Below are 57,671 nucleotides of genomic sequence, written 5' to 3'. Positions count from 1 at the left end.
TAGAAAACACAAACCTGAACAGGGGTATATATTTCTTCGAAAGTACAGATAACGAAGGCAATATAGTTCGAGAAAAAGTTATGAAGAATAAATAGTATAAGCTAAATACGTGAATAATAAGAAATGCGAGTTTTTTTAAAACTCGCATTTCTTATTTAACCTTAAGAGATATAATAATCACCTGTGCCCTTTCGGTGTCGTCTCCAAAAAAGTTTATCTTTCGACAACTCTCCCTCTATAAAACACATTCCAGTTATCCTTTCCATACCCGTCTTCCGAGTATTCAAACGATGAAGCCGAAGCCTCTTTGACTACCATCCCTTGATAGAATACCTTCCAGTTATCTTTGCCATAGCCGCCACCCAGATATTTAAATGAACTAGCAGAGGCATCTTCGATCTTTTGGTCTCGAAAGTAAACACTGAAATTATCTTTTGAATAACCGCCGCCTATAGACTGCAAGTTTTGATTTGCAACAGCTTTACCTCTAAAAAAACTCTTCCAGTTATCCTTACCGTAGCCACTTTCCGAATATTCGAACGATGAGGCCGAGGCCTCTTCAACTACCATCCCCTTATAGAATACCTTCCAGTTATCTTTGCCATAGCCACCACCCAGATATTTAAAAGAGCTGGCAGAGGCATCCCTTAACTTTTCTCCTCGAAAATAAACAGCGAAATCATCTTTCGAATAACCACCACCTATAGACTGCAAATTTTGATTTGCAACAGCTTTACCTCCAACGAAAGTCTTCCAACTATCCTTACCGTAGCCACTTTCCGAGTATTCGAACGATGAGGCCGAAGCCTCTTCAACTACTATCCCCCGATAGAATACTTTCCAGTTATCTTTGCCATAGCCGCCACCCAGATATTTAAATGAGCTGGCAGAGGCACCCCTTAACTTTTCGCCTCGAAAATAAACAGAGAAATCATCTTTTGAATAACCGCCGCCCAATGACGTTATCTTTCTTTGGCAAGAAATCTTCACTTTGGCAGATTCTTGTGAATGATGCTCTATAGCCGACAAGTCAGCAGAATGAGTATATAAAAGTGTCAATATAAGTAATGCAATCAACTTTTTCATAGTATTTACATTTATAGTTTTATTCTTGTTAGAATATAAATCTTGGAGAAGGTTTAATTGTCTCAAACGAAAACTGCTTCTACCTCCGTTATAGGGGATTTGCAATCCCCTATTCCCTTTTCCTCTGTCATCCTTTCGAACACACCATCAAATATACAAAGAATCGCCCTATTCATGATCTTCCCACAAAATTATCTATTACTATACAAACAACTAAAAAACGTATGGTAACAGTAGAATTAAACAACGTAAAACTAGAAATCCCCGAAAGCTGGAGCGACATCAAACTATCACGCTACGAAAAACTTTACATGCAAAAGCCCGAGACTAAGCTCGATCTGGTGCATTTTGTTGCCGATGTGTGCAATATAGATGCGAATGTACTGCTGGAATCGCCCGCACAGGTGTTTAATGCCCTTGCCGAGATTGTAGACTTTGTGTTCGACAGCGAACTGCCCCCTGCTAACGCCATAAAAGTAGGAGACACGGAATATTTCGTATCCTTTGCCGACAAACTTACCCTCGGCGAATGGGTCGATGCCGAAAATGTGATCGGTAGCGACAGCGAGTGCAAACTCTCCGAACTGCTGGCTATCCTTTGCCGCCCTATCGGTGAAAAGTACAACCCCGACTTGTTGGGCGAACGTACCGAAATGTTCAAAAACCTGACATGCGACAAGGCACTGCCGCTGATCAGTTTTTTTTTATCCAAAAAGAGAGAATACGAAGCGATTTTGAACCACTATTCGACGGTAATGGCTCAAGCCGCCCGGTTTCTAAAGGATACAAAGACTTTTGCAATAAATGGGGGTGGTATAAAACGATTGCCGATCTGGCAGAGGATAAGATACACCTATTTGATACGATCACTCGAAAAACAGTTGGCGAAGTGTTCGGATTTCTCCTCTATAAAATAGACAAGTCACACGCCGAAGAAGACCAGTATAAGTTTGAGAGACAGATGAAGAGGTGATCCACACCTCTTTTCATCATTTTCTAAGAAAATTATCTATTAATAAACACATCCTAAATTTTTAGAAATGATAGAAAGTATAATCGACATTTTCAGGCAGCAAGCTCGTGAACATAAGCTTATCAAAGCCTTCTACTATGGGCGTAATTACGAGCTGGGCAGCGGCAAAGAGGCCTATCCTCTCTTCTGGCTCGAAGACCCTTTGCGGGGCAATAACCGAAACAATACATTCTCCAACTCGGTGAACTTCTCAATTCTTTTTCTCTCGCAAAGTGAAGAATCGGTAAGCCACTTGCAAAACCTTGCCTTCTCTACCGGGCTGAATATCATAGAGCGTATTAAGCAGGGCCGCGACACACTGGGCATCTTCATCACTCCCGATTGGGACTATATGACTCTCAGCGATTACTACGATGACAATGCGGCGGGTTGTCGTTTTTCGGTCAACTTTACACAGGCAAACATGCAAAACCTGTGCCTTATCGATCAGCAGTTTGACACAAGCAAGGAGTTCGAAAAAGGTCAAACCTTAAAGAGCTTCGACTTATCGCCTGCGAGCAATTGCGAAGTGTTTGTGAACAAGTTTCCCGATTTTGATCTGAAAATAAAGAAGTAATAAATCTAAAGCAATGACACCCGCACTAAAAAAAGCAATAGATCAGATAACGAACGAAATAGCCATTCTTGCTGGCGATATTTTCAAGGACGATAAAATAAGCAGAAACCCCAAGGTGAACAAAAACACACTGCGAAAGAAGGCGAAAGACGTGAACGTATCGTGGCGAGCGGCAAACGGAAATATCGTGATCGAAGCCTATTTCGACAATTATATCACCTTTCTCGAAAAAGGCAGAGCACCCCGCAAAGGCAAATTTCCGCCATTGGACGAGCTACGAGACTGGGCACTATCGCGAAACATCCCGAGTGACAACAGCACCCTTTTTCTCATCGCACGTGCCATCTGGCGAGACGGACACGAAGGGCGTCCCATACTCGCAACATTGGAAGAAAAGATAGACCGCAAGTTTGAAACTGAATGGTACGACCAACTTTTTGAAGCAACGATCGACGAATTGAATAAATATTTCAACTGACGGATAAGTAAGTAATTAGCAATAGTTATTCAGGTATTTTGTAGGGATAACCCTTGTGGTTACCCTCAATTGGACGGGCAGGGACAAGCCCCGCCTCTACCTACCGTCCTTTCGGATTTGCAATCCGAAAGTAATTCTTGTTAGGATTTAAAATCCTGATAGTAAAGCTTAGGGGTTGCAAACCCCTAAGGACGGAGACTTAGGACGGACAAATACACATCAAAATTTTCATACAACTAAAACAACAACACAATATGGGATACTTTATTAACGGCTCAGACATAGCCAAAGCAACAATAAAACCCGCAAAGGTTTCCCTGGCGGGTAACCCCAATTATATACAGTTCGAAGCCAATGTTGCGGCAAAAGGCAAGCCGGTAGAGATACAACTCAAGCTCACAGGGTGTGGCTATGTCTTTATCAGACCCGATGTGCAGGGCATAAAGATATACGAGAATATATCATCATTTAGCATCATTGAAGCCGAATCGGGCATAGAGCATAAGTTTGAGGGCACATCCGACCCGGATAAACTAAACGAGCCCGGAGCCTTCTATCTAGGCAAGTACAATGAATACTCAGGGCCTGCCTGGCAATACGAATACTACAACACGGCACTGGCTCTGAAAGAGGGTTTGGAGAAAAATGAGTTTTTCAAGAATTTCAAAATCTCCATATCGCCCGATGACAATAAAACAATAAATATCGTATCGAACGGTAGTGGAAAAGAGTATGTATTCTCATTTGTTTTTCGGAAAAACAGCAATGGCAGAGACAGAACTTTTTTCGGTGTCGCAGGCAATCCCGCAGAGACTTATCCCGCAGGCACAGATACAATCGCTATCGGTTATGACAACGTGGGAATACACCTCGACATGTACAAAGACACAGGCATATTCCTTGGCGAAGACGACACCCCCTCGGACGACAATATGGGTACAAAGGCAATAACGCTTACCAAAGCATATTCATATACCCCGCTGTGGTTCAACACGAATATACTGGAAAACAATACGATACCCACAACATTTCTGAAGGAAAAGGACTGGATTGACACGGGAACGATCAAAGATTTTCGGTTTACAGCAAAACATGTGATCACCGACAAAACCGTTTCTCACACCACGCAGTTTTACCATTCGTCTGTACTCTACTCCATCGCCGGATACAACCGCACGTTGGAGAAAAACGACCTTTCGGATTATGTTTTCGACACAAAAGAAAGGTCTAAAAACCCCGAAGACATAAAGAAGGTAAAGCCGTTGACTAATCAGCCTCAACTCTTTCATGTAAAAGGGCAAACACAGTATTTCAATTTCATACTGTCCGATGCAGAGCATAGCAAAAGCATTGGTGATGAGTATCGGTTTGGCATCTGTTATGAGCTGTTGTCGCAATCGGGCCAAATAATAGCAAAAGAGACTAAGCACCTGAAAGCCCGCAAGGATTTTTTTATGGTAAACACTATCAAGCTTGATATCGACAGTCTGCTCCACGAATACCCCAACACAGGTCTTGTTCGTGTATATCTGATATATTCGGCCTACGAGTCGCAAGCCATACAGATAAGCCACGAACTCACGTTCGGCATACTTCCCGAATGCCTGTATAAGATAAAGGATTTTGCATTCCTCAACCGACTGGGCGGATGGAGCAGTTTCAACTTTTCGGGAACGGAGCACACCGATTTCAAGGCTGAGGCTAATACAATATTCAAAACGCAGACTCCTCATTTTACAACGAGTAGCGACATCGAATCGGTGTATAGCAAAACCGTTACCGAGCAGTTCACCGTGCAAACAATGCCTGTGCGCAGGGAAGTATGCAACTGGCTCAAGGAAATGAGTGCGTCACGCATGGTTTACGAGCTGGCTACACAGCGATACATCATTGTAGACGAGATGAATATAAAGCCAAATTCTAAGGACGAGCTTTACAGGGTGGAGATGAAGTATCATTATTCTGATTCGTATAACTAGCCAATAAGCACCGTTCTTTTGGATTTAACACCGTCCTTTCGGATTTGCAATCCGAAAGTGGTTCTTATCAGGATTTCAAATCCTTATAGTAAGGTTTAGGGGTTGCAAACCCCTAAGGACGAAGGTTACAAACTCCTAAGAACGGCCCCCTAAGGACGGAGGGGGGATAGACACAAAAGGCGAAAAGAAAAAAGAGAGAAAACAACAGAAAATATACAATGAACACAACAACCGTATTTGACAAAAATCTGAAAGCTTACAACTACCCTTACAGGTACATTGTAAACAAAGGTTCTACACGTTCGTCGAAGACATACAGCTTGTTGCAATTACTATTCTTTATTGCCGAATATTCGGATAAGCCGAGGGTAATATCCATTGTATCGGAGTCGATGCCGCACCTCAAAAAAGGCTGTATCAGAGACTTTAAAGAAATCCTGCAAAAGGAGAATAAATGGAATGCCCGGCAGTGGAACGCAACGGATAAGATTTACAGGATAAACAACTGCATTATCGAATTTTTCTCGGCAGACAATCCATCGAAAGTACATGGCCCGAGCCGAAATATTTTGTATATCAACGAGTGCATAAATATAGAATATGAAGTGTTCAGGCAATTGGCTATCCGTACCACCGATACGATATTTTTGGACTGCAATCCTTGCTTTGAGTTCTGGCTCGACCAGAAAGTACTGCTAAACGACGATGCAATTCTGATTCATTCCACATACAAAGACAACGAGTATCTGACAGAGGCACAGGTGAAAGAAATAGAATCGAACCGAAGCGACAAAAACTGGTGGCAGGTGTATGGCGAAGGACTTACTGGTTCGCTCAAAGGGTCTATTATGACCAATTGGGAGGTAGTGAAAGAGATGCCCCATACCTACAAAAACCGCTGGATAGGCATAGACTTCGGGTTCACCAACGACCCTACGGCAATAGTAGACATACGCCTGTCGGAAGGCGAGCTGTGGATAGACGAATTGCTATACGATAAAGGGTACGACAATATGATGATATCCAACACTCTGCGGTCTTACGGCATAGCGCAAGACATCCCTATCGTAGCCGATAGCGCAGAGCCGAAGAGTATCAGCGAGATAAGGTCGCAAGGATGGAGAGTAGAACCTGCACAGAAAGGCAAGGACAGCATCGTTACAGGTATCTCGATACTCAACCGTTACCGCAAGCGCATCACGCAGCGAAGCACGAATATCATCAACGAGTACCGCAACTATCGCTGGCAGACCGACATCAACGGCGAGGCTACAAACCGCCCCATCGACCGCTACAACCACTCGATAGATGCGCAACGGTATGTCTGCCTCAACAAGCTGATGGAACGTGGTTCGGAGTTGAGCTATTCGATCATAAAGGGAAGGAGATAGATATGAATAAACGAATTGTTGCTTTCGTCATCCCGACCGCTAGGAAGCATGACAAATACTAGACAGTCACTTAATTTACAAATCAATACAAATCATGAGCATAGAACTATACATCAAAAACCGCCTTTGCGACATCAACAGTCCTGAGAGTCTCGGCATACGGCTAAAACGCCAGTTTATCAATCCTGCCGAGTTGAGCGTGAAAGACGCACAGATGTCTTACGAGATAACGCTGCCTGCCACACCCAACAACAACGAGATTTTCAGCCATGTGAATGTGGAGGAGGTACAGGGCAAGTTTCGCATCTATGAAGACGCTCGCCTGTATGTGGATGGTATCCTTATCCTCGACGGTAAATTCCGCTTGAGCGAGATCACGCAAGACAGTTACAAGGGCAATCTGGGAGTGCCCGCTCCCCTCACCGCAAAGGATATCTTTGGCGAAACGATGATGAATCAGGCAGGGAAGTGGCTTATCCCATTTACCGGTGTAGATGATATCACTCGATACAATACCGGGGGGCACGACAAATCGGTATATGGAGAAATATCGCCTTGTATATTTCCGTTGGTGCTGTATGGGTTGTTGCCCAAAGACACTAATAATAAAAACATTACAGATGAGTTTAAAGTTACTTTAGATGATTCGGTATTATTGGATGTAAAAGATATTCCTCCTTCTGTTAATTGTATCCACATGTTAAAGCAAATATTTAAGAATGCCGACTATACTCTTACCGGAGATGCCCTGAATGATGAAAGGATAAATAACTTGTATGTCAGTTACAAGAATCCGGAAGAATTCAGAATGGTATGGAGTGCCTCCAGAATGAGAATCAAGGGCACTTGGGGAAACTATATGGAAGATAATATTAACAAAAAGGAAACACAATACGACACTTTAGAGAAAGCGGGTACAAATCTTATGTCGATCAACACTGATTTGTTTTATTCACAAAACATAAAAGTCAGTGAAAGGGAAGATCCGGGCGATAATATAAGTGTGGAAGACAGCAGAGTAGCAAAAGTTGTAAAAATGGTTGTTCCAGAGGATGGGCTTTACAAACTTGATTTTGACGTTAATCTAGCTATAAAATCTGCCTCGCTCTCTACTGATAGAGGTCCACAGATTATTCCGGGAACTTTTGGTAGCCCCATGTATGAGGTAAAAGTTTTAAGATATACTGAGGGAACATTTCTGCCGAAACAACATTTCGATAATTCCTTTTACCAGAATAATCTTAATCAAAAGGAGGGACAAAGCGGAAGTAAATATCCAAAGCCTCACGAGGTGACATTTATAGATCCGAAACAAAATCTGAATATGATATGCGGTTTTTCATGGGGTGGAGAGTCTTCCTCATACTCAACTTACAAAAACCCTACAGTGACAGATGGTGTACAGCACAACCCAATAGCAATAAGTGGTGGCGAGTCATGGAGCCATCATTTGGCTGAAAATGCAGTTAAAGAAAGATTCTATTCCGCTGTAAAAAGTACAGGTTATATCTATGAAGATGGAACAGAAGCATCCCTATTTAAAGTAGAACTGGAGAATGCACCTGCAACAAAAACAGCACGAAGTACCGGCACTGCAACCGGACATATATCTCAGATAGTCTGGCTGAATGCAGGAGAACGCATCGCCCTAGTATCCACATCCACTTACGAAAAGTCTAACAGAGGTTGGAACAATCATAGTATTGAATTTGATCTCTCACTTACCCCATTCAGTCCATACAGAAGTTGGCTTACTGTAGATAAGAATGGCTCTAGTAAACCCGGTATCCCAATGAATTGGAATGACCCGGCCTCTTTTGACGAAGGAAATTTAAATTTGACCAATTTCTTACCTAACGGAATAAAAATCAATGATTGGATAGACAACTTCTGCAAGGCTCATAACCTCAAGCTGATTCATAAAGGGGATATTAATTTTGAACTAAGAATAAAAGGCAACGAAATTGTCCAGTCTCTGGATAACATAATAGATATCGATAGATATGCAAATATTCGACAACATCGGAACGAATCGCTGAAACTGCCTTATATGTATGAATTGGGATTTACAATTGATACAAACGAAGAAGGTTATTACCGGACAATGAAAAATAAAATAGATGAAAATACCGGCAGGGAAACGGATGAAAAACTCACCAATTCGGGGAATAGTGGTGGTGGACAATATTATACAGGTAGTAATGAAACAAATAAAATAACACAAACATCGACATTCTCTTACAACTGGTACAGGAGGTTACTTGACAGGAAGGGCGAATTCATCATAGAAGTACCTATCATTTCCGAATATGAAGCTTGGGATGGAGATTATGCAGAAATGTTAAAGAAAAGATATTATGATAAAGCCCAACGTTTTTGGTATAAGTCAGGAATATTTAATATTGAAACCATAAAGCACAGGAATGTACAGGTTGCCCTTGTTTCTAACGAATATAATGATACCTATAAAATGATATTGGATTATGAAAATAAACTGGATTCGATTATGAAAAATTTCTTCTTCCTGCTTGACAACAGCAACGATTACACAATAATTGATTGCATACTTAGTGCGGAAGAATATAGAAATTTAAATAAATCGCTTATCCGATTCAACGGAGACCTTTATAATGTAGCTGAAATAGATGGTTATGACCCTTTGGGTAAGAATCAGGCAACACTAAAACTCATTCGTAAAATAACATAAAGCAAAAGGGAGCGAAATAAATAGCTCCCTCTTTTATTTCTCTATTTTGGTTAAACTACCCCAACCCTTATCTTCTGTAAGTTCAATAGTATATTTCAGTCTACCATTTTCTATTTTATATCTGTATATATCTGATGAAAGCGGATTAAACATAAAAGCTTTGTCGTTTATACTGTATTTATCATACCACAATTCCATAGTATACTTTCCATTGGGATGAAAATATACATCATAAACTTTGAAATCTTCAGAAAAGCATATTCCCCTATCGGTATCCCAATTGAACCGCCATACCCCCTTTATCGGATTATACCCTTCCGGCTTAAAATTAGGGTCGGCAGGATCGTTCCAATCGCCGTTCCATACAAATTCTTTGGGTTTTTCTTCTTCTTTATCATCTCCGCACGAATAGAAGGTTACAGACAGGCTGATTAGTAGGATTATGGATAGTAGTTTTTTCATTTTTGTCTCGGTTTGTTTGACTGTAAAGATATAGAAAATAGCTGAGGAAGCAAGTATTTTAGTTAAAATGGGATTTCTGTGTATCGAGAAAGTAAGAATCGAGAAACGGTTCAACCAAAAAGTGATTTCTTATTGCTACTTTCGTCTTTTGAATAAGTTGTGACAAAAAATACAGAAATTCAACGATCGCTTTATGAAAAAAGTTGCCTACAGTGCTTTATATAGCCTTTTATATCTTTTAGGTCTTATTATTCTATATCTGATAATAGGGTATATAGTAGAAAAACTATACGGCTATCCCCAACAATCGAGCGACACGTATTTATTATATAATCCTTTTGTGGTTGTAGGAAAAACCATGAAAGCATATATTGTAGGGTTAATTGTCTCTATCAATATTCTGGTTTATCTTTTCATTAGCAAGAGGATAGATAAGTTTTTGTTTATCCCATTCTTTACTATATCGGCTATGCTTCTGACGATATTTGTGTATGCTCTTTTCTTTTAAAGGGTTAAGAAGCTATTTTGCGTGAAAGAAATACCTTAATCGAGAAAACCCGTAAAAATATTAATAATCAATCCCAAACAGACAATAGCTACTACCAGGTACAAAACAAAATGCAAGTATATACTTGTTTTTGATAATGTATCCGGCATATCCTTATATGGAGGTGTAGTCTTGTATATACCCCTCACGATAAATAGAACAATTTTATTCATACCGCAAATATAAAAAATGAATAAGAGGAAAACAGAAAAGTTATTGGGCAAATTTCGTTTTCTAAAAAAAATTATTGATACGCTTTACATATGTTATATTCTTGTGACTTGCTGATTGTCATCCTGAGTGAAACGAAGTATTTAATCATAACTTAACGAATAAGATGCTTCACTACCGTTCATCATGACAAAAATATGAAAATAGCGAACCATAAAAATAAATAAGAAGCCCGCGAAATCACTTCGCAGACTTCCCAACCTTAACACAAACTTTACAAAACTACAGACATAAAACAGCCCACCTCCGAAAAAGTTCGCTACACAATCACCAAAAAGCGTAAAAAATGTTAATTTATATTCTTAAAAAAAGAAGATATCCATCTGAAAGGTTGAGTTATTGGATGTGAAGAAGGGGTAAGTAGATTGTAGTCAAGGGGGTGAAAGATAAATCGTATTGGAGATGATGTTTTATTTTTTCAGAAAAAAATATTAGCATATCAATGATAATATATCAAGAATCATTATTTCCCAATTAATATTTATAAATTGCAAGCGACAATACAATCTGTAAATCTAACATTTTATACTATGAATGAGACAATAAAGAACATCTTTAAAGAGACAGTACAGTGCTATAATCAGATATTAAGCAAATATTATCCGGCACACAAATCCAACGGTTTTACTGAGCGAAATTTAACATTTAACTTTTCATCTTGCTATAGAAAGGCTTATCCTAAATCTATTATTTGGCAGGAGGCATGCCTTGCCGGACGAGAACATATTGATACCCTCGTTATAGACGAAGAAAGCAAAGCTGTTATTTTAATAGAAGCAAAGCGTTTGCAAGGAGAGAACAAGAAAGAATCTCTATTGCGGGACTATGAACGTATTACCAATAAAGACATAAACATCAATGGTCTTGCTGATATAAATTCAGAAGATTATTCCCTCTATGCCCTCATGATATTTGATGTGTGGGTCTCAAAAAAGACAAACGAAAAGGACAACAGATATAAACGTCTTCATGAGATATTGCCTAAGGGTGAAACCAATTATGTAGAGGAAGTATCCTTTAATAAAGATTGGGATATGAAAGAAACTTATCATTTAGCTTACATACTAAAAAAGCTAAAATAATAATATTGCAGAAGACTCTATAAAAAAGGATGAGAGCTGGAATATTGTCACCATTTTACAATACGAAGTATTAGCCTAAGTATACAAAAAACCCTAATGTAAATACATGATTTACATTAGGGTTTTAAATTATCCTGTGCCCACGACAATATTAGTCAGTCACTACCTGTTTTCTTTATCTTTTTGTTTTAGTATATTACCTGCCTGATTCGCATGCTTTTTAAACATACAAAGGGACATATTAATTTGCATAAACAGAATAAATAATTTTCTTTTGTAAGAAATAAAAATAGATTAATAAAACAATAATCTTTTAAGAATTGGAAAATACTGATTTTAGCAATGTCTTAGAGTATTGCAGCAAAGAAAAATTCTTCTTGGGAGAAGGTTCGCCCACATCTCGTATACTGATCATAGGCAAAGAATGTGGCTGGAACAATAAAAAGATGCCTAACCCTGATAAAAAAGAAAACATAATACTTCAGGAAAAATGTTCTACTGAACATAATTTAGATTGTTGGCTAAATGGTAATGGTCGACTGGATCAATTAAAGACAGATGCTTTGAAAGATTGGCCAAATAGCCCAACATGGAGAAATTATCAAATGTTGGTACAAACTATAATTGGAAAGGAAATCCCCAAATATGATTTTCTTGATTATAGTTTTATCACAGAACTAAGTCAAATATGCTTACCTAACAGCAACTATTTAAAAAATAATGATTTAACTAAAGAAAGTATAGAAAAACGCAAATCATTATTTAAAAAGGATTTCTTTCAAAAATTTCCTATTGTAATAATGGCTTGCGGTCATTATCCAAAAAAATTTAATTTTGATATAGAGGATATCTTTGATGTAAAATGGACAGGGGAGACGACTATATTATCGAAAGGAAACTACTATAATGTTCATTATGGAAAGAGCAAAATTCTCATTCACACACGACAAGTAAGCATCGGTGTAACCAATCAGCTGCTATTCGAAATCGCAGAGCTTTGCAAAAAGTATTACAAATAATTCATATTCTATAGTGCCCTTATAGGCATAAAATAAACACAAAAGAAAAAAAGCGCTGTAATCAAATAGATTACAGCGCTTTCACGACTCTAATTTTTGTGACCCTGGCGGGAATCGAACCCACAGCTAAGGAACCGGAATCCTTTATTTTATCCATTAAACTACAGGGCCGTTAGGCGACACAAAAATATAAAATTATTCCCAGCTTTTGTATACAATCCAAAATTATCTTACAGCCTCCCACAAAGAACAAAAAGAGACACTCTCAGCGAATATCTCTTTTTGACTACAATCGGTTCATTCAATTTAATTCACAGTACAGAATGCCCTGATACGTCGGTATACAGCCATGACGTTTACTTCCGCCAAAAGCATTGCCGACAGAATCAGTGTACCTCCAATCACTGTTCGGCTAGTTATCTCTTCATTCAATATTATATACGCAAATACAGTCGCAAAAATAGGTTCGCACAAGTATGTCAGAGCGATCTTCTCAGCCTCAATATACTTCTGAGCCGCATTCTGAATACAATACATGTAAGCCGTAGACAAAATGGCCACAAACAGCAAAGCCTTCCATACATCAAAAGGCAACGACATCGAGACAGCCCCAACGCCCTCCGTAGATACAGTTAATGCACCCGCCAAAAGAGCACAAACAGATAGCTGAATGATAACAAACGGAATAGCCGTTACCTCAGACCGTGAATCTGTGCTGATCTTGCCTACATACAATATGTAAACCGAATAAAACAACGACCCCACAAACACCATCAGGTCTCCGATCCTAAAGTCTGAGAACCCCGACGCCATGGCAATAATATACAACCCTGCCAAAGCCAAAAGGCACGCCACCCACATTCGTGTCTGAATAGATCTTTTCATAAATAGGAACGCAAACAAAGGAATCAGCACGACCTCTACCCCTGCAATAAACGAGGCATTGGACGAACTTGTATACTTCAACCCCACCGTTTGCCAGCAAATACCCATAAAAAGGAATAGCCCGGCAATAGCGCCTTTACGGATTGTTTCACTGTTTATCTTCGGAATCTGCTTGTAGAATATCAAAGCCAGAATGAAAGTTGCGATTAAGAAACGATAAAACATGAATGTGTAAGGGTGGATAGAATCAAATGCATCTTTGGATAAAGGAAACGAAATTCCCCAAAATGCAGTTCCCAACACTAAGAGAGGCAGGTAAATTTTGCTTTTACTCATCAATCAAAATAATTTAAAAATTAGTATATCTAAATTATTAGGGTATGCAAAGAACTCTTTACAAAAGGATACCCATACTCCCTATTTTCTTCCCTAACGCTGGAGTACAAGTAGCAAAATCCTTATCTGAGCTGCAAAAGTATAGCTTTTTTACACAATAACAAAATCAGCAATGAAGAAAAGCCCCATAATAGACAAACTCGATAACGTATAGAAATCATGATTCAGACAGATGCACACCGTGTAGATCTTTATAGAATAGAGAGTTACCTAGAATATCTATTATCAGGCTTTGTCCTTTTGTCTTTATGTGATTATGTCATTCTGAGTAGAGCGAAGAATCTCTTTTCTCTTTTTCATCACGAGATGCTTCACTCCCGTTCAGCATGACAGAGAGAGAGTAAGAAGAAGATAACGATATACGCCCTTAGTTGATAGTGAACTAAAAGATAAGAAAGCTCAAGTATAGTTAGTTTCCTATAGAGTCGGATGATCCGAAAGAATTTACTCTTCCTTTTTAAATTTTTTCAACGCTTGCTCAATCATCATCATGCGATTCTTAACCTTCTCGGCTGCAGCATCTAATGTATACCCCTCATCAAGAAGCTCTTTTATAAGAAGCATCTTTTTGATATTCGGATAATCGTAGCGCCTGTTCTTACCCTCTTCCTCTGTTAAGCTCGTAATAATACCTTTCTCTTCCCAATAACGAATCTGTCGGGTTGGAATATCTGTGATTTGCGACACTTCTCCTATCCCAACTATCAGTTTATCAAGAAATTCATTATCAAATGATAAATCTTCTATTTTAGCCATATTGTAACTTATTTACAATCAATGTTGCAAATATAAAAAATATTCCCTTACTTTGAAAATGCAATTTATTTACAATTCATGAATATTATATACAAATAAGGGAGTTTAATTTCATTAAAATAAAAAAAATGAAGAAAGTAAAAGTATTATTGACTATAGCCATAATGGCTGCTACAACATCACTGCATGCACAAGACTTTAAGTCAAGAACAAATAATGTAAAAAAGTCTGCACTTATTCTCATCGAAACACAGAATGAATGGATGCATCCCGATGGATTATTGTATAAAAGATTTGAAAGTAAAGAGATGTTTGATAAATCTGTTCAGAATCTCGAATCCGTATTGGCTTATGCACGAAAAACAGGTATGCCAGTCATACATTGTGGATTAAGGTTTCAGAAAGGGCACCCCGAATTAGCAAACGGAAAAACCGGACTAAGGGAAGCCATCAGTTGTTTCGAAACTTTTCCGGACAGTAATTTTCGTTCCGATTTCTACGAAACCCTAATACCAATCGAAGGCGAATTTATAACCTCCGGACGAACAGGGTCGAGTGGTTTTGCCGGCTCAAATCTTGATATCTTCTTAAGGCATAATAATATTGAGACACTCTATCTGGTGGGATATGCAACCAACGTTTGCGTGGAATCCACATTCAGGGAAGCACACGACAAAGGTTATTACCCTGTGATGATACATGACGCCTGCGCCACATTCGACAACCAACAACAGGAGCATGTGCTAAAACACATCGTCCATCACTACGGTGAAGCGATAGACACCGATTACTTTACGAAAATGTATAACGAATCCGAAAAATGGCTGCACGATAGTTGGCTGTTTGAAACCGGCAAATTATCGAAAAAGTCGGACGAAGAAGCAATAAAAGAAATACTGACAGAATCCTTTCTGAACGGAGCACTTAACAAACTAGATGCTGATAAAATGCGAGATGGCTTCCACCCTGATTTTGCAATACTGATTGCAAATGAAGACAAGCTCAACAAGTTGCCTTTGAATATCTGGATAGACGTGGTTAATAAATATAAAGCATCATCCGACAAAGTAGCATCGGGCGAAAGAAATGTTGATTACTCATTTGAAACAATAGATATTACAGGCAATGCGGCTATTGTAAAAATTCAACTTCTGAGAAAAGGTCAATTAATAACTACCGACTACATATCGTTACTCAAATATGCTGATGGCTGGAAGGCTGTTTCAAAAATATCAAACGAGCATATCCCTAATCCGTTTAATATATAGATCTAAGGCGTGTACATTATAGGGGATCTGTAATCTCCTTGCACTTTCTGCTCTATCTTCTTTTATCATCCTGAGACTTGTCATTGGCTCCGCTTCGCTCTGACGAATTCGCAGAATCAGCGGAGCTAACAGTTGTTTCTGAGTGAAACGAAGAATCTCTTCCCTCTTTCTATTATGAGATGCTTCACTGCCGTTCAGCATGACAGAGAGCGGAGCACTACGATACTGATAGAAACAAAAAAAAGCAACCACAGTGGGTTGCTTTTTCTTTGTATATAAAGATATTCTTTATTTTACTTTATCTACGATTGCTTTGAACGCTTCCGGATGGTTCATTGCAAGGTCTGCAAGAACTTTACGGTTGATCTCTACTCCATTCTTGTGAAGAGCACCCATCAGGCGAGAGTAAGACATACCTTCCAAACGTGCAGCAGCATTGATACGTTGTATCCAAAGTGCACGGAAGTTGCGTTTTTTAGCACGACGGTCACGGAAAGCATAGGTAAGACCTTTTTCCCATGTGTTTTTGGCTACTGTCCACACATTTTTGCGGGCTCCATAGTAACCTCTTGTTAATTTCAGAACTTTTTTTCTGCGGTTGCGCGAAGCAACATGATTGACTGATCTTGGCATAATTTACGTTGTTTTGAATGATAGCGGTTTTTTTATTTCAAAAACACTTTGCTGCATACATCCGGTTAATAAATCTTTAAAACTTGCTTTTAAGAAATACAATTATTTCATTCCCAACAATTGCTTAACAGACTTTTCGTCCACCTTGCTTACTGTTGTTGTGTGAGTAAGGTTTCTTTTCTGTTTTTTTGTTTTCTTAGTCAAGATGTGACTTTTGAAAGCATGTTTTCTTTTGATTTTTCCTGTTCCGGTAAGGGCAAACCTCTTTTTGGCACCGGAATTAGTCTTCTTTTTTGGCATCTCAGTTTATTAATTAAATTAATTTATATACGAATGCAATTCTTTCGAACTGCTTATTCTGCACTTTTTTCTTCGTCCTCTTTCTTTTCCACTTTCACCTTTGGCTTATCTTCCTTCGGTTTAGCAGGAGCAGCCTTTGCTGGTGATTTTTTAGGAGACATCATCATGATCATTCTCTTACCTTCAAGTGCCGGCAACTGATCTACTTTTCCGTAGTCTTCAAGCTCGGTAGCAAAACGAAGCAACAACACCTCTCCTTGTTCTTTAAACAAGATGGAACGTCCCTTGAAGAACACATAAGCCTTTAGCTTAGAACCTTCTTCGAGGAATCCTTTGGCGTGTTTCAACTTGAAATTGAAGTCATGATCGTCGGTCTGTGGTCCGAAACGAATTTCTTTCACCACCACCTTCACCGATTTGGCTTTGGCTTCTTTTTGCTTTTTCTTTTGTTGATAGAGGAATTTCTGATAATCTGTAATCCTACAAACAGGAGGTTCTGCTGTTGGAGAGATTTCAACGAGGTCAAGCTCAAGCTCATCAGCCAATCGTAAAGCCTCACCAATAGAGTATACCCCTTGCTCGACATTATCTCCGACTAAACGAACTTCTCTAGCTCGAATGTTATTATTGATCTTGTGTAACTCTTCTTTTTTTTGATTAAATCTATTGTTCCTCATTCAAAAAATGTTAGATTCTTTTCCTTTATTTTTTATTTATTTTTATTTTTAAAACAAAGCTGGGTGCAAAGGTAATAAAAAACTTATTGAATTTGTATAAATTTCCCTATCTTTTTAATTCAAAGGGGGATGTCTCCTATTCTTACTTATACATCCAAAATTGCCACAGCTTCATCACTTTAGTTTCAATTAATCAGATTTCGTTTTGTATAACGGCTCTTATTTACCAATTATCATTTACACTAGCTCCATCCGATTGAATGAAATCAATAAACATCTTCACTTCATTATTAAAATGGTCTTCAAGTTTTTGCTTTTCATTTTTCATCAAAAGTTTTCCTTTATTATCAAAAATAGCCCAGCCTTTCATTTTACTGGCAGCAATATAAAACTCATTGCCACCCTCCTCGAAGGTTAAACTCAGAGTTGTGATATTATAGCGAACACGCCCATCCCGAAATCTCATTTCTATCTGATAAGCGCCATTTATTTTGAGACTAACCAGCATTTTAGAAAAGCTGAATATCGTTGGGTAATAAAGACTATATCGCAAATAATCTCCATCTAAATCGGATTTTATTGCAAATTTGGGATTCGACATTTTTTCATTTACATACCGCTTAGACATACTATACAAGTCTGATGCCGATTTTCCGTCAACAGGAATAACTAAAAAGTCTTTCGATGTATCAGCAGCGTCCCTCAACCCTTCGGGGGTTAATTCAAATTGCTGCGAAAAACAGGATAATGAGATCACTCCCAAAATGAGTGTAATTAATAAAGTTTTTTTCATTGTATCGTCTTTTATGTTTGCATTAAAAAACTAATATACGAAATAAAACCTTAAAAACCGCATGAATAGACAAACTTAGCCAAAAACAGAATCAAATTACACTCTATATATTACAGTATATATAATGTAACCCTTAGAGCATCATCGGCATATCCATAAAACGATGAGAATGCAAAGAGTTAGTAGCAAAGATTAAACTACACAAAATCGTACTCTTGCCTTATCGTATCTAATCGGAAATTGTTAACTTTATCAAAAGAATGAATAAAATACGCTAGATGAAAAACATTTTACCTTTCGAAAACATTGTATACGAGACTCATCTGTCCGAAAATGATATACAAAATAGAATAAACGACATTATCAGAATACAGAATACGTACAAAGGATACTCCACAAGCAATGCATTTGAGATAAAACGCAATATAAATTATCAGAATTCTTTTTCACCTAAAATCAAAGGCGAATTTCACAACGAATGGGGCAAGACCATAATCAGAGTAAAAATGAAACTTCCTAGTTATGTTATTATTTTTTTGGGCTTCTGGTTCTCATTCATTATTCTCATCGGTATCTTGTTTCCTTTTTTAATAAAGGAGAATGAGTTCGGCATATTTTCTTTAATTCCTTACGTAATGTTGATTATGGGATGTGCATTAACGATAGGAGCATTTAAGTTTGAAAGCATCAGAAGCAAAAAAGACTTACAGCAAATATTCGAGGCAACGATAATTAAGTGAATGCTCTCAGAATTGAAACAACAAGAAAGCTGAAATCTTGTACAAATACAAAGAGTCCCAAAAGTTATAAGAACTTTTGGGACTCTTTTATATTACGTAGTAAAAATGACGACACTTAAGCCTGCTGTTCCCAAGCATTCATCATCTGTTCCATTTCTTCATTTAGCTGTGCGGCAAAGTTCACAAACTTCATCGAGCCTTTATCACCATCGCCCTGTTTGCGGATCGAAACCTCTTCACTTTCGGCTTCTTTCTCTCCCACAATCAGCAAGTAAGGGATACGCTTCAATTCGTTGTCACGGATTTTGCGTCCAATCTTTTCGTTACGGTCGTCGACCTGCGAACTGATACCCTGTTGCTTGAAATAGTGAGACACACGGTGAGCATAGTCGTTAAACTTCTCGCTGATAGGCAATATCACCACCTGATCGGGAGCAAGCCACAATGGGAATTTTCCGGCTGTATGCTCTATAAGCACGGCAATGAAACGCTCCATCGACCCAAACGGTGCACGGTGAATCATCACCGGACGGTGCTTTTGGTTGTCGGCTCCTGTGTATTCGAGTTCGAAACGTTCAGGAAGGTTGTAGTCTACCTGTATTGTTCCCAACTGCCAACGGCGACCCAATGCGTCCTTCACCATAAAGTCGAGCTTAGGACCATAGAAAGCCGCTTCGCCAAGCTCTACACGTGCCGGCAAACCTTTTTCTTCACAGGCTTCTATAATGGCACGCTCTGCTTTCTCCCAGTTTGCATCGCTACCGATATATTTTTCACGATTGTTAGGGTCTCTGAGCGAGATTTGTGCTTCGAAGCTTTCAAAATTAAGAGCCTTGAAAATAATGAATACAATATCCATCACTTTGAGGAACTCTTCTTTGAGCTGCTCAGGTGTACAGAAAATATGCGCATCGTCCTGGGTAAATCCACGTACCCTTGTCAGTCCATGAAGCTCGCCGCTTTGCTCGTAACGGTATACAGTACCAAACTCAGCCATACGCAAAGGCAGGTCACGATATGAGCGCGGAACAACTTTGTATATTTCGCAGTGATGAGGACAGTTCATCGGTTTCAACAAGAACTCCTCTCCTTCTTCCGGTGTATGTATCGGCTGGAAAGAATCCTGTCCGTATTTTGCATAGTGACCCGAAGTCACGTAAAGCAATTTACTACCGATATGCGGTGTCATCACCTGTTGGTATTCGAATCTCTTCTGTATCTTCTTGAGGAAGTCTTCGAGTTTGAGACGCAACTGAGTACCACGAGGCAACCACAACGGAAGGCCTTTACCCACATTTTCGGAGAAGGCAAACAGTTCAAGCTCTTTTCCTATCTTGCGGTGGTCACGCTTCTTGGCTTCTTCGAGCATCAAAAGGTACTCGTCGAGCATTTTCTTTTTAGGGAAAGTGATACCGTAAAGACGTGTCAGCTGCTTGCGTTTTTCGTCGCCACGCCAGTATGCACCCGCCGCACTAAGTATCTTCACTGCCTTGATATACGATGTATTGGGCAAGTGAGGTCCACGGCAAAGGTCGGTAAATACCCCTTGTGTATATGTTGTAATGGTTCCGTCCGCAAGGTCGTTGATAAGTTCTACCTTATACCCCTCGTTACGGTCGCCAAACATTTTGAGCGCATCGGTCTTTGTTATACTCTGACGTTTGATCTCTTCCTTATTGGCTATCAGCTCCATCATTTTAGCTTCGATCTTATGAAAATCGGCATCTTTGACAGGTGTATCACCAAAGTCTATATCATAATAGAATCCATTCTCGATGGCAGGGCCTATCCCAAATTTTGCATGAGGGTAAAGTATCTGCACCGCTTCGGCCATAAGGTGTGCCGACGAATGCCAGTATGCATGCTTTCCGTCTTCATCTTCCCATTTCAGCAATTCGATCGTCGCATCCGTATCTATTGGTCTTGTTAAATCCCAAACCTCCCCGTTTACCTTTGCGGCAAGCACGTCTTGCGCCAAACGGGAACTGATACTCTCAGCAACCTGCATAGATGTTGTTCCTTTTTCGAATTCTCTTACGGAACCATCCGGAAATGTAATTTTAATCATATTCGTCTTTCTCTTTTTTTAGTTATGCAGCTCCTACAAATAAGCTGCTTTCCAGAACTTGCAAAAATAAACATTTTTTACAGATTAATATAATTAGCCATCACAGATTTTATTCAATTCCACTATTTACGCCCCGCATCCATCTTTCCGAAACCTACGTTATTGAAGCCTTCTTCATAAACTCTTCTTATGCATTTAGTTATATGATTATTAAAGGGTTGTTTTTTTATATAATATTATTATCTTTGCATAATATTTGTGACAAACATTTATTAAACGAGGCAACACAAGTCGGTAATACGGAAGACTTATTTATGAATTCTGACCAGAACAATATGTTTATTGAGCATATATTTCTTTCTGATGATGTACAAGATATGTTTATTTCATTGGTAGCATAAAGTCGGTTTACATATAATTTTTCTTTATTTTCAATCCACTTGCTTCTCTTTTATTTGTCATAAACAAATTAGACATAAAACTTTACAAAAGTGTATACTAAACAAATACTGTATTTTATAAAATTAAAATCTTATTCCTCTGTCTCTATGCCAGAGAATAAATAGCACGACTTGCTATTTTCATAAAAAAGAAAAAAGCGATAAAAAAAATAGATACTTACAACAAACAAGACTATGCGATTATACACGATTATTCATAAAACTTAAAATTGAAAACTACATGAAGCAGACAAACATGAGACAAATGCCAAAACGTATATCCTTCGGGGTATTATTATTGCTGATAGCAATTTTCTGCACAAATCTGACAACAAATGCACAAGTAACCATTGGTTCGGGTGAACCCTCTGCTACCGGAGCATTATTGCAGCTGAAAGATAAAGACAATATTATTGATGGTACAGCCAATGCCTCAAAAGGGTTAGCCTTACCACGTGTAAACCTCTCACAGAAGAATCAGCTCTTCCCTATGCTTTTGAAAGATTCGAGCAATCCGACTTCCGGACCTAGCGATGATTATGCGGCAAACAAGACGGGCATAGATCAGATGCACACCGGACTGATTGTATATAATCTGGTAGAAGACGACGATAAGGAACTGTGTATGGGACTAAACCAATGGGACGGTGAAAAATGGAATTGCTTCGAATCTAAGCTTGGTAACGCCGTTGTAGAAATAGGTAATTGCGACTCGTTGACCTTTGCGGGGATATACCAAAACAATGTATCGCTAAACGCAAGCAATTACATGACTATACCATTGCACGTAACAAAGGCAGGGGCATACAATATAATTACAATGCCCGACCCGTCTAACGGCTATTACTTTACCGCTTCGGGCGTTTTTCTGACTACGGGTTATTATTACCTTTCTATCCCCGGTGCAGGAACTCCAACCAATCATACGGTAGGAACAGCAGGTGATCTCATAAAAATAACATTTAACGGAAAACAACTGACCACTTGCGACCCTTTGCGTATCAATGTGGAAGATTCTTCGGTGAAACCTGTTTACAATATGTCTTGTAGTGCCACTAAGGTGAGAGGTGTATATGAGCTAAATAAACCGCTCGACCCCGATGCAAATTACATTGAAGTGACATTGAATGTAACAGCCCCATACGGAGCAACCTACTCTATTGAAACAAACACAGTAGATGGCATCTACTTCAAAGGCTCGGGTCTGCTAAGTACTGCCAGCCAAACAGTAAAACTTCAAGGCTATGGTACTCCCACCAGTGTAGAAAACAAGGTAATGACAATCACATCCAACAGTTCTTCAAATGTTTCCACCTGTAAGGCAACCGTTGTGGTAAGCTATCCTACAAAATCGGTATTTGCGTTCGGATATTATGAAAATACAGCCGGATATCTAGGTCAGCCCGGATCGGGACTAAGAAAAATGATGGATGCTTCTGTCAACTTTGGTAATACAGAAAACAGCACCGTTAAGATAGTACCTTATTCAGCGAATCAAACATTCTATCCGTACAATGTTGTAAGCGGAGGAGCAGCCTACAATACAGCCACCGTTAAAAGCTATCTGGATACAAAACCCGATATTGTTATCACTGGTTTTGACCTCGACCCTCTCGATAAAGCAACTATGGCAAGCAATTTGGTCGATTATCTAAAAAAAGGAGGTGTCCTTATCTTTGTATGCGAACGTCAGGCAATGGTGAAAGCTTTTTTTGAAGCTCTGTATCCGGGATATACCATCACGGCAGACTGGACAACAACCAATGTGATGTCTCTAAACTTTGTGAATGACGACATTGTGAATGGTCCTTTTGGCGATATACGAGGGCTTTTGTGGGGTAATGACAGTTATGGTGCTTCGGGTGCTCAAGGCTTACCCGATGATGACGATATAGTAATTATATCTAAAAACAACAGTGGAACACCAATGATATTGAAGCACAAAAGATACAACCTCCTCTTCATCAGTGAGGGCGGATTTGCAGCCAACTTCAATGGTACTACAGGATCAGGAGCCGGTGGATCGGCCTCTACATATCCTCTAGCCATCGATGCCAGCTTCAAACCTACTACGCGTACGGGATGGACCGGAGGTAATGTAGAAAATGCACGACTTATGGCAAATGCCCTAGCTTGGGCAATCAAGCAAGCGCAATTTAACGGGATAAATACGCCTTGATTTTGTATTATTGAAGAAGTGGGGGACAAACACTTCTACTGCATATTAGAAAGAAGCCTGTATATAAACAGGCTTCTTTTGTTTTTTAGGGGAAAGATTATAAAAAGAATAGGTTAAGCATCGCCTATTTTCGAGAGATCATTTCAACCGATTATTTTTAGTCATAACCTCTCACCGACAAATCCCGATTGCAGATATAATAAAAGGTTTATCATTTGATTTCAATTGAGTTACTTAATAAGGAGAAGACTACTCGGTCATACGCTTGATAATACTATAAGCTTCTATCACACCAAGCTCTCCGGCTTTGCGCATATCGTCCAAAGCACGGTCTTTGTCCTTGATCTGGAAGCGTGCCAACCCACGATTATAGTATGCTTCGGCAAACTGAGGGTCGCGCCTGATGGCTTCGTTATAATCTAAGATTGCCGCACGGAAATCATTTTGCTTGTAGCGTATTTCCGCTCTGTTGTAGTAAGCATATACAAACTCAGGGTTAAGCTCTATAACCTTGCTGTAGTTTTTCACAATGAGGTCGTACTCCATCTTTCCCGGATCGAGCATCGATGCTCCTGCACCTGTCAAGGTAGCATCTTTCTTCGCATTAGCTCCTGTCAAAGAAGAAAGGGCATCGGGCTGTTCCGATTTCTTATCATATTCAGGAACGTTCTCTTTCAACTCCAATTGCTTGGTATATACCACCGCCAAGTCGAAATAAGCCAACGTAAATCGAGGATCGAGAGCAATCGCCTTATTGAAATTTTCGATAGAGTTGCCAAAGTCTTGGACTAGCATGTAATCCAATGCACGAGCATAGTACAACTCGGCATTCGCAGGGCTTTCCTCTATCCGTTTCGACAGTTCGTTTATCGACCAGAAATGATCCGCTATCTGAGGCTCATTCAGAGCGGCTTCGCTATTGGTTATCCTCAACTTTTTGGGCAATGTAGACTTGCGGTTAAGACCGTCTACCAACTGGCTATAATATACAAAACGTCTGATGTCGTTCGGTTTTTCGTAATAAGTAATCACAAAGCGTGGTTCGAGCTCAAGGCGCACTTGCTTATTCTGAATACGTCCACGAGAGTTACTTTCGTACTTGCTCTTTTCTTCGTCTTTCTTATCGGCAACAACAAGCAAGTTAAATTTATCGATATCCTTATCGGATGTTTCCCTTGTCTTAGCCTCCTCTTCAGTAATGCCTTTGGCTGCCATTTCTTTATTCTTTCGTGCCTCTTCGTTTCGGGCATAATTGAAGTCACGTTCCGCACCCTTCAGGTCGTTTTGCCTGCGTTTGATTTCGCCCCTGCTATAGAATCCATGATAAAACTCGGGATACTGGGCAAGCACCACATTAAGGTCGGCAATCGCTCCATTGTAGTCGCCGATATTACTCTTTATCAGAGACCTGTTGAAGTAGGCAATATAGTTGTTAGGCTCAAACTTGAGTACTACATCGAAGTCGGCAATGGCGCGGTTATCGTCACCTACCTGTGCACGTAGCAAGCCTCGGTTGAAGCGAGCAATTATATTGTTTGCATCGAGCTCTATAACCTTGTCGTAGTCGGCCATAGCGCCACGAAGGTCGTTTTTGGAATAACGAATAAGCCCCCGGTTGATATAGTTGCCCGATTGGAGAGGTTCTATCTTTATAGCTTCGTCTAAGTCCGCCAAAGCCTTATCATAGTCTTTCTTGTAGTAATGGAGCAATCCACGCATAGAGTACGACTGAGCCATATACTTATCCTGCTTGATGGCTTCATTGTAGTTTTCGAATGCCTGAATGGTATCTCCTTTTTCCTGATACATGGCTCCACGTGTCAGATACCCCTGAGTATATGTCGGGTATATGCGAAGCAGCTCGTTCAGATATTTCTCGGCTTGGTCATAATCTTTCTTCTGAATGTTGACAATACCCATATTTACGAGCGTAAACTTATCGTTCGGATAGTTATCCAAAGACACTTTATAATCTTCCAACGCCCCGTCGTAATTATTCTGATTTTGACGGGCATCGGCTCTCAACTGATATGCCTTCGATATAAACGGATTTCGCTCCAATGCCAGCGTACAATCGTCTTCCGTTCCTTTAAAGTCGTCGAGATAATATTTTGCGATTGCCCTGTAAAAATAAGGCTCGGCAAGATACGGCTTTGCTTTTATCACCTGATTGAAATACTGAATAGCAAGCACGTAATCTTCATAATAAAGCGAATTTCGGCCAATGAGGATTACTCTATCCGTATTTATTTGGGCAAAACTAGACAGACTGCTGAATAAAAGGAATATTGAGAATAGAAACTTTTTCACGATTATAGTGTATTAATCAACGATTGGCAAATATATGAATAATACATTAACAAAAAAGAAGAGAGACCGTTGGAGCCTCTCTTTTTTATATTTTTTAGTTTTTCGAAATTTAACTTTCAAAATAGTCGTCGTGATAATACGAATTCTTCTTCAGATAGTATGTCTTGTCACCATAGTAGCGTGATGTTCCATAATAACCTTCCCTACCCTTCACATCGTTGAACACCAAGGCTATGTTTTCCACACCATCGAACCCAAGTTGTGTAATCACGCTCTTAAAGAACGCCTTATTGGTTTTGGCTCGGCGCACCACAAACAGCGTTGTATCGGCCATAGATGAAAGAATGTAGGCATCGGAAACAAGACCTACGGGACTACAGTCTACAATAACATAGTCGTACTCTTCTTTCAGGTGCTCCAACAGCTGCTTTGTTTTGGCAGTCTTGATCAGCTCACTCGGGTTAGGAGGAAGCGTTCCCGCAGGGATAATATCGAATCCGTAGTCGGGATGCGAAATGATGATCTCTTCCAAAGTAACCTGTCCTATCAGATAGTTGGATATTCCCTTTTGTGCGTCGATCTGTAGTGTTTTTCCTACCGAAGGACGTCTGAGGTCGAGATCGACAATAATTACCTTCTTACCCATCAACTGGTAAACAGAAGCCACATTGGTAGCGATAAACGTTTTACCATCGGCAGGCTCGGTAGAGGTAACCAATATGGTGATTTTATTTTCACGCTGAGCCATATATTCTATGCGTACACGCATATTGCGGAACGATTCGGCAAAGCTCGATTTGGGGAAATTCTTCACCAGCACGACACCGCCGGCGAGCTTTTTCGAGATATTCTCGATAGTCCCGATAACGGGCAATCCCGATATTTTTTCACATTCCTCTTTAGAAGTGATCGCAAAATTGAGAACCTCTTCTTTGACTACGACAAAGATCAACGGAATAACCAAAGCTATCATCAAAAAGTACATATAATTTTTGCTCTTCTCGCCCGTATTCATTGCTCCGCCAACCATACGTGGATATTCCCATATAAAGTTGTCGGGTGTATTGGATGCTCTCTGTATCTTGGCTTCGTACTGCCTTTGGGTAAGAAACTGGTGATACATCTCGTTGACATTGTATTCTCGCTGATACTTTATCAGGTCGCGCTCCTGAGGAGGAAGGTTGTCGAGCTTCAGATCGAGGTTCTGATATTTCTTCACCAAGAGGTCTTTCTGATCCTGAAGCTTCACCTGAATAAGTTGCAGCTCCCTCAATATCTGCACACGGCTCTCGTTCAGCTTGTTGATAGCCGTCATATAAATCGGGCTCTTAGGCCCTAAGTTCTTCGACTTTCTAAGCTCCTGATTATATTCCTCAACGTATCTCGACAATTTTATTTCGTCTGTCAACCCTATACTTATAGGATCTATCAGCTCTGCACTACCCATAATGCCTTCTTTGATCTTCTGTGTAGTAAACAGTACAGTTTTTTCTCGCATCGCCACCTGATCTCTATCCACATCGGCAACATCAAGCTCCCGCCTCACGGTAGCCGAAGACACCTCATATACTCCCGTCTCTTTCTGGAATCGTTCGAGTTTGAGACGTGATATATTCAGCGAGTCGTTGATAACGGTTATCTGGGCATCGAGGAATTTGATCGTCAGGTCGGCCTGTTGATTTTTCAAAGCCAGATTATAATCCTGAAACTCATCCAACAACGCTTTCAGATAATCCATATCCTTAGCCGGATCTGTTCCGTACATACTGACGGTAAGAGCCGTAGAGTTTTCGGTTTTGAGGGCAGTAGACACCCGTCCGCTATACATCCCTGTGAGTTGGCTATTGGTAAAAAAGCGGAAACTAAAGGGCAGAAAGTCGCGCTTGAAGTTTTTCGTTTTGCGAATCGTACCTTTAAAGAATTTATTCTCTACAGGACTATCAAACACGATATTGAAGGCTTCTTCGGGTTCTCCGTCCAAGCCATCCTTGTAGCTCACACGTATCTGGCTATCGCTAACGTATGCCACATCAAAGACTTTGCTGTACGCCTGAGGCGTAATATCTGTTTCGAGGCTATCGATAGCAATTTCGATGGGCGAATCGGTGTAAAGACTGATATATTTAAACCTTGTCTGGATAAAGTAGTCGATATGCATCTTCTTCGGCAGGTTCTTTACCGTTCTTTCGGTAAGCCCATACGATTCCAATACAATCTGCTGATTTTCGGTATTACGCAAGATACTTCCCAGCGGCACTGCTCCCGATATCATACTCGACCCCCGGTCTTCGAGTATTATCATAGCCTGAATTCCGTAGAAAGGCACCCACGATTTATTTTTTATAAATGCGTATGCCATAAACAGCGCTATCGAAATAACAAAGAGATACCAGTATTTCAATATGCGGTAAAACCAAAGTACGAAGTCGAAAGACAAGGTCGTCTTGGCCTTTATCTCTTCGAAATACGGGTCCGTATCAGCTCCAGGTTTATTATTTATGTCCATCGTAAAAAAGTATTTGTGCTAGAAAGGGTTGCTTTTGTATTTATATCGATCACCAGCGATACATCACCGTATACACGAGGAATGTAAGAGGGATCATCATCGTTGCCGCAAACGAGCCTAACGATTCTATATTAAAGAACGAATTCTTGTTTGTAGGGAAATATATCAGGTCGTTGGGACGTATATAGTAGAACTCGGACTGAATCACATCCTGGGTTCTGAGGTCGAAAGTTTTTACTATCGAATTTCCCAAAGCGTCTCTACGGATGATACTTACCTTCGACAAATCCATCGTACCCGTAGTCTGCTGCGATATGGCCAATGCCTGATAAATGGTCATATTATCTTTATAAACAGAATAGAAGCCCTGTTTGTTAGACGCAAGTATATAAAAATAGTTGCTTGACAATGTCACTTTTACCTGTGCATCGAGGATAGACTCCTGTATCAGCTTCTGGATAATATCTTCTGCCTCCTGAACCGTACGGCCTGCCACCTTGACTTTGCCGAAGAAAGGGAGAATAACTGTACTGTCGCTATAGATGGTATATGCTTTGAGTGCATTCTGATTGGGACCCACCACCGAGTTGAAAGCACGGAATACTTCTTCGTCGCTGGTAGAGATAGAGCATGATATTTTATCATCCACAGCCAGCCTGTATTCGGTATAAGGCTGTAGAGGATATTGCAAGTTGATATTTTGCAGATAATTTATTTCTTCACTCGAGATGCAGGAAGAGAATATACCAACCATCATCAAACCGGATAACATGTAATATATTATAGCCTTCATATCAAAATACTCTAAGTGTAAATACAATAACCCCGGCCACTGATGTCAGCAAACCGAACAAACCGGCAAAAGAAGTGGTTGTACCAAGAAACTTACGTTTCATCTGAGGGATATACAACACATCGTTGGGCTGTATATAGTAATATTCCGAATCTATGATATCCTTGCTTCGGAGGTCGAATGTCTTTACGGTAGAGCCTGTTTCCGTCTGGCGGATAATGCTCACTTTCGATCTGTCGGCGTATGCTCCTATCGTGCTGGCTATAGAGAGAGCCTGATAGATGGTCATGGTTGTACTGGGCATGTGTATGCGGTTTGCCCCCGCTTCGCCAAGTATGCTGAAGTATCTGTTGTAGAGAGACACTTCGGCAGTAGTTCCGTCGGCATAGGCATTCAGCTTGTTGGATATAACATTCCTTATTTCGAGCATTGTTTGCCCTTGCACATACACCTTACCGATGTAGGGAAATGTTATCGTTCCGTCGGCATATACGGTTACAGGAGGCACTCCGGCTGCATCGTCGAGCCCTCTTGTCTGCGAGTAAGCGTCGACTCCTGTACGCTCGCTGATACCTTGCCCCGAAAAACGAGGGGTATAAGCCGAAAACATGGCTTTGGTCTGTTCATCCCATGCATATACAACAATACTGAGTTGGTCGCCCGGTATCACACGATATTGATCGGGCTTGACTGACGTTTCGGGATATTTAAGTTTTATGTCTTGTAAAAAGTCTGTGTCCTTGTTTGTTACACAAGAGCTAAGACTGTAAAAAATAGAAACAAGTATTATAAATACCTTGATCACACTTTTCATAATAACAGGTCTTAGTTTTTTGTTTGCACCGGTTTTACTCTATATCGGCAATTTGTCCTCCCCTTTAGTAGGTTATTTAATTTAGATTTTATCAATTGTTTTCTGATTCCCGAGATAAGGTCTACAAACAGTACGCCTTCTATATGGTCGTATTCGTGCTGAATGCAACGAGCGAAGAAATCCTCATACACCTCGTCGTGAGCTACAAAATTTTCGTCGAGATACTGAATGCGGATTCTCTCTTTACGCTCCACCATTTCGTTGATTCCCGGTATGCTGAGGCATCCTTCTTCCAACTTCACAGGCTCGCCTGACTCTTCTACTATCCGAGGATTGATAAACACTTTCTTAAATCCTGCGTATTTGGGTTCATCTTCGGCCAGCGGCTCGAGGTCTATCACAAAAAGGCGAATAGCCAATCCTATCTGAGGTGCTGCCAGTCCGATGCCATCGGCATTGTACATGGTTTCGAACATATTGCCGATAAGCGTCTCCAGATTTGGGTAATCTTTTGTAATATCTTCTCCGACTTTCCTAAGCACCGGATGTCCGTATAAGTATATTGGTAATATCATTGTTTAATTATTTGCTTTGTAATCGTAAACTTTCCATGTACCCTTGCAGTATAATAGTTGCACTGATCTCGTCTACAAGGCTTTTGTTCTGTCTGTCTGTTTTCTTTAATCCTGCGTCCAGCATTGTTTTGTGTGCCAAGGCTGAAGTGAACCGCTCATCATAATATTCTATCTGCATATCGGGATAGAGAGATTGCAACTTCTTAACAAATGGACGGATGTGCTTCATGTTCTCCGAATATTCGTTATTCATTTGTTTTGGCAAACCCACAATGATGCGCTCTACATCTTCTTTCTGCAAATATGTTTTCAGATAATCCAAAAGAGTATGGGTGGGCACGGTAGTCAGTCCGTTAGCTATTATCTTAAGTGTATCCGATACTGCGATACCTGTCCGCTTTGTTCCATAATCCAGAGCTAAATATCTTCCCATATTATTTCGGCAAAGGTAGAAAAAATATTTATTTCCCTCTAATATAAAGAAGTAAATATAATAAGCGTGTCATTTCTTTTGACTGCTTCATCTTTCTTGGAGCATAATTTTGACACCGACTAATCAATCATCTCTACATTTGTAACATCACGAAACAACAATTGTTTTCGGTCGGCATGCAAATCGTAACAATACAAGTCTTTCTTAAAATATATACAGGCAGCAAGAACGAGTCTTACTGCCTGTACTTATCCGAAATCCAATATTAAATCTATCAGATGCCGAAACGGGCATTTACATATAAAAGGGCAATCATCTTTCTTTTACCTTTTACCATCCTTTGTTTGGGTTCTTATCCCACCATAGTTTTGTACTATAGTTATCTTGTCCGCCTAGCAGTTTCACAGCCTCGTTGTAGTTCTGTGTATTATTGTTCTGCTCATCAGGCGGGAACGGAATACGAGAAGCGAATCTTGTTTTCAGATTTGCATCGGTATTCGAATTTAACAATACAGGGAAGAAACGTGGATATCCGGTACGGCGTTGTTCGCTCCATGCTTCTTGTCCCAGCGGATACATTGCAATCCACTTCTGAGTGATAACTCTCTCCAATTTGGTTTCGAACGGATCTGCATCATTCCATTTTATTGTAATCGTGCTTATGGCTTTTGCTGCCAACGCAGGATCAGGATCGTTGTAGTCGCCCGGTTTGCTTACTGCATCTTGCAGGTATGCATCGGCACCGCTTGCCAACCACTGAGAGAATGACAGCTTAACGCCTTCTTCATAAAGTTCTTTAGCTGTACCACCCATATCCCAGCCTCTTAGTGCTCCTTCGGCTCTTAGGAATGCTACTTCCGAAGCAGGAAGCCACAATGTTGGTGCTGTTTGGGTATAAGTAGCGGACGAATATTTATCGGCCCAGTCTTTTCCCGGAACAGCAATACCTGCTCTCAAACCAAGATATTCAGGACCATTTGCCACCTGACTTTTTGTAAAATACCTGGACAAACGGGGATCGCTATAGCCCGACAAATAGGCGATAATATCGGCACAGGCTCGCGAGTCGCCCCATGATGTCGTTACTGTCCAGATTGGATTTTGAGGGAATGCATTCTGTGCAATATCATTATTGCTTACAATTACTCCCAACGTATGTTTTACGGCTTCTTCTGCTTTTTGTTTAGCAAGTTCAGGATTTGCATATACGATACGCATTGCCATACGAAGCTTGAGCGAGTTAGCATATTTTATCCATTTGGTAAAATCTCCGCTATATACTTTGTCAAATTTAGCCATCGCCGTATAGTTCGGGTTGGCAGCAACAAATGTTGTAAGCTCGGCAATAGCAGCATCCAGATCGGTAAGCATATTTTTGTATACATCTTCCTGACTATCGTAAGCCGAACCAAGGCTTCCTCCACCCACTTTGGAGTAAGGGATAGGTCCGTACAGGTCTGTGATACGTTGCATAGATGTAACACGCAATATCTGAGCCCATGCATAAAGAGGTCCTTCGCCTTTGGTTTGCTCCTTCACTTGTGTCCATCCTCCGTATACTTTTTCGAAAGCATCCTTAAACGGAGAGTTGATCCATCCGGCAGGTGCATTGAAAGTAGAGAAGTTTGAAGACCATGTATTTGCAATAGACAGATAGCGTCCGTATGGGTCACCGATAAGGTTTTCGCCCATCTGGTAAGCATTTTCCTGTGCAGGGTATGCATAATTCAGCATCTGAGGGAAAAATGCACCCAGCTTATAGTAACCTTCAAGAATTTCCTTGTCGGTAGGTTGAGCAGGATTTCTGTTCATGTCTTCGAAGTTGTCGGTACATGATACCAAAACAAGTGAGCACAACAGTGCTGAAGCAAGTCCTGTTTTTATCTTTTGAAATATATTGTTATTCATAATTTTAACTTTTAATATTGTATGAACAATAATCGTAATGAATTAATATTAGAACTCTACCTTAACGCTGAATCCCAAATTGCGAAGACTTGGCTGCATAAAGTAGTCGATACCCTGGAAGTAAGTTCCGGTAGAGGCTGTTGCTTCAGGATCGAAAGGTGCTTTGTTGTAGATCATCCACAGGTTGCGCCCAACGAACGATACATTTACTTTCATTACATCGTTGAACCATTTACTAGGCAGGGTATAACCTACAGATACTTCTTGCAAACGAACGTTGGTGGCTTTGTAGATATAATCTGACAATAAGCCTTCGGTTTGTCCTGTTACAGAATAGTATTTGTAAGGGTCGATCTTCGTATTACCGATCATTACGCCTCCATTGTCTCTGGCAACGGCAGTGGCTTTAGTTACGCCGAATCCGTCCAAAATAGCCTGTGTAGGAGAAACAACGATACCGCCCAAACGTGCCGATACGAGGAATCCGAAATTGATATCTTTCCATCTGAAGTCGTTTCTAAAGCCTAGGTTCCATTTTGGAAGCACCGAGCCCACTTTATCCATTGTATTTTCGAGTTCAGGACTTCCATTTTCGTTCAGAACGACAGCGCCTTTATCATCATATTTCAATTTTTTCTTAACATAGAAGTCACCCATTGTACCGCCTGCCATCAAACGGAATTCTGAAGCTCCGATACCACCCTGAGAAATAGACTCAAGTGTAACCATTTCACCGGTAACAGGATCAGCATATTTACCGAGCTGCTTAATCGTATTTTTGTTGTAGCTGGCAGTAAATGTAGAGTTCCAGTTGAAGTTACCCCATTTGTTGTCGGCTCCCAATGTGATTTCCACACCTTGGTTTTCTACATTACCTGTTTGTATATACATCGATGTGTATCCTGTAGTAGGTGATACCGGTACTTTAAGCGTCTGATTTTTGGTGTTAGACTTGTACCATGTCATGTCGAAGCTTAATCTGTTACCCCAGAATTTAGAGCTCAATCCGGCTTCCCACGATCCTGTTCTTTCAGGTTTAAGGTCTGTAATCGGCATATATGTGTTGGTTTTCCAGAAACCGCCCTGCTCGTCATATTCGTATGTCGGGATAGACAGGTTGCGAGGAATAGCCGAACCTACCGAAGAGTAAGACCCACGTACTTTCATATACGAAATAAAGCTTGGCAATTTCACCATTTCGGATACCACACCCGAAACCCCTACTGATGGATAGAAGAATGAACTGTTGCTTGTATTTGCAAGAGCAGAAGCCCAGTCGTTACGACCTGTCAATGTAAGGTATAACATACTCTTCCAGCCTAGTTCCACATTGGCGAATACCGACTGAGTTTGTTCGTGCCAGCCATCTTGTATCAATCTGGTTTTAGGAGCATTTTTGTCGATATTTGTTATCGCAAAGAAGTTAGGGATCATCAACGATGCACCATCTACGCCGCTTTCGTCGGAACGCATATCAGAGATACTTGTACCGATATTGGCAGACAAAGAGTAGCTGCCGAAGTACTTGTTGATGTTCAATAACAAGTCGGCATACGCTTGCTTGTAGTCTTCTTTTGTAGACTTGAAACGTCCTGTTTCGGATGCAAACAATTGGTGAGTAGAAGCATAATTCTTCTGAGTGAAGTTATTCTGCGAATTGTCGAGACGTGCACGTCCCATTACATTCATCCAGTCGAAGATATTGTATTGCAGGTTCACGTTCATCATATAACGGTCACGTTTGTTTACCATTCTGTTGCGGTTGATAATCCAATACGGATTTTGCATCCCTAAGCCTTGGTCTCCAAACTTCCACTGTTGTACGTTGTATCCCAATGCATCGCTATATAATTCATAGTTTTTAGCATAGCTGAAGTCTTCACCTCTCGGATACGTATATATTGCAGTAAGCGGATTATAATATTGTCCCTGAGCCATCATATTCTGGTCTTTTTGCTTGATATAGCTAAAGCCAAAATCGAGGATCATTTTATCGTTCAAGAATTTAGTTGTATTCCTCAACGTTGCATTGTATTTCATATAATCGTTTTCAGGTATTATACCATTGGCTTTAGTAGAACCCAACGACATAAATGTCTGATTCTTGTCTGTACCTACCGACAGTGTAGCCGATGTTTGGGAAGTAGCACCTGTATCGAAAAAGTCTGACGGATTGTAAGCGTATTTGTTTTGCACATCGCCCCAGCTCTTATACTCACCTGTTTTGTTTCCATATTTGTTTTGGAAATCAGGCATCACAAACGGACGAGAGAATGTAGTCTGGTTTGATATCGTAACTTTTGGTTTACCTGTTGCTCCTTTTTTGGTTGTGATCACAATCGCACCATTTGCAGCGTTAGACCCGTAAAGGGCAGCAGCGGCAGGACCTGTAAGCACCGACATGCTTTCGATATCATCAGGGTTGAGGTCTGAGATTCCCTCTCCACGAGGCTGATCGGCATACTCATTGTTCTGATTCAATCCGCCCTTGTTAGCGTTGAAGATAGGCACACCGTCTATCACGTACAATGCGTTGTTATCCTTTGTTATAGATTTAGAACCACGCATTACCACACGTGTAGCTCCACCGATACCGGCAGCAGATGCATTGATGTTTACACCGGCAACTTTACCCGACAGGGAGTTCATCAGATTTACATCTTTTACACCTGTAAGCTGATCGCCTTTTATTTCCTGTACATTGTAGCTCAATGCTTTTTGTGCTCTCTTGATACCCAAAGCAGTTACCACCACTTCGTCAAGGTTCACGTCGCTTTCTTTCAATACTACGTCGAACGAAGTTTGATTTCCTACATTCAGCGTTTGCGAAACATAACCAATATAAGTTACTTCCAACGTTTTTCCTGCAGGAACTTTTATCGAGAAATTACCGTCAATGTCGGTCATTGTACCGGTAGAAGTACCTTTTATGGCAACACTAACCCCGATAAGCGGTTCGCCATTCTTATCCTTTATAGTACCTGTTACCAACCTGTCTTGCTGAGTTGCACCGGTTTCTTTGGTATTTGCATTCGCCGAAAGGATAATATGCGCACCTTCCATGCTATAGCTGATATTTGTATTCTTCAACACATGATCAAGCACCTCCGCAGTGGGCTTGTCTTTTACGTTCACAGTCGTTGTCTGATCTACACCAACCTTGTTGTTATAAATAAACAAATAGCTGGTTTGGCTTTCGATTTCGTTTAAGACTTTGGCTAACTTAACATTTTTCAGGTTCATTGTCACTCTTGCACTCTGAGAGTAAGAGTTTTCAGCAAATAGAAATTGGATGCTGCATAATAGACATAAAATAAAAACCCTCATGATTTTTGTCAATTGTTTTAATTCCGGATATTTTAAATAAAAAACATCCTTCAAATCATTATTTTTCATAGATTTGTTTTGTTAATGAGATTGATACTCTTTTTTATTAAAACTGTATTGGTTTCACGTGCCAAAAAATGTTGCAGCATTTTTTGGCACTTTTTGTTACGATCAGGTATTTTTCATTGGCTTACATTTTAGAGTGATTGTATTTTTACTTGATATTAATGATATGGGTCTCAGGATCCCTTTGGTATTCAAATTTTATATCTCTTTGCAAAACCCGTAACGCATAGTCGATACCGTCTACAAAACGGAACTTACCGGTGTACGAATATTTGCCTACATGCGTATTCTCTATATTGATTTTTAGTCCGTATATTTTTTCAAAGTCGCGCATAATGCTGCCAAAAGACGCGTTGTTGAAGCTGATCAAGCCCTCTTTCCATCGGTAGGCATCATAGTCTTCGATACCCGAAACCTCGAGTTTGCCATCTCTCAAAACTGCTCTGGTGTTGGGGCTGAGGATCAACGACTGGCTAGGGTCGGACGTAAGATCTACTTTTACCTTACCATCCATCAGTGTGGCCACAAAATCGTCTTCACCCGAATACGCCATCACATCAAACTTGGTTCCCAGTACGCTCACGTTTCCTTTCGATGTTTCTACTATAAAAGGTTTATCCTCGTTGTGCACCACCTCAAAATAGGCTTGCCCGTCGAGCTTCACGATACGTTGTTTTTTATTGAAAGATACCGGATATTCTATTTTGGTACGGGCATTGAGCCATACTTGTGTACCATCGGGCAAAGAAAGGTTTACATATTGCCCGGCAGGAACACTGATAGACTGCATTCCATAGTCTTCATTACTGTTTTTTATTTGCATATACAGCAATCCGCTCATAAGCAAGATAGCAATAACAGCCGCCACTTTCATAAATGTACCGAACAGTATTCGTTTACGGTCTGTCGACGGTTCTTCTACCAATATGCTACTATCGGCAGTGATGCTGCTTTGATCGTGATGCAGGATCAAGGCATCAAAAAGTTTTCTCTCCTGATAAAACTGCTCCTGATTCTGAGGCGATGCATCAAACCATTCTTTTATTGTTTGATCTTCACTATCAGTAGTTAAACCTTCAAAAAACCTAAATAACAATTCTGAATCCATTTACTTTTTGCGACTATTTATATTTTTTCTATAAGAATGTCGTGTATAAGAATAACAACCGAAGGCAGTACATCCCTAGTCAAAATATTGTTAACAAATATTAAAAATAAAATTCGGTTATAAACAAGAGCTACTTATTCAGAATAAAGAAAAGCGCAATCCACGCCGAAAGGTAATCTTTCAGGTTTAGCCGAAGTAAGCTCAGGGCTTTTGAGATATGGAATTCAACACCTTTGGTAGTAATGCCAAACATTTCGGCTATTTCTTTATGCGATTTTTCTTTGTAACGGCTCTCAACAAATATATCGATTGTTCGCTGTGGTAGTTTGGCCAGTGTATCTCTCACAATCTGCTGTATCTCTTCGGAGAATATCTCTTCGGGGTCGCATGCTTCCAACGAACTGATACGCACATCGAGCTCCCACTGGGCGTAGCTACCCATATCGGTAAGTATCTGGCTTCTGCGTTCTGTTTGTTTGAGGTAGTTGAGGCATTTGTTTTTTATTATCGTCAATATATATGCCTCTATATTAGAATCTGCACTCAGGCTATCCTTATTGTCCCAATAAATCATGAAGGCCTCTGTGGTGAGGTCTTCTGCAACATCCATACTACGTACATACGAATTAGCAAAACGAACAAAGCGGTTATAGTATTTCGTGAAAAAACTATTAAACTTTGGATTTACAGGGTTAACCATTCATACATCATTTAGACAATACAAAAGTAGGAACTATTTAGAACCTGTTTAAATTTTCCACGAATATTTTTCTATGAATATTTCGCCGATTTTCTTCGTTCATTTTTAGTCTCTTTTTGTCCGCTTTATCCTTTTGTTTAACTCCAATAGCCCGCTATTATCGTTTCCCAAAAGAATAAATCATCCTGAAAACAGTTCTAAAAATTGGAACGAGCAAAATTCAAACAGACTCTTAAAATATCAACTGTAAGATTACATTTTTTTGTAAATCTTTCACAACGGAAATATTAACACAAAATCTCACAATAAAAAGAGTCGGCACAACTGCTGCGTACCGTATATCATTACCATACTCTATATTTGCCTTGCTTCACCCAATTAAGTGCCAAATATCACAAAACATTTCCATTAAAACAACATATATGCCAATTATCTAAAATACCTGAAAGCTATTCTATAAATAAAGAATTATGGCTAACTTGCAGCCGTTTTTCGCCGGGACGTAAACCCCGACATTTTTTCACCCAAAAACTTTCTGATGAAAGACTTTATAACACTGATAAGGAGGTTTGTACCTCCATACAAAAGGCAAGTAGTACTAAATCTTGTATTCAACATACTGAGTGCTATCCTCAATGTATTTTCTTTTGCGCTGATAGTACCTATACTCCGTATATTGTTTAAGGTAGACGAAAAGGTATACGAATACATGCCTGTGGATACCTCAAGCATCAGCACGATGCTCAATTATAAGGTTCTTGAAAACAACTTCTACGCATACCTTTCGGATATGATGGCCACACACTCGGGCGGAGCAGTATTGCTTGGCTTGGGACTAATCCTTGTGGTAATGACCTTATTCAAAACCGGCGCCACCTACCTCAGTGCTCACTATATTGTAGATGTACGCACAGGCGTGGTACGGGATATCCGCAAACAGATAAACGACAAAATACTATCGCTGCCTCTCGGCTTCTTCTCGGGAGAACGCAAAGGCGATATTATTGCACGTATGACAGGGGATGTAAACGAGGTGGAAAACTCGGTGATGAGTTCGCTCGATATGGTTACCAAAAACCCGATCATGATACTCGTATATCTGGGTACAATGCTTTTTATCAGTTGGGAACTTACCATCTTCGTATTGATACTATTACCTATAGCCGGATACATTATGGGCAAGGTAGGCAAAAGCCTCAAACGCAGGTCGGTGACAGCACAAAACCAATGGGGAAGCCTTGTTTCGCAGATAGAAGAAACATTGGGCGGATTGCGTATCATCAAAGCATTCAATGCCGAGCCGAAAATGAAAACCCGTTTCGACTCGTCTAACAATATTTTCAGAAACATGTCGAACAAGATCGCTCGCCGCCAACAGATGGCACACCCCATGAGCGAATTCTTGGGAACGATTGCAGTGGTTTGTGTACTCTGGTTTGGAGGAACACTTATATTAGACGGATCGGGATCGATGGATGCATCGAAGTTTATTTATTACCTGACTATATTTTATCTGATCATCAATCCGGCCAAAGACCTGTCCAAATCGGTTTATGCCATACAAAAAGGGATGGCTTCGGTTGAGCGTATCGACAAGATACTGAAAGCAGAGAATAACATTAAAAATCCGGCTAATCCGAAACCAGTATCGCTAAAGGAATCGATCACCTACAGAAATGTAGAATTCAAATACGAAACCAGCCATTGGGTTATCAAGAATGTAAGCCTCACCATACCTAAAGGGAAAACAGTAGCCCTTGTGGGACAATCGGGCTCGGGCAAATCGACGATGGCAGACCTCCTACCCCGTTTTTATGACGTAAACAAGGGAGGCATCTATATCGACGATGTAAACATCAAGGATGCCGATATACACGACCTTCGCTCGCTGATGGGTAATGTAAATCAGGAAGCAATCCTTTTCAACGATACATTCTACAACAACATTGCGTTTGGCGTAGATGATGCCACAATGGAAAGAGTGGTAGAGGCTGCCAAGATAGCCAATGCCCACGACTTTATCATTGCCACCGAAGATGGATACAACACAAATATAGGCGACCGCGGCAGCAAACTGTCGGGCGGTCAACGCCAACGCATCAGCATTGCCCGTGCCATCCTAAAGAATCCTCAGATACTGATTCTCGACGAAGCCACATCGGCACTCGATACCGAATCGGAACGTCTGGTACAGGATGCTCTCGACAACCTGATGAAGAACCGCACCACGCTGGTTATCGCTCACCGCCTTTCTACAATAAAGAATGCGGACGAAATATGTGTGATGCACGAAGGCGAAATTGTAGAACGTGGACATCACGACGAGCTGTTCGAAAAGAATGGCTACTACCGTAAACTGTGCGACATGCAACAGTTTTGATATGCCAATGTTAAAATATGCCTATTGTCAATTTTGATTTCTTATACCATTGGCACATCGGCACATTAACCAATTATTAATTAATAATCAATGGGAAAAAATAAGCTTGCCAAATTTGCCAACATGGAGGAATACCCGCACGTATTCCAATATCCGTTTGCCGTTTTGCAGGAAAAAGGATTTGAGATGAAAGGGAAGTGGAACTCGCTTTTCTTCAAAAATGACAACCCGATAGTACTCGAACTGGGCTGCGGCAAAGGCGAATACACCGTAGGGCTTGCAAAGCTGTATCCAAATAAGAATTTCATAGGAGTAGATATAAAAGGCGCACGCATGTGGACAGGTGCAAAGCAGTCTCTCGAAGCCGGTATGCAGAATGTAGCATTCTTGCGCACGCACATCGAACTGATAACGCGCTTCTTTGCAGCGGGCGAAGTATCGGAAATATGGATCACCTTCCCCGACCCACAAATGAGCAAGGTAAACAAGCGGATGACCTCTACCCGCTTTATGAAGCTGTACCGTGAGATTTTGTCCGACAAGGGTATTGTACACCTCAAAACAGACAGCAACTTTATGTACACCTACACCAGCGAGATGGTGAAAGTAAACGCTTTGCCTGTACTGTTCGAAACGGACGATCTGTATCACTCTCAGCTTGTGGACGATATACTTAAAATACAAACCTACTATGAACAACAATGGCTGGCAAGGGGTTTAAATATCAAGTATATAAAATTTGAATGTCAACATCGCGACCACTGGATAGAACCCGACATAGAGATCGAAAAAGACGACTATCGCAGCTTTGGGCGAAGTAATATATTAAATCAATCAACTAAAAATGGCTAATATATATCCTAAATTAATTATCGACGCACTGCGCAATGTGCGTTATCCCGGCACAGGGAAGGATATCGTAGAAATGGGATTTGTGTCTGACGATATCCACATCGACGGAATGAAAGTAAGCTTTTCTCTACTTTTCGAAAAAGCGAACGACCCGTTTATCAAATCGATAGTGAAAGCTGCCGAAACAGCTATCCTGACTTACGTTGACCCCAATGTCGACATAAAAGGAAATATTGAAGTAAAAACCCAACAGGTAGAAGCACCCAAACCGGTGAAAGCTCTGCCTCAGGTAAAAAATATAATTGCCATATCGTCCGGGAAAGGCGGTGTAGGCAAAAGTACCGTATCAGTAAATCTGGCGGTTGCCCTTGCTAATAAAGGCTATAAGGTGGGCTTGCTCGATGCCGATATCTTCGGACCTTCGTTACCCAAAATGTTTGACGAAGAAGAAGCACGACCGTTTCTTGAACCGATTGACGGAAAAGAATACATCGTTCCGATAGAAAAGTATGGTGTGAAAATGCTTTCGATAGGTTTCTTTGTCAACAGAGACGACGCTGTGGTATGGCGTGGAGCAATGGCAGGAAATGCCTTGAAGCAACTGATAAACGACGGCAACTGGGGCGAACTCGATTATTTCCTTATCGACTTCCCACCCGGAACAAGCGACATTCACCTCACACTGGTGCAAACGCTTGCAATAACCGGAGCGGTAGTAGTCAGCACCCCTCAGCAGGTAGCGCTTGCCGACGCCCGCAAGGGAATCAATATGTTTACCAACGAAAAGGTAGATGTGCCTATCCTCGGGCTGGTAGAGAACATGGCATGGTTTACTCCTGCCGAACTGCCTGAAAACAAGTATTTCATCTTCGGCAAAGAAGGTGCAAAAAATCTGGCAGAAGAAATGAATGTACCATTACTAGGACAAATACCTATCGTACAAAGCATTTGCGAAGGTGGTGACAAGGGTGTGCCTGTAGCATTGAACGAAAATACGATCACGGGAATGGCGTTTGCGCATCTTGCCGACAACTTTATCAGCTCGGTAGAAAAACGTAATGCAGAAAAAGCCCCTACTCAAAAAGTAGAGATACATAATAGATAAAAAAAGAAATATTTATTTATTTTCAAATAAAGCCTTACATTTAGAGCTATGTAAGGCTTTAATTATTTATTATCATGAGAAAACTCTTATACCTTATCTTTTTTTGCGGACTATTTTTTTCCGCCTGCACCTCTTCTAAGCAAGAAGCTACTCTGGTAGGCAAAATTGACAATCCAATCTCCGATATTGTTACCATTTCATACTGGACTCTTGAGAATGACAAATGGAGGCATATCGAAGATACCTGTTCTATTATTGACGGAAAGTTTTCATTCGATTTGCATATAAATGATTTGACTAAAGCCGATCTTATATTTAATACATTTCATGCCATATCTATATACATAGAACCCAAACAGATGGAATTATCCCTATCTGCCAAAAACTTATTCGACTATAAGCTGACAGGAACCGATTCGGAAAAAGAATACCAACCTTTGAAACAGCAAATAGCTAGTTTGGAAGACAGCCTCAGAGTTTTAGTCTATGACAAGATTGAACCATTGGTGCGACAGCTTGAGAAGAACCCAAATGAAGAGAATTTCAAAGTATTTCAAGAAGAGAGAGAGAAACTAGATCCAATCAGACTGCTTCTCAATAATAAATTAGAGAAGATAAATATAGAATATATAAAAAATCATCCTAATTCGTTTATAGCGGCGGGACAACTGCTTTACATTATAAAGCGAGCCGAAGTCTATGATTCTCCTACGGACAGTGCAAAACTATTGTATAATGAACTCTCTGCCAAGGTAAAAAAATCGCAACTCGGACTCCTCGCCCTGAAACAGATACAAGATATTGATGATGAAAAAGCTCTGAAAGAAACAACAAATATTGGGCAAAAAGCCGTAGACTTTTCTACTTATAGTCTTATTAGTGGGGATACGGTAAGATTGTCCGATTATAGAGGAAAATCTTATGTGCTACTCGATTTTTGGGGTAGCTGGTGCAGGCCTTGCCTGCAAGGTATTCCGTTTCTGAAAGAGATACACAAAAAATACAATAAAAAAGGCCTTACCATCATTGGTATAGCATCAGAATCAAAAAAAGAGCCCTATCTAGATGCAGTAGAAAAGCATAATTTGAAAGACTGGCCTCAAATATTAGATGTACAAAATCTCGAAGAATCAGCAAAAGGGAATACAAATAAAGAAGATGTAAAAAACAAATATCATATTGACTCTTTTCCAACCTATTTACTTATCGACCAGAATGGAATAATAATAGGAAAATGGAAAGGAACGAGTGAGGAAAATGATAAGGAGATAAGTGCAATGCTGGAAAAACTCTTACTAAAAAAATAAATGTAAACTATCTTCTTTGTCTTCCTGAGCGAAGCGAAGAATCTCAATGATTATCGCTACACTCAGGAGGACTAGAAATATTATTACCCCAACGGTTTTATCAACGACCAGTGGTTATGGATTATTTTCCACTCAGCCTTGTCGTTCAATTGATACACTTCGGTACAATTCCATCGGTAAAGTTCTTCGCCGGAATAAGAAATCAGATTATATGTCAGTACAGCCGTTTGCGGATATACTTGTACCACGGGGTCTATCATTTCGTAACGCTCTACCTGAAAATTATTTCTCATACTCTCATACAACTCTTTTATTCTCTCAAAGCCGTCAAGCCTTTTTTTTTGATACGGATCAAAATAAGTAAAGTCAGGAGAGTAAATAGCCAGGTAACCGTCAGGGTTTCCTTTGTTCCACAACTCCAATGCTGCAACTTCCATTTCGATGATCTTGTTCTTGATGATTTCTTTATCCATGTTTTTTATTATTAGATTATGTATACTTTATCATTTCGCTTCTCTGTCATTCTGAGTGTAAGAAAGAATCCCGACTCATTTTAATAAAAGAGATATTTATTAGGCAAAAATAGAGATCGTTTATCTATTTATCAGGATATAAACTACGGAGAAAATAGCACTTTTCAACGTTTTTCACTATTGCGATATTGCAGCGGTGTAGAGTGGGTATATTTTCTAAAAAAGCGAATAAAATAAGAAGAAGTCTCAAAATTAAGATGCTCGGCTATTTCAGATACAGACAAACTGGAATAGGCCAGCTTCTTTTTTGCTTCCGCAAGTATCTTATTCTGAATATAAAGCTTTGCATTTACACCCATCGCCTTTTTTACGATTGCGTTCAGATAATTGGGTGTTATACACAGCTTGCCGGCATAATACGCTGTGTCGTGAAACTCCCTGAAATCTTTATCTACCGCTTCTACAAAAGAGTCGACATGTCTGCTCGGAGTTACTTGCATTTCGCTTTCACCTTCATTTTGCTTTTTATATTCACGGTCGAGGAGCATGAGTATTTCATAAAGCAATGCCCTTAATATATGTTTGTCTTTCGACAGATAATCTTGTATTTCGGCTGTTATATTACCAACCAGATATGCTATCCGTTCCTTTATAGCAGCAATACTTATCTTATGAATCTTTCTTTGTGTTCCGAAATAAGAAAGGCTTTGCAAAAAGAGCGGGTCGTTGAAAAAAGAAAGTAGAAATTCACCTTCAAAGATTAGTGCATAGCCATCCGGCGTATTTTCGCTTTTTATCCATGCACGCACATCTCCCGGCTTTGAGAAAACGACATCGCCACTATCCAACGTGTATTTGCTATTGTTGAGACCAAACGCCACATTATCACTCTCTATAAAAGTAATGTCATAATAAGATAATGTGTGTACAGGGTCTTTTTGTATATACTTCTGTATATCCGCAAGCCTGACAACATCGATAAGGAGTTCTTCTCCGTATTTTGTTTTATGAAAATTATATGCCGGTATTGATTTCATTCGTTTTAACAATATACAAATCTACAAAAAATCGTTACAGATGATACGAAGCAAAAGCAAAATTCATTTCTGCCTGAAATTAAAATAGACTTTTACAAAATGTAACTTTTTTCTTTTATAGAAAATCTTTAACTTCGAAGCTAATATCATCAAATAAATATCTGATATACATGAACATTAAATTGCTGCAAACCGACATCGTATGGCAGAAGCCTGAAGCCAACAGAGATCATGTCGAGAATTTGATAGATTCGTTATCAGATTCTACAGACCTTGTCGTTTTACCCGAAATGTTCACCACCGGTTTTTGCACATCGCCCAAAGGTGCTGCCGAAAAGGCTGATACAGACACACTGCTGTGGATGCAATCCATTGCCTTACGCCGAAATATGGCTTTTGCAGGAAGTGTAGCCACCGAAGAGAATGGAAAATACTACAACCGTCTTTATTTCGTCAAACCCGACGGAAGCTATGTGATATACAACAAACGACATCTGTTTACCTTTGCGGGAGAACATAAAGAATACACCGCCGGAGAAGAAAGAGTCGTTGTAGAATACCTCGGTTTCCGCATTCTGTTGCAGATATGTTATGATGTGCGCTTTCCTGTTTATTCGCGCAATAGGGGTGACTATGATATGATAATATATGTAGCCAACTGGCCTACCGTACGTTTGGATGCATGGAATACCCTAGTGCGGGCTCGTGCCATAGAAAACCTTTGTTATGTAGCAGCCGTAAACCGCACAGGAAGCGACCCTTATGTACAATATAGCGGAGGAACAGCCCTTTATGACTTTATGGGAAAAACCATCGCCGAAGCCGGAACAGAAGAAGGTATTGTAAGCGGAACAATCGACATGCAAGATTTAATCAGGTTTAGAAGTAAATTTCCTGCCTTACAAGACGCAGATCAATTTAAACTAATATAAGATTTTGTCAAACGGAGAGACGAAGCATCTCATCCGTTTATCGCAAGAAATCCTTACTTCTTACAACTGTAATTTGTTAAATCGAAACAATCTCAAGCAACAATAATTTTTGAAGGTATCCATCACCTCATCAAGGTAATTAGCTTATTACTAAGCAAAATATGTTGTTTAACATATAAAAAACACCATAAAACAAACATAAAAACGAGCTAAATGTTAATTTAACTCCTGCATTGTTATTTTTACTTAAAACGTTTTTTTAACGGTAAGAAAATCAAGAAAAAATAGATAGTAAAAGGATTAAATTTTGTAAATTCAAAACAATTTTTAGTTCGGAGCGGAAACTGATAAACAAACATATTTTCAGTTGGTATTTTAGGGAGAGAGTATGTTTGTTATTGTCTATCTAAATACAATTTTTTATCATGAAAAAACTAAAAAATGTTGGTCTACTGATTGGTCTGCTTCTTGGTGTTAACCTATCTACGTTTGCAAGCGAAGCCGACCTGGCGATTCCTGATCTCCATGAGGGCACCTTCCACATCTTTGGAACTGCGATTACTTCATGGGATTTTTTATTTTATGGTGCACTGATCATTGCTGGAACATTATGTTTCAGTCTTCTCTTGTTCCGTCAGGTCAAGAGATTACCTGCTCACGACTCTATGCTCAAAGTTGCTGCTACTATTTACGCCACTTGCCGGACATATCTGATCCAGCAAGGTAAATTCCTTCTGATGTTGTTTGCATTGATTGCCCTTGTGCTATGCATCTACTTCTTCGGATTGATCGGGCAGTCTTTCGGAGTTGTTATTCAAGTCTTGTTATTCTCCGTTGTGGGTATGGCAGGGTCTTATACTGTAGCATGGTTTGGTATTCGCGTAAATACCTATGCCAATGCACGCACCGCATTTGCTTCGTTAAAGGGACGTCCGTTGGATGTCGTTAATATACCGTTGAAGGCCGGCATGAGCGTCGGTCTGTTCCTCATCTCTCTTGAGTTGGTACTTATGGTTATTATTCTTCTTTTTGTGCCTCGCGAAATAGTAGGTATCTGTTTCTTGGGATTTGCTATTGGCGAATCGCTTGCAGCAAGTGCCTTGCGTATTGCCGGAGGTATCTTTACTAAGATTGCCGACATCGGTTCCGACTTGATGAAGGTTGTTTTCAAGGTAAAAGAAGACGATCCTCGTAATCCGGGTGTGATAGCCGACTGTACGGGCGACAATGCCGGTGACAGTGTAGGCCCTACAGCCGACGGATTCGAAACATACGGTGTAACAGGGGTTGCTCTGATTGCATTTATCACATTAGCCGTAGAAGATCCGCATATTCAGGCTAAACTGATAGTATGGATATTCGGAATGCGTTTCTTGATGGACTTCTTGTCAGGCTGTGCATTCTTTATCAATCAGGCTATATCGAAAAGACTATACGGAAATAAAAAGGAATTCGACTTCGAATCTCCTTTAATGCGCCTCATCATTATCGCTGCTGTTCTTTGTATCTCGGCGAGCTTCTTTATGAGCCACCTATTGCTAGGCGATATGGTAGAAATCACAGGCAACCCGGCAAATGGCAGCCTTTGGTGGAAATTGGCAATTATTATCAGCTGCGGTACACTTGCTGCGGTATTGATTCCTGAGTTTACGAAATTCTTTACCAGTTCCAAATCAAAACATGTAAAAGAAATTGTAACCGCTTCTCGCGAAGGAGGCCCGTCGCTGAATATTCTATCGGGTATTGTAGCCGGTTATTTCGGAGCATTCTGGACTGGATTGCTCATCGCAGCTCTGATGACAGGTGCATTCTTTACCGCACAGATGGGATTGGATGCCATATTAGGCCCTCACGCCTCTATCTTCGCATTCGGGTTGGTTGCATTCGGATTCTTATGCATGGGCCCTGTAACCATTGCCGTAGACAGCTATGGCCCTGTAACAGACAATGCCCAATCGGTATTCGAATTGTCACAAATAGAAAGCATTCCGAATATATCTGAGGAGATAAAAAATGAATATGGTTTTACGCCTAATTTCGAAAACGGAAAACATTTTCTCGAAGCAAATGACTCGGCAGGTAACACCTTTAAGGCTACAGCAAAACCCGTACTGATCGGAACAGCCGTAGTCGGTGCTACAACGATGATATTCTCCATTATTCTACTGCTCGAAAAAGTAGGACTGCTGAAACTGTCCCTAACCGATGCGCCGGTACTTCTCGGGCTGATCTGTGGTGGAGCTGTTATCTTCTGGTTTAGCGGTGCTTCTATGCAAGCCGTTACCACAGGAGCTTACCGTGCTGTAGAGTTCATCAAACGCACATTCGACATTACAAAAAAAGAAGCCGATATAAAGGACTCTATCGCCGTGGTGAAGATTTGTACCCAATATGCACAAAAAGGGATGTGGAACATATTTATCGCCCTTATTTCGCTTACATTGGCGTTTGCATTCCTCGACCCTAACTTCTTTGTGGCTTACCTTGTGTCTATCGCCGTATTCGGATTGTTCCAAGCCATCTACATGGCAAATGCGGGAGGTAGCTGGGATAATGCCAAGAAAGTAGTAGAAGTAGACCTGAAAGAAAAGAATACCCCTCTGCACGAAGCGGCAGTAATAGGAGACACAGTAGGCGACCCATTTAAAGATACCTCGTCCGTATCGTTGAACCCTATCATCAAGTTCTCTACCCTATTTGGTCTGTTGGCAACAGAAATCTGTATAGAAATGCGCTCCAACCCTGACAGCGATTATTCTATATTTATCGCTATACCATTCTTAATTCTGGGCTTGGTATTTGTTTGGCGCTCATTCTATCGGATGAGGATTCCGATAAAGACTGCATAACAGTTTGATGTAAAATATTAAAGTTTGTATATAAAATAGGGATAATCTTTACTGATTATCCCTATTGTTTGTTTAGGCGATTAGTCTATCGGCAGTTCTGTGGATATGGCAATCCTGTTCCAGCCATTGATAAACACCGCAGCCATTATTACCTCAGCGAGTTTAGACCCTCCCAATATCTTTTCTGCTTGTTGATATGTTTCAGCAGAAACACCGCCTTTGCTGATAAGGGTAACCTCTTCTGTCAGGCGAAGTATTGCCTTCTCGCTTTCAGAATATAAGTTGCCTGCTTCATGCCATGCGTTCAACAAATAGATACGTTGTTCGGTTTCCCCGATTTTACGAGCATCACGGGTATGCATGTTCAGGCAAAAAGCACAACCATTGATTTGCGAAGCTCTTATTTTAATCAACTCCTTTTCGATAGGAGTCAGAGATGTTTGTTGTAAAGCATTTTCCAGAGACATCATTGCTTTGTATAGCTCGGGAGCTGCTTTGTACATATTCAATCTTTTATTTTCCATTTTCGATATCTTTTTTGAATTAGTAATACAAAATTAGCCATTCCGATAGACTAGAATCTTAAACTGGTTTAAGAAAGAGATCTTTCTCTATCCATCGACAGAAAAAGAGATTAAAAAAACATAATCTTATGAAAAAGAAGCTATTTCAGAGGGGTTCTCAATCGCACAGATTGGAAAAAACGGCTTTTTTTCGTATATTACTAGCGTGATTAAAAAATAAATATATTATGGCATTAAAAGAAAAGATAAAAAAACTGGCAACTGTAACAGCAGGGCCTTGTGTTAGTATCTCTCTTAATACACACAGAACACGCCCTGCCAGCGATAAAGATAAAATATTGTTGAAAAACCTGCTTTCGCAAGCAGAAAAGCAAATAGTTGCCGAATATGGAAAAAGAACAGTAGCTCCCCTTCTGGAGAAGATAGCGACTGTAGAAAATAGAGTGAACGAGAACAACAATCTCGATAGCCTTCATGTATTCTTATCGAACGATACGGAGGAAATCATCAGAACGTCGTGGACTGTACCCGAAAATAGGCTAAACATTCGCAGCACGTTCAATCTGCGCCCGTTGATAAAAGCGTACAACCGCAGCAAAGAGTACCTGATACTTGTATTATCGCAAGGAGGGGTACAGCTATATAAAGCATTAGGAGACGGAATTGAAGAAGAAGTAAAGAGCGATGGATTTCCGTTTGAAGGATCGCCGTATTACATACCCAACAGAGCAGAGAGAAGCAATGCTAAACGTGTAGACGACCTCATCCGCGAATTCTTCAATCAGGTTGATAAAGCAGTGGTGAAAGTGAATCAGGAAAACGAGCTGGCGTGTGTCGTTGTTTCTACCGAAGACAATTTCAGCAAACTGATGCAAGTAGCTGATAAGCCCGATATCTATATAGGATATACATCGATAGACTACAACAACTCGAAGCCGCACGATGTAGTCAAACCCGGCTGGGAGATAATGAAACAGTATATGCATGAACACAGGTCGGAAGCCATTGTAGAAATGAAAGAAGCAATATCGAAGCATAAAGTTCTTACCGATTTACAGGAAATCTACCGGGCTGCAATAGATGGAAATGGCGAGATGCTGATCGTATACGACAAGTTTTCGCAGCCCGTGAGAATGATAGATGAGCGGAACTTCGAACTGGTAAAAGAGGCGAATCAGCCGGACGTAATCGATGATATTGTAAGCGATATAGCATGGCAAGTGGTATCGAAAGGCGGAAAAGTATTTTTCACCATGCAAGACGAAATAAAGGAATTGGACAAGATAGCCCTTAAAACAAGATATTAAGTTATGTAAAAGTGGCATCTTCCCTAAAAAAATAAGCGGATATCAAATGAATGATATCCGCTTATTCATACACATAGACTGCTTGCTTATAGTATATATTAGCTCATAGAGCAGTTAATCGGTTTCAATTGTTTGAAGAAGTCGTTACCCTTGTCGTCTACCAAGATGAATGCAGGGAAATCTTCTACTTCTATTTTCCATATCGCTTCCATTCCCAATTCAGGATATTCGAGGCACTCAAGGCTCTTTATGCTATTCTGAGCAAGTATTGCAGCCGGACCGCCGATACTTCCCAGGTAGAATCCGCCGTGCTTGTGACAAGCGTCTGTTACCTGTTGGCTACGGTTACCTTTAGCAATCATTATCATGCTGCCGCCATTAGCTTGGAATGTGTCTACATACGAGTCCATACGTCCCGCTGTAGTTGGCCCCATCGAACCGCTTGCATATCCTTTAGGCGTTTTTGCAGGCCCTGCATAGTAGATCGGATGATCTTTGATGTATTGAGGAAGCCCTTCGCCCTTATCGATACGCTCCTGAAGTTTAGCATGGGCAATATCACGTCCTACGATGATTGTACCGGTGAGTGACAAACGTGTAGAAACAGGATATTTAGACAGCTCTTCAAGTATTTCTTTCATCGGACGGTTAAGGTCTATTTTCACACCTCCTGCTTCGCCGGCATTACGCAATTCTTCAGGAATAAGCCTTGTTGGATTATCTTCCATTTTTTCGAGCCATATACCGTCTTTGTTGATCTTTCCTTTTATATTTCTGTCGGCCGAACAAGAAACACCCATACCCACAGGGCAAGATGCACCGTGACGAGGCAAACGAACCACACGGATATCGTGAGCAAAGAATTTACCGCCAAATTGCGCTCCAAGCCCAAGCTCCTGAGCAGCCTTCAATAGTTTGGCTTCCATTTCCAAATCACGGAACGCACGTCCGCCCTCGTTACCCGAAGTAGGAAGACCATCATAATATTTAGTAGAAGCCAGCTTAACGATTTTCAGATTGGTTTCGGCTGATGTACCGCCAATAACAAATGCGATATGGTAAGGAGGACATGCTGCTGTACCCAACGATTTCATTTTTTCGATCAAGAACGGCTCTAGTTTCTCAGGCGTAAGCAATGCTTTTGTTTCCTGATAAAGATATGTTTTGTTTGCAGAACCACCACCTTTAGCTACAAAAAGGAATTTATATTCATTTCCGTTTACGGCATACAGGTCTATTTGCGCAGGCAGGTTCGTTCCTGTATTCACCTCATTGTACATATCCAGAGGCGCATTTTGCGAATAGCGCAAATTGTCTTCGGTAAATGTATTGTACACGCCCTTCGACAAGGCTTCTTCGTCGTTACCGCCTGTCCACACATTTTGTCCTTTCTTACCCATAATGATGGCTGTTCCTGTATCCTGACAGAAAGGGAGCACCCCTTTTGCCGAAATCTCGGAGTTGCGCAGGAATGTAAGCGCCACAAATTTATCATTATCGCTGGCATCGGGATCAGACAATATCTTTGCCACTTGCTCTTGATGCTCGGGGCGTAATAAGAATTCTACATCGTGAAAAGCATGTTGTGCCAGTAAAGTAAGAGCTTCAGGTTGTACTTTCAATATCTCTTGTCCTTCAAAATTAGCTGTAGAAACATGATCTTTCGAGAGTAAATAATACTCTGTGGTATCCTTCTCTAATGGAAACGTCTCTTGGTACTTAAATGATGGTGTTGCCATGATTAATATTTTAATAGTTGATTTATTTTACGCAAAAGTACGAAAATAAAGGCAGTGTTTCAAGCATAAGAAGTTTATAAAAAATTAAAAAGCCACCTTATTTATACTAAAAAATGTAAGACCCATTATCATTCACGAAAAATCTTGTATATTTGCGCATTATATACTTAAGTAAAAGAATATTGACGTATATATAAATTTCAAAAGCGAACACAAACAAATGAATTTAAGCAAATATATCATACTCGTTTTGATAACATCACTCCTTCCTTTTTTAGCTTATGCCCAGAAAAAAGGAAATAAATATATAGTGACTACAAAAGACACAACGCTGATCGTTAGCAACAGAGGCGAAAAAGATCCCCAGAACAAATTTTTGTTTAATAAAATGGGAGCGGATGCAGATTCCGTTTCAGCTATCCTAAAGTCAGACTATAACTCGCTGGAAGGTGCACTTATGGATATCGACAGGCTGATAGGACAAATAGAAAAAGACCAAATTCTATTGAAAACGGGCAACACAAGTTTAGCTTATCGCCTATCGAGAGCAAATATAGATAGCCGCGACAAAGAAAAGAGAGCACGCATAATAGCGGACAGCATCCAGCAGGAAATGCTTAAAAAATCTGCCGACGAGTTGGCTCAGGAATATGTTAAGTACGGCAACAAACCTTTATACTTTATCAATGGTACAAGGGTACAGTCCGAAGTTGTAGATCGACTATCACCTAACGATGTAATTAAGCGTGATTTTATAATACAGAATGCAGCATCGGGCAATCCGAATGGCGAAGTATGGATTACCGTTACCGACAAGGCAATCAGCAAGCTCAATCTGTGGGCAACCGAAAAGAGCTCCGACAATTACGTGTATCCGTCACCGATAACGCCAACGATGGATACGAAAACAACAGACAGAAAAGAGGAAAAAGCACCTAAACGTTCTGTAAGAAGAATAAAGGCAGACAGGGCAGAGCAATATAACGATAATCAACAGACTGTAACATCGCCTGTATATCAGCCCGAACCGACGACGACAGAGCAAAAAACGAACAATCCTGCTCAGCAACCGACACAAGGTGCAGCAGATAAGAATATTAAAACAAAAAAAGATAACACCTCAGTACTTAGTGGCGACCGCCGGACTATCGTAAGAGCCAGAACGGTGAACAACGAGGAGGTGAAAGTAAACGAGCCTGAAGGCAATACAGAAAACCAATCGAATTAGAAGGTCTGATCTAAGACACTGGAAATAACAACAGGAAAGTGCGTATACTCAAGTGTATGCACTTTTTTTGCGACATCTTCATAGGTATCGCTTTTTAGCACAGGGCATTTTGCCTGAAAAATAATAGCCCCCTCATCGTAATTCTCATTCACATAATGTATCGTGATGCCCGACTCTGGCTCTCCGGCTTCTACCACAGCCTTATGAACATTGTCGCCATACATCCCTTTACCGCCGAATTTGGGTAAAAGCGCAGGGTGGATATTCACTATCTTACCGGGATATGCTTCTAATATATTGTCGGGGACTTTGAGCAAGAAACCTGCGAGAACAATAAAGTCTATTTTATTCTCTTTCAGGCAATCGATCACATTATCAGATGTTTCGAACTCGTTTTTGGAGAAGGTAACCGATTGTATTCCCAGCTTCTTTGCACGCTCGTGCACATAAGCATCTTTCTTATTTGATATTATAAGCGGAATGGAAACAGTATTACTCTCTGCGAAGTAGTTTGCTATGTTCTCGGCATTAGACCCTGAACCTGAGGCAAAAATAGCGATTTTAATCATGAGTGTTTTTTAGCGATTATGCACACAAGTAAAAAATATGTGCAATTTTAACTATTTTATCCATAAAATATTTGTAACATATAGATAAAAAACTGTTACTTTGCATCGACAAAATTAAAAATAAAAAATTTATTATTAATCAAAACTAAAAATTATGTCAGAAGTAGCATCAAAAGTGAAAGCAATCATTGTTGATAAGTTAGGTGTTGAAGAGTCTGAAGTTACTGATACTGCTAGCTTTACAAATGACTTGGGAGCAGATTCACTTGACACAGTAGAATTAATCATGGAATTTGAAAAAGAATTCGGTATTTCTATTCCAGATGATCAGACTGAAAAAATCGCTACAGTGGGAGATGCTATCTCTTACATTGAAGCAAATGCAAAATAATCTTTTTTCCAATAGTCATTTATGGAATTTAAAAGAGTAGTAGTAACAGGTCTAGGCTCGGTAACTCCGTTAGGCAACGATGTCCCAACTACTTGGGAGAATGCTTTGAAAGGAATGAGTGGGGCTGGACCTATTACTCATTTTGATGCGTCAAAATTTAAAACACAGTTTGCTTGCGAAGTTAAAGATTTCGATCCGTCTGGATTGATGGATAGAAAAGAAATCCGCAAGTGTGACAGATATACATTACTGGCTATCGGTTCGTCCGAAGAAGCCATAAAAGATTCAAAACTTGATTTTGAAAATGAAAACTGTGACAGAATCGGTGTTATATTTTCGGCAGGTATAGGTGGTATCAAGACTTTCGAAGAAGAAGTTGCATACTACTATACACACGAAGATATGGGACCTAAGTTCAACCCGTTCTTTATCCCTAAGATGATTTCGGATATTGCAGCCGGATTGATTTCTATACGTCACGGTCTTCGTGGACCTAACTTTGGAACTGTTTCTGCCTGTGCTTCATCTACACATAGTTCTATCATCGCATTCGACCAAATCCGTTTGGGCAAGGCAGATGTAATGGTAGTCGGAGGAGCAGAAGCAGCAATCACTCCAGCGGGTGTTGGTGGTTTTAATGCAATGACAGCTTTGTCTACACGTAACGATTCTCCTCAAACAGCATCTCGTCCGTTCAGCAAGAGCCGCGACGGGTTTGTAATAGGAGAAGGTTCGGCATGTCTTATTTTCGAAGAATTGGAGCATGCACTTGCACGTGGAGCAAAAATATATGCTGAAGTTGTAGGAGGCGGAATGTCTGCCGACGCTTATCACCTCACAGCGTCACATCCCGAAGGACTGGGAGCGAAACTAGTAATGAAAAATGCGCTTGAAGATGCCCACATGAACCCAAGTGAGCTTGATTACGTAAACGTACATGGAACATCAACTCCGGTTGGCGACCCATCAGAAATCAAAGCAATCAAAGAGGTATTTGGTGAGCATGCTTATAACCTGAATATCAGTTCTACAAAATCCATGACAGGTCACCTCTTAGGTGCTGCGGGAGCATTGGAAGCAATCTTCTGCGTACTGTCGGTACAGAATGATATAATTCCGCCAACAATCAATTTCACCGAAGGAGACGAAGATACTGAAATTGATTATAAGCTGAACCTAACATTTAATAAGGCTGAGAAAAGGACTGTAAACGCAGCACTCTCAAACACATTCGGTTTTGGAGGACATAATGCTTGTATAATAGTAAAGAAGTTCAAGAAATAAGTCGCGTGCTTAGAAAGATATATCGTGGAATAAGGCTTCTTCCTAAAAGAGGGAAGGAGCCTTATGTTTCTTTTTACAAAATATTTGGGTTCTATCCGTACAACATAACGCTCTATGAGCAAGCCCTTTTGCACAAATCGTCTTCTATAAAGTTGAAAGACGGCAAATGGATCAACAACGAGCGGCTCGAGTTTTTGGGCGATGCCATCCTCGATGCTATTGTTGCCGATATTGTATTCAAGGAGTTTGAATATAAGAAGGAGGGATTCCTTACCAATATGCGTTCGAAGATCGTCCAACGTGAAACTTTAAACAAATTAGCACTCGAACTGGGTATCGACAAGCTAATAAAAACATCTGCCCGCAATACAACACCCAATACCCACATGTATGGTAATGCACTGGAGGCATTGATAGGTGCTATCTATTTAGATCAGGGATATAGGGTGTCAAAGAAGTTTGTTCTCGAACGCCTCATCAAAGAACACCTGAATATAGATACAGTAGCCGAACAGGAGGCAAACTATAAGTCGCGACTGATAGAATGGAGCCAAAAGCAAAAAATATCGGTCAGCTTCGATCTCGTCGACAGCTTTGTAGACGAAAATAACACCCCTATTTTCAAAACTGCCGTTGTGATACTCGGCGAGCAAGCCGGACTGGGTACAGGCTATTCGAAGAAAGAATCGCAACAAAAGGCAGCAAAAGAAGCTTTCAACAAGCTTCAACGTGACAACAATTTCCGCAACCACATACTGCAACTGTACGAGAAACAACAGCAATTGCAAAACGAAGTATATGTGAATATGCAAGACAAAGCGGAAACGGAAGTGGAGACGGAAGCCAAAACCGAATCCGAAGCGGTTTCGGAAAAGTAACTCTATATTTCATCCTTCATTTTAGCAATATTCATCGAACAAATCGCCTTGTTTGTCGAACTTGCTTGTATTTTCTTCGTAAAGATTATAATATTATTGTCTTAATTCGCATAAGACCAATAATATGAATTCTAGAAAAATCTTTATTTTATTTTTTATAACATGTTGCATGCTTCTAATAGCGTGTAGTAACGACAATGATCCTGTTAATGACGATGATGATGAAGAAATCGTTATTGATGAAGACTTCGCCACCAACACAAAGGATACAACCTTTGTGGATGCCGTAACTATTGCCTATACCGACAACATTGTAACGATTACAAACCCTTACGAAAATGAAGGGGTAAGCATAACCCAATCGAACGGAAATGTGGTGGTAACATCTACAAATACAACCACAGAAATCAACTATGTACTTTCGGGAACGATAAAGAGTGGTTCTTTCAAAATTTATAGCGATTACAAGTTCGGGTTGGGACTCAATGGAGTCAGTATAATAAGCACAGACGGCCCTACACTGAACGTACAATCAGGCAAAAAAGTGACCGTAATGTTAGTGGGAGGAAC

Annotated in this window: 49 protein-coding genes and 1 tRNA gene (2 of these 50 only partly in view); 25 read left to right on the top strand and 25 right to left on the bottom strand. The window is 40.3% G+C overall.

What is annotated here, in order from left to right; translation table 11 throughout:
* A protein-coding gene (locus QOX35_RS09950) for a T9SS type A sorting domain-containing protein (RefSeq protein WP_283686776.1) crosses the window boundary here: on the top strand, window positions 1–95 show its 3' portion. The gene continues 1,996 nt to the left of window position 1, outside the view; only the last 95 of its 2,091 coding nucleotides appear in the window; the start codon falls outside the window, past its left edge; the stop codon is at window positions 93–95.
* 118 nt (window positions 96–213) lie between these two features.
* On the opposite strand, the gene QOX35_RS09945 is transcribed toward QOX35_RS09950, so the two are convergent.
* Window positions 214–1,086, bottom strand: coding sequence for a DKNYY domain-containing protein (locus QOX35_RS09945; protein WP_283686775.1), 873 nt, complete (start codon window positions 1,084–1,086; stop codon window positions 214–216).
* A 224-nt stretch (window positions 1,087–1,310) separates the two neighbouring features.
* On the opposite strand from QOX35_RS09945, the gene QOX35_RS09940 reads away from it, so the two are divergent.
* From QOX35_RS09940 to QOX35_RS09915, 6 genes are all read left to right on the top strand, one after another.
* On the top strand, window positions 1,311–2,003 hold the full coding sequence (locus QOX35_RS09940; protein WP_283686774.1) for a hypothetical protein: 693 nt from the start codon (window positions 1,311–1,313) through the stop codon (window positions 2,001–2,003).
* Window positions 2,004–2,126: 123 nt separating this feature from the next.
* The gene (locus tag QOX35_RS09935) at window positions 2,127–2,675 is read left to right on the top strand and encodes a hypothetical protein (RefSeq protein ID WP_283686773.1); all 549 of its coding nucleotides are present in this window, start codon (window positions 2,127–2,129) and stop codon (window positions 2,673–2,675) included.
* A gap of 13 nt (window positions 2,676–2,688) precedes the next feature.
* Window positions 2,689–3,153 (top strand): hypothetical protein, encoded by a 465-nt coding sequence (locus QOX35_RS09930; protein WP_283686772.1) that lies wholly within the window; start codon window positions 2,689–2,691, stop codon window positions 3,151–3,153.
* Between the two features lie 254 nt (window positions 3,154–3,407).
* Window positions 3,408–5,132 (top strand): hypothetical protein, encoded by a 1,725-nt coding sequence (locus QOX35_RS09925; RefSeq protein ID WP_283686771.1) that lies wholly within the window; start codon window positions 3,408–3,410, stop codon window positions 5,130–5,132.
* A 218-nt stretch (window positions 5,133–5,350) separates the two neighbouring features.
* Window positions 5,351–6,523: a PBSX family phage terminase large subunit gene (locus QOX35_RS09920; RefSeq protein WP_283686770.1), complete on the top strand. Its 1,173-nt coding sequence runs from the start codon at window positions 5,351–5,353 to the stop codon at window positions 6,521–6,523.
* Between the two features lie 94 nt (window positions 6,524–6,617).
* Window positions 6,618–9,230 carry a hypothetical protein gene (locus tag QOX35_RS09915; RefSeq protein WP_283686769.1) on the top strand — a complete coding sequence of 871 codons (2,613 nt, stop codon included), beginning with the start codon at window positions 6,618–6,620 and terminating at the stop codon, window positions 9,228–9,230.
* 33 nt (window positions 9,231–9,263) lie between these two features.
* Here the strand turns inward: QOX35_RS09915 and QOX35_RS09910 are convergent, their stop codons facing one another.
* Window positions 9,264–9,692, bottom strand: coding sequence for a hypothetical protein (locus tag QOX35_RS09910; RefSeq protein WP_283686768.1), 429 nt, complete (start codon window positions 9,690–9,692; stop codon window positions 9,264–9,266).
* Between the two features lie 193 nt (window positions 9,693–9,885).
* On the opposite strand from QOX35_RS09910, the gene QOX35_RS09905 reads away from it, so the two are divergent.
* The 3 genes from QOX35_RS09905 (at window position 9,886) to QOX35_RS09895 (ending at window position 12,571) form a co-directional block, all read left to right on the top strand.
* Window positions 9,886–10,200: a hypothetical protein gene (locus QOX35_RS09905; RefSeq protein WP_283686767.1), complete on the top strand. Its 315-nt coding sequence runs from the start codon at window positions 9,886–9,888 to the stop codon at window positions 10,198–10,200.
* 800 nt (window positions 10,201–11,000) lie between these two features.
* Window positions 11,001–11,552 (top strand): hypothetical protein, encoded by a 552-nt coding sequence (locus QOX35_RS09900; protein ID WP_135104646.1) that lies wholly within the window; start codon window positions 11,001–11,003, stop codon window positions 11,550–11,552.
* A gap of 320 nt (window positions 11,553–11,872) precedes the next feature.
* On the top strand, window positions 11,873–12,571 hold the full coding sequence (locus tag QOX35_RS09895; RefSeq protein WP_283686766.1) for a hypothetical protein: 699 nt from the start codon (window positions 11,873–11,875) through the stop codon (window positions 12,569–12,571).
* A gap of 99 nt (window positions 12,572–12,670) precedes the next feature.
* Here the strand turns inward: QOX35_RS09895 and QOX35_RS09890 are convergent.
* The 3 genes from QOX35_RS09890 to QOX35_RS09880 all read right to left on the bottom strand — a co-directional run bounded on the left by QOX35_RS09890 (window position 12,671) and on the right by QOX35_RS09880 (window position 14,608).
* A tRNA-Arg gene (locus QOX35_RS09890) sits at window positions 12,671–12,742 on the bottom strand.
* Between the two features lie 135 nt (window positions 12,743–12,877).
* Window positions 12,878–13,792 (bottom strand): DMT family transporter, encoded by a 915-nt coding sequence (locus tag QOX35_RS09885; protein WP_283686765.1) that lies wholly within the window; start codon window positions 13,790–13,792, stop codon window positions 12,878–12,880.
* Window positions 13,793–14,296: 504 nt separating this feature from the next.
* On the bottom strand, window positions 14,297–14,608 hold the full coding sequence (locus QOX35_RS09880; protein WP_283686764.1) for a MerR family transcriptional regulator: 312 nt from the start codon (window positions 14,606–14,608) through the stop codon (window positions 14,297–14,299).
* Between the two features lie 128 nt (window positions 14,609–14,736).
* Between QOX35_RS09880 and QOX35_RS09875 the strand changes: the two genes are divergently transcribed.
* The gene (locus tag QOX35_RS09875; RefSeq protein WP_283686763.1) at window positions 14,737–15,876 is read left to right on the top strand and encodes an isochorismatase family protein; all 1,140 of its coding nucleotides are present in this window, start codon (window positions 14,737–14,739) and stop codon (window positions 15,874–15,876) included.
* 288 nt (window positions 15,877–16,164) lie between these two features.
* On the opposite strand, the gene rplT is transcribed toward QOX35_RS09875, so the two are convergent.
* The 4 genes from rplT to QOX35_RS09855 all read right to left on the bottom strand — a co-directional run bounded on the left by rplT (window position 16,165) and on the right by QOX35_RS09855 (window position 18,279).
* Window positions 16,165–16,509: a 50S ribosomal protein L20 gene (rplT, locus tag QOX35_RS09870; RefSeq protein WP_006798843.1), complete on the bottom strand. Its 345-nt coding sequence runs from the start codon at window positions 16,507–16,509 to the stop codon at window positions 16,165–16,167.
* A 102-nt stretch (window positions 16,510–16,611) separates the two neighbouring features.
* Window positions 16,612–16,809 (bottom strand): 50S ribosomal protein L35, encoded by a 198-nt coding sequence (gene rpmI / locus QOX35_RS09865; RefSeq protein ID WP_006843779.1) that lies wholly within the window; start codon window positions 16,807–16,809, stop codon window positions 16,612–16,614.
* A gap of 53 nt (window positions 16,810–16,862) precedes the next feature.
* Window positions 16,863–17,486 carry a translation initiation factor IF-3 gene (infC, locus tag QOX35_RS09860; RefSeq protein WP_252638338.1) on the bottom strand — a complete coding sequence of 208 codons (624 nt, stop codon included), beginning with the start codon at window positions 17,484–17,486 and terminating at the stop codon, window positions 16,863–16,865.
* Between the two features lie 223 nt (window positions 17,487–17,709).
* The gene (locus QOX35_RS09855; RefSeq protein ID WP_283686762.1) at window positions 17,710–18,279 is read right to left on the bottom strand and encodes a DUF4468 domain-containing protein; all 570 of its coding nucleotides are present in this window, start codon (window positions 18,277–18,279) and stop codon (window positions 17,710–17,712) included.
* Between the two features lie 278 nt (window positions 18,280–18,557).
* Between QOX35_RS09855 and QOX35_RS09850 the strand changes: the two genes are divergently transcribed.
* The gene (locus tag QOX35_RS09850) at window positions 18,558–19,019 is read left to right on the top strand and encodes a hypothetical protein (RefSeq protein WP_283686761.1); all 462 of its coding nucleotides are present in this window, start codon (window positions 18,558–18,560) and stop codon (window positions 19,017–19,019) included.
* A gap of 115 nt (window positions 19,020–19,134) precedes the next feature.
* Here the strand turns inward: QOX35_RS09850 and thrS are convergent, their stop codons facing one another.
* A complete protein-coding gene (gene thrS, locus QOX35_RS09845; protein ID WP_283686759.1) occupies window positions 19,135–21,087 on the bottom strand; it encodes a threonine--tRNA ligase in 1,953 nt (650 codons plus the stop codon).
* Window positions 21,088–21,768: 681 nt separating this feature from the next.
* Here thrS and QOX35_RS09840 point away from each other — a divergent pair.
* Window positions 21,769–23,706: a hypothetical protein gene (locus QOX35_RS09840; protein WP_283686758.1), complete on the top strand. Its 1,938-nt coding sequence runs from the start codon at window positions 21,769–21,771 to the stop codon at window positions 23,704–23,706.
* A 249-nt stretch (window positions 23,707–23,955) separates the two neighbouring features.
* Here QOX35_RS09840 and QOX35_RS09835 read toward each other — a convergent pair whose 3' ends face one another.
* The 10 genes from QOX35_RS09835 to QOX35_RS09790 form a co-directional block, all read right to left on the bottom strand.
* Window positions 23,956–26,016: a tetratricopeptide repeat protein gene (locus tag QOX35_RS09835; RefSeq protein ID WP_283686757.1), complete on the bottom strand. Its 2,061-nt coding sequence runs from the start codon at window positions 26,014–26,016 to the stop codon at window positions 23,956–23,958.
* A gap of 109 nt (window positions 26,017–26,125) precedes the next feature.
* On the bottom strand, window positions 26,126–28,522 hold the full coding sequence (locus tag QOX35_RS09830; RefSeq protein WP_283686756.1) for an exopolysaccharide transport family protein: 2,397 nt from the start codon (window positions 28,520–28,522) through the stop codon (window positions 26,126–26,128).
* Window positions 28,523–28,571: 49 nt separating this feature from the next.
* Entirely contained in the window at window positions 28,572–29,315 is a 744-nt protein-coding gene (locus QOX35_RS09825; protein ID WP_135104636.1) for a polysaccharide biosynthesis/export family protein, read from the bottom strand.
* Between the two features lies 1 nt (window position 29,316).
* Window positions 29,317–30,129, bottom strand: coding sequence for a polysaccharide biosynthesis/export family protein (locus QOX35_RS09820; RefSeq protein WP_283686755.1), 813 nt, complete (start codon window positions 30,127–30,129; stop codon window positions 29,317–29,319).
* An 11-nt stretch (window positions 30,130–30,140) separates the two neighbouring features.
* On the bottom strand, window positions 30,141–30,704 hold the full coding sequence (gene def / locus QOX35_RS09815; protein ID WP_283686754.1) for a peptide deformylase: 564 nt from the start codon (window positions 30,702–30,704) through the stop codon (window positions 30,141–30,143).
* 7 nt (window positions 30,705–30,711) lie between these two features.
* Window positions 30,712–31,137 (bottom strand): Holliday junction resolvase RuvX, encoded by a 426-nt coding sequence (ruvX, locus tag QOX35_RS09810; RefSeq protein WP_006843792.1) that lies wholly within the window; start codon window positions 31,135–31,137, stop codon window positions 30,712–30,714.
* Window positions 31,138–31,467: 330 nt separating this feature from the next.
* Window positions 31,468–33,045: a RagB/SusD family nutrient uptake outer membrane protein gene (locus QOX35_RS09805; protein ID WP_283686753.1), complete on the bottom strand. Its 1,578-nt coding sequence runs from the start codon at window positions 33,043–33,045 to the stop codon at window positions 31,468–31,470.
* A gap of 48 nt (window positions 33,046–33,093) precedes the next feature.
* Window positions 33,094–36,441, bottom strand: a complete 3,348-nt coding sequence (locus QOX35_RS09800; RefSeq protein WP_283686752.1) for a TonB-dependent receptor — start codon at window positions 36,439–36,441, stop codon at window positions 33,094–33,096.
* 145 nt (window positions 36,442–36,586) lie between these two features.
* Window positions 36,587–37,546: a FecR family protein gene (locus QOX35_RS09795; protein ID WP_283686751.1), complete on the bottom strand. Its 960-nt coding sequence runs from the start codon at window positions 37,544–37,546 to the stop codon at window positions 36,587–36,589.
* A 130-nt stretch (window positions 37,547–37,676) separates the two neighbouring features.
* Window positions 37,677–38,246: an RNA polymerase sigma-70 factor gene (locus QOX35_RS09790; RefSeq protein ID WP_135104631.1), complete on the bottom strand. Its 570-nt coding sequence runs from the start codon at window positions 38,244–38,246 to the stop codon at window positions 37,677–37,679.
* 538 nt (window positions 38,247–38,784) lie between these two features.
* Here QOX35_RS09790 and QOX35_RS09785 point away from each other — a divergent pair.
* The 4 genes from QOX35_RS09785 to QOX35_RS09770 all read left to right on the top strand — a co-directional run bounded on the left by QOX35_RS09785 (window position 38,785) and on the right by QOX35_RS09770 (window position 43,890).
* Window positions 38,785–40,626, top strand: a complete 1,842-nt coding sequence (locus tag QOX35_RS09785) for an ABC transporter ATP-binding protein (RefSeq protein WP_283686749.1) — start codon at window positions 38,785–38,787, stop codon at window positions 40,624–40,626.
* Window positions 40,627–40,716: 90 nt separating this feature from the next.
* On the top strand, window positions 40,717–41,478 hold the full coding sequence (gene trmB, locus QOX35_RS09780) for a tRNA (guanosine(46)-N7)-methyltransferase TrmB (RefSeq protein WP_283686747.1): 762 nt from the start codon (window positions 40,717–40,719) through the stop codon (window positions 41,476–41,478).
* Complete coding sequence (locus QOX35_RS09775) at window positions 41,471–42,583, top strand: Mrp/NBP35 family ATP-binding protein (protein WP_283686746.1); 1,113 nt, start codon at window positions 41,471–41,473, stop codon at window positions 42,581–42,583. Before trmB ends, QOX35_RS09775 begins: the two co-directional genes overlap by 8 nt.
* Window positions 42,584–42,657: 74 nt before the next feature.
* Window positions 42,658–43,890 carry a TlpA disulfide reductase family protein gene (locus tag QOX35_RS09770; RefSeq protein WP_283686745.1) on the top strand — a complete coding sequence of 411 codons (1,233 nt, stop codon included), beginning with the start codon at window positions 42,658–42,660 and terminating at the stop codon, window positions 43,888–43,890.
* Between the two features lie 83 nt (window positions 43,891–43,973).
* Here the strand turns inward: QOX35_RS09770 and QOX35_RS09765 are convergent, their stop codons facing one another.
* Together QOX35_RS09765 and QOX35_RS09760 are read right to left on the bottom strand one after the other, a co-directional pair.
* Window positions 43,974–44,363 carry a YybH family protein gene (locus QOX35_RS09765; RefSeq protein ID WP_283686744.1) on the bottom strand — a complete coding sequence of 130 codons (390 nt, stop codon included), beginning with the start codon at window positions 44,361–44,363 and terminating at the stop codon, window positions 43,974–43,976.
* A gap of 164 nt (window positions 44,364–44,527) precedes the next feature.
* Entirely contained in the window at window positions 44,528–45,400 is an 873-nt protein-coding gene (locus QOX35_RS09760) for an AraC family transcriptional regulator (protein WP_283686743.1), read from the bottom strand.
* 170 nt (window positions 45,401–45,570) lie between these two features.
* Between QOX35_RS09760 and QOX35_RS09755 the strand changes: the two genes are divergently transcribed.
* Together QOX35_RS09755 and QOX35_RS09750 are read left to right on the top strand one after the other, a co-directional pair.
* Entirely contained in the window at window positions 45,571–46,332 is a 762-nt protein-coding gene (locus QOX35_RS09755) for an amidohydrolase (protein WP_283686742.1), read from the top strand.
* A 425-nt stretch (window positions 46,333–46,757) separates the two neighbouring features.
* Complete coding sequence (locus tag QOX35_RS09750; protein WP_135104623.1) at window positions 46,758–49,181, top strand: sodium-translocating pyrophosphatase; 2,424 nt, start codon at window positions 46,758–46,760, stop codon at window positions 49,179–49,181.
* Window positions 49,182–49,261: 80 nt separating this feature from the next.
* Here QOX35_RS09750 and QOX35_RS09745 read toward each other — a convergent pair whose 3' ends face one another.
* Window positions 49,262–49,705, bottom strand: coding sequence for a carboxymuconolactone decarboxylase family protein (locus tag QOX35_RS09745; RefSeq protein WP_283686741.1), 444 nt, complete (start codon window positions 49,703–49,705; stop codon window positions 49,262–49,264).
* Between the two features lie 227 nt (window positions 49,706–49,932).
* Here QOX35_RS09745 and QOX35_RS09740 point away from each other — a divergent pair, with 227 nt between their 5' ends.
* Entirely contained in the window at window positions 49,933–51,012 is a 1,080-nt protein-coding gene (locus QOX35_RS09740) for a baeRF3 domain-containing protein (RefSeq protein ID WP_283686740.1), read from the top strand.
* Between the two features lie 98 nt (window positions 51,013–51,110).
* Here the strand turns inward: QOX35_RS09740 and QOX35_RS09735 are convergent, their stop codons facing one another.
* Window positions 51,111–52,751 carry a fumarate hydratase gene (locus QOX35_RS09735; protein WP_283686738.1) on the bottom strand — a complete coding sequence of 547 codons (1,641 nt, stop codon included), beginning with the start codon at window positions 52,749–52,751 and terminating at the stop codon, window positions 51,111–51,113.
* 220 nt (window positions 52,752–52,971) lie between these two features.
* Between QOX35_RS09735 and QOX35_RS09730 the strand changes: the two genes are divergently transcribed.
* A complete protein-coding gene (locus tag QOX35_RS09730; RefSeq protein ID WP_283686737.1) occupies window positions 52,972–53,979 on the top strand; it encodes a hypothetical protein in 1,008 nt (335 codons plus the stop codon).
* Here QOX35_RS09730 and purN read toward each other — a convergent pair.
* A complete protein-coding gene (purN, locus tag QOX35_RS09725; RefSeq protein WP_283686736.1) occupies window positions 53,976–54,548 on the bottom strand; it encodes a phosphoribosylglycinamide formyltransferase in 573 nt (190 codons plus the stop codon). The two genes, QOX35_RS09730 and purN, sit on opposite strands and share 4 nt — an antisense overlap.
* 154 nt (window positions 54,549–54,702) lie before the next feature.
* On the opposite strand from purN, the gene QOX35_RS09720 reads away from it, so the two are divergent.
* From QOX35_RS09720 to QOX35_RS09705, 4 genes are all read left to right on the top strand, one after another.
* Window positions 54,703–54,939, top strand: coding sequence for an acyl carrier protein (locus QOX35_RS09720; protein ID WP_135104617.1), 237 nt, complete (start codon window positions 54,703–54,705; stop codon window positions 54,937–54,939).
* Between the two features lie 21 nt (window positions 54,940–54,960).
* Entirely contained in the window at window positions 54,961–56,223 is a 1,263-nt protein-coding gene (gene fabF / locus QOX35_RS09715; protein WP_135104616.1) for a beta-ketoacyl-ACP synthase II, read from the top strand.
* 5 nt (window positions 56,224–56,228) lie between these two features.
* Window positions 56,229–57,101, top strand: coding sequence for a ribonuclease III (gene rnc / locus QOX35_RS09710; protein ID WP_283686734.1), 873 nt, complete (start codon window positions 56,229–56,231; stop codon window positions 57,099–57,101).
* A gap of 169 nt (window positions 57,102–57,270) precedes the next feature.
* Window positions 57,271–57,671 carry the 5' portion of a carbohydrate-binding domain-containing protein gene (locus QOX35_RS09705; RefSeq protein ID WP_283686732.1) on the top strand. Its footprint extends 1,501 nt past the window's final position, so the window shows 401 of its 1,902 coding nt (coding positions 1–401); its start codon is at window positions 57,271–57,273; its stop codon lies beyond the right edge, outside the window.

The organism is Dysgonomonas sp. Marseille-Q5470, from assembly GCF_951230145.1.
In the GTDB taxonomy this organism is placed as follows: domain Bacteria; phylum Bacteroidota; class Bacteroidia; order Bacteroidales; family Dysgonomonadaceae; genus Dysgonomonas.
Note: the sequence above shows the minus strand (reverse complement) of the source record. Positions and strands in the feature narration are given on the sequence as shown.

Excerpts from the sequence above, each read along its gene's own strand:
- QOX35_RS09945 (WP_283686775.1), bottom strand. The coding sequence starts at position 1,086 with ATGAAAAAGTTGATTGCATTACTTATATTGACACTTTTATATACTCAT.
- QOX35_RS09940 (WP_283686774.1), top strand. The coding sequence starts at position 1,311 with ATGGTAACAGTAGAATTAAACAACGTAAAACTAGAAATCCCCGAAAGC.
- QOX35_RS09935 (WP_283686773.1), top strand. The coding sequence starts at position 2,127 with ATGATAGAAAGTATAATCGACATTTTCAGGCAGCAAGCTCGTGAACAT.
- QOX35_RS09930 (WP_283686772.1), top strand. The coding sequence starts at position 2,689 with ATGACACCCGCACTAAAAAAAGCAATAGATCAGATAACGAACGAAATA.
- QOX35_RS09925 (WP_283686771.1), top strand. The coding sequence starts at position 3,408 with ATGGGATACTTTATTAACGGCTCAGACATAGCCAAAGCAACAATAAAA.
- QOX35_RS09920 (WP_283686770.1), top strand. The coding sequence starts at position 5,351 with ATGAACACAACAACCGTATTTGACAAAAATCTGAAAGCTTACAACTAC.
- QOX35_RS09915 (WP_283686769.1), top strand. The coding sequence starts at position 6,618 with ATGAGCATAGAACTATACATCAAAAACCGCCTTTGCGACATCAACAGT.
- QOX35_RS09910 (WP_283686768.1), bottom strand. The coding sequence starts at position 9,692 with ATGAAAAAACTACTATCCATAATCCTACTAATCAGCCTGTCTGTAACC.
- QOX35_RS09905 (WP_283686767.1), top strand. The coding sequence starts at position 9,886 with ATGAAAAAAGTTGCCTACAGTGCTTTATATAGCCTTTTATATCTTTTA.
- QOX35_RS09900 (WP_135104646.1), top strand. The coding sequence starts at position 11,001 with ATGAATGAGACAATAAAGAACATCTTTAAAGAGACAGTACAGTGCTAT.
- QOX35_RS09885 (WP_283686765.1), bottom strand. The coding sequence starts at position 13,792 with ATGAGTAAAAGCAAAATTTACCTGCCTCTCTTAGTGTTGGGAACTGCA.
- QOX35_RS09880 (WP_283686764.1), bottom strand. The coding sequence starts at position 14,608 with ATGGCTAAAATAGAAGATTTATCATTTGATAATGAATTTCTTGATAAA.
- QOX35_RS09875 (WP_283686763.1), top strand. The coding sequence starts at position 14,737 with ATGAAGAAAGTAAAAGTATTATTGACTATAGCCATAATGGCTGCTACA.
- rplT (WP_006798843.1), bottom strand. The coding sequence starts at position 16,509 with ATGCCAAGATCAGTCAATCATGTTGCTTCGCGCAACCGCAGAAAAAAA.
- rpmI (WP_006843779.1), bottom strand. The coding sequence starts at position 16,809 with ATGCCAAAAAAGAAGACTAATTCCGGTGCCAAAAAGAGGTTTGCCCTT.
- infC (WP_252638338.1), bottom strand. The coding sequence starts at position 17,486 with ATGAGGAACAATAGATTTAATCAAAAAAAAGAAGAGTTACACAAGATC.
- QOX35_RS09855 (WP_283686762.1), bottom strand. The coding sequence starts at position 18,279 with ATGAAAAAAACTTTATTAATTACACTCATTTTGGGAGTGATCTCATTA.
- QOX35_RS09850 (WP_283686761.1), top strand. The coding sequence starts at position 18,558 with ATGAAAAACATTTTACCTTTCGAAAACATTGTATACGAGACTCATCTG.
- thrS (WP_283686759.1), bottom strand. The coding sequence starts at position 21,087 with ATGATTAAAATTACATTTCCGGATGGTTCCGTAAGAGAATTCGAAAAA.
- QOX35_RS09840 (WP_283686758.1), top strand. The coding sequence starts at position 21,769 with ATGAAGCAGACAAACATGAGACAAATGCCAAAACGTATATCCTTCGGG.
- QOX35_RS09830 (WP_283686756.1), bottom strand. The coding sequence starts at position 28,522 with ATGGACATAAATAATAAACCTGGAGCTGATACGGACCCGTATTTCGAA.
- QOX35_RS09825 (WP_135104636.1), bottom strand. The coding sequence starts at position 29,315 with ATGAAGGCTATAATATATTACATGTTATCCGGTTTGATGATGGTTGGT.
- QOX35_RS09820 (WP_283686755.1), bottom strand. The coding sequence starts at position 30,129 with ATGAAAAGTGTGATCAAGGTATTTATAATACTTGTTTCTATTTTTTAC.
- def (WP_283686754.1), bottom strand. The coding sequence starts at position 30,704 with ATGATATTACCAATATACTTATACGGACATCCGGTGCTTAGGAAAGTC.
- ruvX (WP_006843792.1), bottom strand. The coding sequence starts at position 31,137 with ATGGGAAGATATTTAGCTCTGGATTATGGAACAAAGCGGACAGGTATC.
- QOX35_RS09805 (WP_283686753.1), bottom strand. The coding sequence starts at position 33,045 with ATGAATAACAATATATTTCAAAAGATAAAAACAGGACTTGCTTCAGCA.
- QOX35_RS09800 (WP_283686752.1), bottom strand. The coding sequence starts at position 36,441 with ATGAAAAATAATGATTTGAAGGATGTTTTTTATTTAAAATATCCGGAA.
- QOX35_RS09795 (WP_283686751.1), bottom strand. The coding sequence starts at position 37,546 with ATGGATTCAGAATTGTTATTTAGGTTTTTTGAAGGTTTAACTACTGAT.
- QOX35_RS09790 (WP_135104631.1), bottom strand. The coding sequence starts at position 38,246 with ATGGTTAACCCTGTAAATCCAAAGTTTAATAGTTTTTTCACGAAATAC.
- QOX35_RS09785 (WP_283686749.1), top strand. The coding sequence starts at position 38,785 with ATGAAAGACTTTATAACACTGATAAGGAGGTTTGTACCTCCATACAAA.
- trmB (WP_283686747.1), top strand. The coding sequence starts at position 40,717 with ATGGGAAAAAATAAGCTTGCCAAATTTGCCAACATGGAGGAATACCCG.
- QOX35_RS09775 (WP_283686746.1), top strand. The coding sequence starts at position 41,471 with ATGGCTAATATATATCCTAAATTAATTATCGACGCACTGCGCAATGTG.
- QOX35_RS09770 (WP_283686745.1), top strand. The coding sequence starts at position 42,658 with ATGAGAAAACTCTTATACCTTATCTTTTTTTGCGGACTATTTTTTTCC.
- QOX35_RS09765 (WP_283686744.1), bottom strand. The coding sequence starts at position 44,363 with ATGGATAAAGAAATCATCAAGAACAAGATCATCGAAATGGAAGTTGCA.
- QOX35_RS09760 (WP_283686743.1), bottom strand. The coding sequence starts at position 45,400 with ATGAAATCAATACCGGCATATAATTTTCATAAAACAAAATACGGAGAA.
- QOX35_RS09755 (WP_283686742.1), top strand. The coding sequence starts at position 45,571 with ATGAACATTAAATTGCTGCAAACCGACATCGTATGGCAGAAGCCTGAA.
- QOX35_RS09750 (WP_135104623.1), top strand. The coding sequence starts at position 46,758 with ATGAAAAAACTAAAAAATGTTGGTCTACTGATTGGTCTGCTTCTTGGT.
- QOX35_RS09745 (WP_283686741.1), bottom strand. The coding sequence starts at position 49,705 with ATGGAAAATAAAAGATTGAATATGTACAAAGCAGCTCCCGAGCTATAC.
- QOX35_RS09740 (WP_283686740.1), top strand. The coding sequence starts at position 49,933 with ATGGCATTAAAAGAAAAGATAAAAAAACTGGCAACTGTAACAGCAGGG.
- QOX35_RS09735 (WP_283686738.1), bottom strand. The coding sequence starts at position 52,751 with ATGGCAACACCATCATTTAAGTACCAAGAGACGTTTCCATTAGAGAAG.
- QOX35_RS09730 (WP_283686737.1), top strand. The coding sequence starts at position 52,972 with ATGAATTTAAGCAAATATATCATACTCGTTTTGATAACATCACTCCTT.
- purN (WP_283686736.1), bottom strand. The coding sequence starts at position 54,548 with ATGATTAAAATCGCTATTTTTGCCTCAGGTTCAGGGTCTAATGCCGAG.
- QOX35_RS09720 (WP_135104617.1), top strand. The coding sequence starts at position 54,703 with ATGTCAGAAGTAGCATCAAAAGTGAAAGCAATCATTGTTGATAAGTTA.
- fabF (WP_135104616.1), top strand. The coding sequence starts at position 54,961 with ATGGAATTTAAAAGAGTAGTAGTAACAGGTCTAGGCTCGGTAACTCCG.